This is a genomic window from Prevotella sp. DNF00663 (assembly GCF_001553265.1).
GTDB lineage: Bacteria > Bacteroidota > Bacteroidia > Bacteroidales > Bacteroidaceae > Prevotella.
Genome location: NZ_KQ960625.1, coordinates 1 through 52,955 on the forward strand (window position 1 = coordinate 1; position 52,955 = coordinate 52,955).

The following is a 52,955-nucleotide window of genomic DNA, read 5'->3' on the forward strand; positions in this document are numbered from 1 at the left end:
CTAAAGCTTTTCTTATCCCGAACTCGCGTATTGATTGATATAAATAAGGAATCATCCAACTACATAACATTGAAATTATTAGTAATACAAGAGATTTATATATTTTAGTTTTAGACGTTACATATTTTTTTTAAAGTGACACTGCAATAGACCAATCATTCTTTTGTTTTGGAAAATTTGTTTCATAAAAAATAATTGTTGGTTGAGTAAGTATCACAATCCCATCTTCTTTTTCTTCAAGCCAGTATCTCTTTATTTCTTTTTCTGTAAATTTTATTTTTCCATTAGCAGGATCAGCAATATAATACGAATAGGTATTATCTCGTTCTTTTTTAACTTTATATAAAACAACAAAATGATTGCTATTCCAATGTAGAATAACTGGAGACTGCATCTTAACAATTGTTGCAAAGTTGCTTTTGCAACAATTGTATTAAGACCTAATTCCGTTGCTCTATTCTTAACATCTCTGATTGTTATGCCAATACGAGATATGCTAAGACCCTCTTTTATATTTTGTAGCGAAACAGGCTTTCCATAGAATGCACAGAGCATCTGCAAGCATACGGCTCCACAGTCTGTACTCTCCATTTGCCAAAGTGATTTATTTTTTTAAAAATTTACTTTTAATAATTAATATCAATTCCTCGTTCTATTCCCTCATTGTTCAAGGAGCGTTTGGTATTGTTTCGTTTTTTGCCAAAATCAAGCCTATAACTCACGCCCAACAACAGCATATTAGCATTATCCTTGATACATTGGCTGTATTCTTCGGGGTGGACGTCTGATACGACGATATTCTCATAAACACTGCCTCGCTTTGTGAACATATTCACCCCTGTAAGTGAAAAGTGCCAGTTCTTGTACTTATACTGAATCTTGACAGTGTTCCACCTATCCTTTGTGCTGTATGAGTTTCCTGACAAGATATAGTCGGGCTGTATCTGATACATAGCAGTTATAAGCCAATTACCGAAAGACAACGTCCCATTCAGGGATGCGTATAGTCGGTTCCTGACATAACTCTTATCTGTCATGGTGATATGCAAATTGTTCCAACCTACGTTCCCCCATACTGTTGCAAACCCGAAAAGCTCTTGTGTTGCTAAGTTCAACTCAAGATTGAATTGGTCGTTATGCTGTCCGTTAATGGGGCGACTCATAAACATATCATAATACGGACTTGAAACATCACTGATATAGCTATAAGTATAGTAGATAGGTTTCTCTGTCCTGCTGTAAGAAGCCCACAAAGAGCCCGTAAAACGTTTATCAGCATATCGTACATACACCCTGTTCCTAATGTAGGAAGACGGTTTCAGGTCTGGGTTACCCTGCCGGATGGTAATGTCGTCAACCCTTTGTGTCAGGGCAGACTGCTGCGTAACTGACGGCAGCGACGGTTCGAGCATCAGCAGATAATTCAACGTCAGACGTTGTGATAGCGGATAATTGACAACGATGTTTGATTTCAGCCTTACAGCATCTGTCTTGTACGAGTTGTTGTTGGCATGATTGTAAATGCCGATAGCACTAAGGCCGTAATTCAGACGCTTGATTTTTCCCTGGAGTTGACCGTACACCGACAGCCTGTTCTGAGTGATTTTACCCTTACCTAAAATCCCATTCTCTGTTTGTTCGTTGTCGGTACTGTTATAATACTCCTTGATTCCCAAGGCTGCGACAAGGTTCTTGAGGGTTTTAGAATACATCATATCGGCAGTTAAACGCCACGACTTATCGTTTGTTAGCGACAGTACGGAATCATCGGGCAACGGACTTTGATATAAGTTGATGTATCGACGGTTATAATCCCCCGACCCATATATGCCATACACATTGGCTTCAATGTATTGTGTTTCGTCTATCTGTTTTTTGAAGAACAAATCGATTGTGGGCAGACAGTATTTCAATTTTTTGTGCGTCAGGTTCTGATATTTTGACAGGTTACCCATATATTGCTGCGTGTTCCATGAATCTTCATCCATCTTTTGATTCTCAATTCCAAAACCAGCCTTTGCCGCAAAAACCGTATTAGGATCATGCATATAGGTATAACCCAATGATATCGTATTCCACCAGTAGCGGAAGTCGCCGGGTATTCCGTTTCTTTCTCTCAAGACTGGGGCATTCCGTCCGATAAACTCACTGGAAGAGTTTATTTCCCTCTCATCGTAATCTCTCCAGTTGGTGCTATAATTGAGTTCCCATTCGGATTTCTTGCGATAATACTCCAAACCAATATTGCCATTGAGAAAACCTGCATTAGCCCCTGTCAGCACATTGGCGATGACCGATCCCCCATCACCTCTCGGATTGAGTATCACATTAATCACCCTGCGGTTTTCATATCTTACGTCAGGATTGTCATGGTATTCAATACGTAAGATACGTTGCGGGTTTAACGCCAAGAAATGACTTAGACTACACGGTCTTCCGTTAATCTTAAAAACAGGTGTCGCATTATCCACCTGAACCGTTTGCAAAGACTCGTTCACCGTCAGTCCCGGCATTTTATATTGCATGTCGCTCAACAGTGACAAACCGTTGGCTGCCCGGTCCAACTCCTTTCTTGACGGGATGATGATATATCTGTCTGGCTTTTGAATGACCGTTTGGGCAGTGACAACAACCTCTCCCAAACTCACTTCCATAGGTTTAAGTTCTATTGTACCCAAATCTACAAACTTACCGTCAGTTCCCGATATTCTGATGTAGACCGTGGTATAATCCTCTTTCGATATTTCGATTGTCAATATAGAATCAGTGACGTTTGCCGATGAAAACATCCCCGATGGGTCGGTTTCAACCCCGACAACCACCTTCTTCATACTGTTACGTCCGATAACCAAGGCTTTCCGTATCGGCTTACCCTTTTCGTCAACCACAGATCCCTTTACTACATATGCATGCAAGAATATGGATTGCAATAACATAACCAAAGCAAAAAATATCTTTCGCATAGTCTAATTTTATTGTTAGTACCCGTTGGCAGAATTAAGTATGCACTAAATTAATTCCACCAACGGGTTTTTATGAGGTTTTTTCTTACCTCTTTTCGTTTTCCTCTTCTTGCTCGTTGAGGTCTTCACCCCAATGCACACGAGCCTCACGCTTTTCGCGTTCGCGTACTTCCAATACTTTCTGTGGGTAGAAAATCATGCGGAGCGACTGGTTGTAGTTGAAGTAGTTCCATATCCAGTTGAGCAATACCACCACCTTGTTGCGCACGCCCAAGATGGAGCGTAGGTGCACTAAGAGCCACATGAGCCATGCGATGAAACCGCTCAAACGGATACTTGCGAACTCGGCTACAGCCTTATTGCGTCCTACGGTGGCCATCGAACCGAGGTTCTTATAATGGAATGGTTTCAGTTCTTTGCCTTTTTCGAGTCGGCGAAGGTTTTTACCGAGGTTTACCCCCTGCTGGATAGCTACTTGAGCCAGCTGTGGATGACCGTTGGGATAGGCTTCGTCGCCACTCATAATACACTGGTCGCCGATGCTGAATACATCTTCTAATCCCTCTACTTGGTTGAATTCGTTCACCTTGATACGTCCGCCGCGCCCTAAAAGAGCATTGTCGAGATTGCCGACAGGCTGTCCTTTGACGCCACTCACCCAGATGAAAGTACGTGTAGAAATGCTGCTACCGTCGGCCAACATCACTTTGTGATCTTGGTAATCGGTTACCATCTTATTGAGTAGTACGTTGACACCCATGTTACGCAGGTATTTCTCTACCTCATCAGACGATTCTTTAGAGAAAGCAGGGAGTAATCGGTTGCCCGCCTCGATGAGGTAGATATTCATGAGCGACGCATCCAAGTCGGGATAGTCGTGAGGTAAGATAGTGTTTTTCATCTCTGAGAGCACGCCAGCCACCTCTACGCCCGATGCACCACCACCAACGATGACAACGTTCAAGAGTTCTTGTTGTTCCAATTTTGTAGCACAGGTGATGGAACGCTCTATGTTTGAGAGAATGGCATTCTGCAATCCCATGGCTTCAGATACCGTTTTCATGGGTACGGCATTGTGCTCTACGTTCACGTTTCCGAAGAAATTGGTGGTTGCTCCAGCCGAGAGTACGAGGTAATCGTATTCCACTTTGCCGATGGAAGTTTGTATAATCTTCTTGTCAGGATATATCGCACGCAGCTCGGCCATACGGAAATACAGGTTCTTACGGTTTTGAAAGTTCCGTCTGAAAGGGAAAGAGATAGAGCTGGGTTCCATTCCTGCCGATGCTACTTGGTAAATCAATGGGGGGAATTGATGGTAGTTGTTCTTGTCGATGAGAATCACTTGATAGTCGGTTCCTTTCAACTTGTTAGCCAGTTTCAGTCCTCCGAATCCGCCACCAACGATAACTACTCTCTTTTGATTGCCTTTGCTAATATTTAAACTCATATCCTGTATATTTTAAAACCACTGCAAAATTACTCAATTTTAGATGAATATACTCTACTCACTTATGATTATTTTATCGTTGCAGATACTTTTCAGTATTGCTGCCTCGACTTTTCAGCATTGTTGAATAGGTTTGGCAGCCATTCTGATGAGCCGTAGCAGTAGCCTCACCCCAACCCTCCCCAAAAGGGGAGGGGGCAAAGGTAAGAGTTAAAAGGTAAGAGATGTAGAGCCAGAAAGTTTTCCGTCTTACAAGCAAATAAGCCTCTTAGTATACCAATCTATACTAATATAGGTGTAAAAGGTACAAATACCACTTATTTTTATTACTTTTGCAATCAGAATATAATCAAGGGAATGACGGCTCATGTTAACCCGTTTTTGGCACAGTGAAGAGCGGTCGACCTACAAAACAATACGACAATGGAATACAATTTCAGAGAAATCGAGAAGAAATGGCAAAAGCGTTGGGTGGAGAATGCTACCTATCGTGTGACTGAGGACAAGACACGTAAGAAGTTCTATGTGCTCAATATGTTCCCATACCCATCGGGTGCCGGCTTGCATGTGGGCCATCCACTGGGCTATATAGCCAGCGACATCTATGCTCGCTACATGCGTTTGCAAGGTTATAATGTGCTCAATCCGATGGGATACGACGCTTATGGTTTGCCGGCTGAGCAGTATGCTATTCAAACAGGGCAGCATCCGGCCATCACAACCGAGCAGAATATCAACCATTATCGCGAACAGCTCGACAAGATTGGATTCTGTTTCGACTGGGAACGTGAAGTGCGTACTTGCGAACCGGGGTATTATAAGTGGACACAGTGGGCCTTTGAGAAGATGTTTGAATCGTATTATTGCAACGAAGAACAGAAGGCTCGTCCCATCACGGAGCTTGTGGAATATATCTCAAAGAATGGTACCAAAGGCTTGACAGTGGCTCAAAGCGAGGACTTGGACATCACGGCCGAGCAGTGGAATGGCATGAGCGAGAAGGAACAACAGCAGGTGTTGATGAACTACCGTATTGCTTATCTAGGCGAAACAATGGTTAACTGGTGTGCCGGACTGGGTACGGTGTTGGCCAACGACGAGGTGGTCGATGGCGTAAGTGTACGCGGTGGCTATCCCGTGGTACAAAAGAAGATGCGCCAATGGTGCTTGCGCACATCGGCGTATTCACAGCGTTTGCTCGATGGATTGGACAGTGTAGACTGGACTGACTCGTTGAAAGAGACCCAGCGCAACTGGATTGGTCGTTCGGAGGGTACCGAGGTGAAGTTCAAGTTGGCGAAAGCAGTGTCTGACAAGTCTGTTTTATCCGACCAATCTGACCTTTCAGAGTTCATTATCTTCACCACTCGTGCCGATACGATGTTTGGTGTTACGTTCATGGTATTGGCTCCTGAGAGCGAATATGTGGCTCAGGTAACTACCGATGAGCAGCGTGAAGAGGTGGAGAAGTATCTGGAATACGTGAAGAAGCGTACCGAACTCGACCGTATGAGCGACCGAAAAGTGACGGGTGTGTTCTCTGGTAGCTATGCCATCAACCCATTCACAGGCAAGCAGGTACCTATTTGGATTAGCGAATATGTATTGGCCGGCTATGGAACAGGTGCCATTATGGCCGTTCCGGCACACGATAGTCGCGACTATGCGTTTGCAAAACATTTCAATCTGCCTATTATCCCGCTGATTGGGGGAGCCGATGTGAGTGAGGAAAGTTATGATGCCAAGGAGGGAATTGTATGCAATTCGCCGGCTCAAGGAGAGTCGAGTTGTGGTTTGGTGTTGAATGGTTTAAGTGTCAAAGAAGCCATTGCAGCCACAAAAAAATATGTTGAGAGCAATGGATTGGGCCGTGTGAAGGTGAATTATCGCCTCCGCGATGCCATCTTCTCGCGTCAACGCTACTGGGGAGAGCCGTTCCCCGTGTACTATAAAGATGAGATGCCTTACATGATTCCGGAAGAATGCCTGCCGTTGGAGTTGCCCGAAATCGATAAATACGAACCAACGGAGACGGGCGAACCACCATTGGGACGTGCTAAGATGTGGGCGTGGGACACCGCGAACAAGAAAGTGGTAGACAAGAGTCTTGTAGACAACGTGTCGGTATTCCCCATCGAGCTCTATACCATGCCCGGATTTGCGGGTAGTTCGGCTTATTATCTGCGCTATATGGACAACCGTAACGATGAGGCTTTGGTGTCGAAAGAGGTCGATAACTATTGGCAGAACGTAGATTTGTACGTCGGTGGTACCGAACATGCGACCGGACACCTTATCTATTCGCGCTTCTGGAACAAGTTCTTGTATGATATGGGCGTGAGTTGCAAGGAAGAACCGTTCCAGAAACTCATCAATCAAGGCATGATACAGGGACGCTCCAACTTTGTATATCGGGTGAATAACGCCGACTCGGCCAAGGCTCCTGTCTTCGTATCGTTGGGTTTGAAAGACCAATACGAGACCACTCCGATTCACGTCGACGTGAATATCGTGAATGCAGATGTACTCGATACCGAGGCCTTTAAGGCTTGGCGACCGGAATATAAGAATGCAGAATTCATCCTCGAAGACGGTAAATATATTTGTGGTTGGGCTGTGGAGAAGATGTCGAAGTCTATGTTCAACGTTGTCAACCCAGACATGATTGTCGATAAATATGGTGCCGATACACTGCGATTGTACGAGATGTTCCTCGGCCCGGTGGAGGCTAGCAAGCCTTGGGATACCAATGGTATTGATGGATGTCACCGTTTCTTGAAGAAACTTTGGGCACTCTTCTGGGATGCACGTGGCGAGAATGACACGTTCTTGGTCAATGACGATGCTCCTACCAAGGACTCGTTGAAAAGCCTACACAAGTTGATTAAGAAGGTAACCGATGATATTCAGAAGTTCTCATACAACACTGCTATCAGCGCTTTCATGATAGCTGTGAACGAATTGAGCCAGCAGAAGTGTCATAGTCGCGAGATATTGCGTGCGTTGACCATTATCATCGCACCGTTTGCACCGCATATTGCCGAAGAGTTCTGGGCTTCGTTGGGCGAGCAGGGTAGCGTTTGCGATGCACAATGGCCGGCTTTCGATGAGCAATATCTGGTGGAAAGCGAGATTCAATTGGCTATTTCCTTTAACGGAAAGGCTCGCTATCAAAAGACATTTGCGGCCGATGCAACCAAGGAATTCATGGAGAAAGCCGTGTTGGAAGATGAGCGTAGTCAGAAATATCTAGAGGGAAAGAGCATCGTAAAGGTGATTGTCGTGCCCAAGAAGATAGTTAATATCGTACTTAAATAAATCAGTATATGAATTTACCCTTTAACATTAGCCCCGTCATACGCGACGAAGTCAGGGACTATCTGTACTTGACACTGGGACTACTGCTCTTCTCTTTCGGGTGGGCAGTGTTCCTCTTACCATACGGAATCGTTACCGGTGGTGTGACGGGTATTGCTGCTATCATCTTCTATGCGACGGGAATACCGTTGGCTTACTCCTATTTTGTGCTCAATGCGTTGTTGTTAGGTGTCGCATTGAAGATACTTGGAGTAAAGTTTTTGATGAAGACTATCTATGCAATCTTGGTTCTTTCGCTGCTTCTTGATGTTGCTCAGAAAGCCGTTACACAGCCCGATGGCACGTTGCTTAGAATACTTGGCGATGGTCAAGACTTCATGTCGCTCATCCTTGGTTGCTCGTTTACGGGTGCATCGTTGGCCATTGTGTTCCTACATAACGGTTCAACGGGTGGTACGGACATCATTGCTGCGGTGGTCAACAAGTATCATAACATCTCTCTGGGGCGTGTATTGATCTTCGTAGACCTTTTGATTATTGGTAGTTCTTACCCTGTTTTCGAGGATTGGAGGAAGCTGGTGTTCGGTCTTTGTACGATGGTTATCGAGAATTTCGTACTTGATTATGTGATGAATGCGCGTCGAGAGTCGGTTCAGTTCATGATATTCAGCAAGAAATATCAAGAGATTGCCAATGCCATTGGTACACAGATGGATCACGGTGTGACCATTCTCGATGGGCATGGATGGTATACCGGACAGGAAATGAAGGTGCTTTGTATTCTTGCCAAGAAGCGAGAAAGCCAGTATATCTTCCGTCTTATCAAGATGATTGACCCTAATGCGTTTGTCAGTCAGTCGGCCGTTATCGGAGTATATGGTGAAGGTTTCGACGAGATGAAGGTGAAAGTACCTAAGGGTATAGAAAAGAAATGAAGATAGTTTTTGCTACCAACAATGCTCATAAACTCGATGAGATTCGACGAATATTGGGCAATCGCTTTGAAATAGTGTCGCTTGCCGATATCGGTTGTCATGAAGATATTCCCGAAACAGGCGATACTTTGGAAGCAAACGCGTTGCAAAAAGCGCAGTATGTGTACGAACATTACGGCTTGAGTTGCTTTGCCGACGACACAGGGTTGGAGGTTGAGGCGCTCGATGGAGCCCCCGGTGTGCACAGTGCACGCTATGCTGAGGGTACCGATCACGATTCCGAAGCTAATATGGCGAAGTTGTTGAGAGAGCTAGAGGGTAAGGATAATCGCCGCGCACAGTTCAGAACGGTGATTTGTTTGATTCAGAATGGCCCTCTCCGTCTCCCCAATGAAGGGGGAGTGTCTTCTCCTTTATCGAAGCATTCTCATGCTTATCAAACAGCAAATCGTGCTAACTATGGTATCCTAAAAGCTTTTAGGGAGGAGAACATTGGTCATACGACAGATGCCGAACGTGCATTATGGGATGCTATCAAGTGCGAAAATCTTGGTTTTAAGTTTCGCAGACAACATATAATAGGTGATTATATTGCTGATTTCGTGTGTCTTTCTGTGGGCTTAATAGTAGAAGTTGATGGTGAATATCATCGCTCTTACGACCAGCGAATTACCGATGAGCAACGTACACAAGACTTAAACAAATTGGGATTTGAGGTTGTTAGGTTTGCCAATGAAGAAGTTATTGAGAATATGGATGGCGTAATTCAAACTATTAAAAAACATCTTAGTGAATTACAAACACTAAAATTTGCTTCTCAACAAACTTCCAAAGTCTCCTCCTTAGGGGACGATTCAACAGGGACAATGACAGTATCTTACTCTGATTCTAGTCTTCAAATCTCCTCCTTAGGGGACGATTCAACAGGGACAATGACAGCATCTTATTCTGATTCTAGTCTTCAAGTCTCCCCTTCAAGGGGAGATTTAGAGGGGCCTATCTTCTTCTCTGGTTCTGTTTCCGGCACCATTGCACACTCAAAGAGTGGAAGTGGGGGATTCGGATACGACCCGCTGTTTGTTCCGGAAGGCTATGATAAGAGTTTTGCGGAATTGGGTGCTGAGGTGAAAAACAAGATTTCGCATCGCGCCAGAGCCGTGGAGAAGTTGGCAGAGTATCTCCATTCACTCGAAGAATAGGACGTCTTGATTACGCAGCTGTCGATACTTCTGCCCACCTACAACTGCTATTGTATGCGTTTGGTGGCCGCATTGCATGCTCAATGTGCTGCCATTCGTGCTTTAACATTTGAGATAATCGTAGCCGACGATGCTTCCACGGAGCACCGCTATGTGGAAGCTAATCGCTCTATTTGGCAGTTCGACCACGTGTCTTATATCGAATGCGAAGTCAATCGTGGTCGTTCGGGTATTCGAAACTTCCTTACTGCGCAATCACATTATCCCTTTTTGCTCTTTATTGATGGCGATTTGGCGCTCGATAATCCTCATTTCATCTTGCAATATCTATCCTCACAGGCCGATATCGTGGTAGGTGGAATAACTATTGGAGGCACTGTAGAACTTTGGAAGGACAATCTTCGATGGCTCTATGAGAAACGGTCGGAGTGTAAACATACCGTCGAAAGAAGACAGCAGTACGGTTTTCGGCAGTTTCGTAGTACTAATTTCCTTGTTCGTAGAGTTGTTGCCGAGCGGTGTCCGTTTGATGAAAGTATCCGAATCTACGGTTATGAAGACGTGTTGTTTGGCAAGCTCGTTGAGCAACAGGGCTTTACTATTGCGCATATTGACAATCCCGTGCAGCTCAATGAGTTTGAGTCGAACGCTCTTTTCTTACAAAAAACAGAGCAATCTTTGCGTGTTTTATCCGGTTGTCGCAATCGATTGCAGGGTTATTCGTCCTTACTTCACGTGATCGAAATACTTCATCGGCTTCGATTGCATCCCTTTTTCAAACAGCTATACCATCTCTTTGGTTCCCGTATCAAACATAGGTTGGAAGGCAATAAACCCAATGTTTTTCTGTTAAATATATACAAGCTTCTCTTTTTAGCTAGCCTTATCAATCCTAAAGAAGACGTATGAAACAACGAATATTCAATTTGATAACCTTCCTTTGTGTCGCTTGTACTGCCTTACAAGCCGCGTCTATCGGCACATGGAAGGCTTATCGTGCTTACAGTGATATTACCGATGTGCAGCAAGGTGGCAATATGCTCTATGTGTTGGCATCTAAAAGCCTGTACACTTACAACAAAAATGACCACAGCTTGCAACTTTATGACAAGACCAATGGGTTGAGTGGTACCGATATTTCGTTTATAGCATGGTCGCAAACTGTCCGTAAACTTATCATTGTTTATACCGACGGGAACATCGATTTGCTCTCTGCTGATGGGCGAACTACCAATATTTTAGGCTATTATAATGCCAGTATTGCCGGCGATAAAACGATCTATGGGGTTGATATCAACGGCAAATTTGCCTATCTTTCCACCGGTTTCGGAGTTGTCAAGGTCAATATGGACAATGCCGAAATAGCTGAAACATATCATCTCGGATTCCGTATAGACTATACATATATTGATGGTGCCAAGCTGTATGTGGCTTCCAGTGTGCAAGGACTTTATGCCGCTGCACTCTCAAGTAATTTGCTTGATAAGGCAGTATGGGCTCGTGTGGGCGATTATCAAGCCTGTGTAAAGTCGATAGACGATGCCCTCTTGACGCAAGTAAAGTCGTTGAAGCCCGGTGGTCCCAAGTATAATGATTTTGGTTTCCTACTTTTTAAGCATGGAAAACTCTATTCAGTTCCGGGATATGCAGATAATCTTCCGGCTGTTATCCAGATATTTGATGGGAGCGACTGGGCTGTGACAAATGAAAAACAACCGTCATTGAACCACGTATTTGTGAACTTTGCGGCGTTGAGTGTAGACCCCACCAATGAGAAGCATGTTTTTGCTTGTGGGCAAACGGGGGTATATGAGTATCTCAACAACGAGATGGTGAAGGAGTATTCCAATCATAATAGTCCGCTACAGACGGCTTCCACAGTAGGCAACAATAATCGCAATTATGTTGTGACAACTGGACTTTGCCATGACAATACAGGTAATCTGTGGGTCATGAATAGCATTAGTCCCTCCACGTCTATCCTTGAATTGCAGAATGACAATACGTGGGAAGCTTTTTACCATAAAGAGTTGATGGTCTATAACAATCGTTCTTGGGAGAATATGGCGGATGTTATGTTTGATAGTCGTGGTCTCATGTGGTTTGTCAATAACTTCTATCGTGTACCGGCATTGGCCTGTTATCAGCCGGCTACCGATGTTATTAAGACTTATCCTACTATTACTAACCAAGACGGAACGCCCCTCCAAATAGGTTATGTGCGTTGTGTGGAAGAAGATTTGGATAAGAATATATGGGTGGGAACGAATGTCGGACCTGTCTATCTATCTGCTTCCGAGATAGCAAATAATGGAAATACATTCATACAAGTGAAGGTGGCGCGTAACGATGGTACCAATTTTGCCTCCTACTTATTAAGTGGTGTGGATATTCTCTCAATGGCTATAGATGGTGCCGGGCGCAAATGGTTCGGTACAAATGGCAATGGTGTCTACCTCATCAGTGCTGACAACCAGACTGAGTTGCAACATTTTGTGGCATCAAGTAGCCCACTTCTCTCCGACGAGGTACAGAGTATAGCCATTGACGATGCCTCCGGTGTGGTGTATTTCGGTACATCCAAGGGACTTTGTTCGTATCAAAGCGATGCCACCAAAGCTGCCGATATCATGACCAAAGAGACGGTCTATGCCTATCCGAACCCTGTTCGCCCCGACTATACCGGGCCTATCACGGTAGTGGGATTGACCTATGATGCCGATGTTAAGATAGTTTCGGCAGCCGGATATTTAGTTAAACAAGGGCGCAGCAATGGTGGTACGTTCGTTTGGGACGGCACCGGTACGAATGGAAGGCGTGTCCCTAGTGGAATATATATGGTACAAACGGCTACGCAAGATGGCGATAAAGGAACGGTATGTAAGATTGCCATCATTAATTAACCAGTATTATGCGACAGTATATACATACTCATTGGGCTATTGCCATTATTCTATGCTTCTTCCCTGTTGCCTTATGGGCCCTGCTACAGTTACAACCTACATTTGATGATTGGACTTACTTGACGACTCCCTACACCGGAAAACTATCGGAAGTCATTTTTCCTGCAGGCGTCTATTGGCGTCCGTTCGACGGATTGATAGGCTATGTGCTGGGCTTCAATTACCATCTATTCCCTGCGCTCAACCATCTGATAGTGCTTTTGGGACATACTTTGGCTGCCGTATGTGTATTCCTTTTGTGCCAAAAATTGAAGTTTAAGGCTGCTTCTACAAACATAGCTACCTTGTTTTTCTATCTTGCTCCGGGCATGTTGGGCACGGTGTTGGATATCGATTCCATTAACCAGACTTACTCAGCTTTGTGGGGATTGATAGGACTTCTACTTTTTTTGCGTTATCAAGGTAGCGTTCGTATTGCTTGTTATGTCGTTTGTTGTTATTTTGCAGTGCTTTCCAAGGAGAACGGAATCCTTTGGTTTGCCATTATCCCTCTCTTTGCTTGGGGAATCAATAGGCTTTCCATGCGTTGCTTATGGCAGTTTGCCGGTCTTGCATTTGGCTGCATATTGCTGTATGGTATTGCAAGATTGTCATTGCCCAACAGTGGGATGTATGTCAACAATGAATATTATAGTTTTGCTTTGGCAGTCAAGATCAAGAATATCGCCAAGTTTGTGGCAGTTACATGTGTCCCTACTGATTATGTAGGTCTCATGCATCGAAGCCCTATTGGTATTGCCGGTGCAGTCTTAACCTTCTTTATGGCCATGCCGTTTTACCTGTCATTGTTTGCTTCAAAGGTCCGTTATTGGCGCGAACGGACGTTTTGGATGTTCCTATTCTACATTTTCTTAGGTGCTTCCATTCACTTGGCAACTATCTTTACCGTCATGCATGCCTACGCTTCTTTAGGTTTGGAAGCTCTCTTGGTAGCCTATCTGCTAGATAAGCAAACAGTCTCTAAGCGTATCATAGGTTTCACCTTATTATATATGGTGTCTGCTTTCATGATAGCCACTTCCCATTGGGATGCTGCAAGAGCAGCAGGGCAATTGGCTCAACGTATGGGAGAGAACACGCTGCGAGTGCTCAAAAATCCAGTTGATAGCGTTTATAGCATCATGTTGGAAGACACTGTAATACATTATTCTTCGTTCCTTGTACCTCCTGCCAAGGCTTTTGGTTGGGGTAGAGCTGCCATACATGCAAGCAAATACCGATGGCCGAAAGAATGGAAAGATACATTGATACAGCGTGATAATAAGGCTGCTATCCCACGATTGGTAAAACTTGCACATCAAAAGGGCTATCGCTGCGTGATGGTTTATGATGGGGAGAGAATGAAGGTGGTGTCTCGATAGTTTCGTATTATCACTTGCCTGCATATCTCTTTAGTGTACAAAGATACTCTATTAGATTTAGTCTTTCCAAACAAATAGCATATTATTAGTGCATACATAGCAATGGTTCTTGGAGATGATGTTTCCCGTGCTAACCTATAATATATTGTGTCATTCGATAAGACTTATTAAAAACAAAAGGATTACCATTCATCTCAAATGGTAATCCCTTACTGTTAGCACCACGACTGGTGCCTATTGACTAAATTAGAGAGTTATGCTTACACCGCCATACCATGTTGCACCGTATACTGGAGCATACATGAAGGCTGCATCATCGATATGTTTGCCTGTTACGATGCTTTTCACATCACCAAAAAGCATCGCGTCTGTATCTTGCGCCACGCAGTGTAGCACTGCCATCAAGGCAAAGAGTGCTACGAAATACATTCTTTTCATATTATTGAAGTTACTGTTTTATCCGGTGCAAAATTATACTTTGTTTTATATATCAACAATACTTAAAAGTAGGTAAACATTTCTTGATTTTCTGTGGTATTGAGTTTTTAGGTATTATAAGTAAGTATTGTAAAGTGTAAATATATGCTTTCAGATGGAATTGTTTACCTTTGTGGTATGAAGAAGGTTTGTTTTTCATTTTTATTATGGTTGTTAGCAATGCCATATTGGGCTTTGGCGCAACAGTTAAGTCGCATGGCGCAAAGCTTAGAACTCCGTGGTTATGTGAATGTGAAGCAAGTTGAGCCTACGATTCAAGTGAGTCTGATGTATGGGCGTGCCGATAATTTCACGGGGCGGGTGCTTTACGATGACTTGCGTGAGGCTTACTTACATCCCCAAGCAGCCGCAGCACTGGCACGAGCACAGCGTCGGTTGAAGCAATTACGCCCCGACTTGTCACTCAAGGTGTACGATGCGGCTCGTCCTATGAGTATCCAACAGAAGATGTGGGACTGTGTGAAGAATACGTCGAAAGATATTTATGTGAGCAATCCGGCGCATGGTGGCGGTTTACACAACTATGGGTTGGCGGTTGATATCACTTTGTGTGATGCGCGAGGTGACACGCTTGATATGGGAACGAAGATAGATTATATGGGTGCGGCAGCTCATATAGACCGCGAAGATGCACTGGTGGCCGAGCGCAAAATCAGTCGTCGGGCACGCGATAATCGCCGATTGTTACGTCAAGTGATGCGTTATGCCGGTTTCAGAGGACTGCGCACGGAGTGGTGGCATTTTAATTTTAAGAGTCGGGCAGAGGCGAAACGTGCCTACCAAGTGATTAAATAAGGAGGATAGATTTCTGAATTTTGTCCAAAGGACAATTCTTTTAATTACCGTAAACCTAAAGGCTTACAGTAATTAAGTGGTTGTCTTTTAGACAGTATACTATTACAAATTAATCCTCAACACACTTCATATTTTGAGCCAACTGGGCTACGGAGCTGGCTCCGACGAGCACACTTGTCACGCCTTGTTGTTCTAAAATCCATCGCAAAGCTTTCTCTGCGAGTGTGTGTCCGGCTGCTTCGGCCTCTTGGTTCCATGTTCTGAGTTGCGCAAGAAGTTCGGGTGTGAGTCGCTCTTCGGGCAATGATGTGTGATGAGCCATGCGACTATCAGCCGGGATACCGTCTAGATAACGGTTGGTAAGCAGTCCTTGGGCAAGCGGAGAGAAGCTGATGAAGCCGATACCATGGGTGCGGCAATATTCCAATTGTCCTTCGTCCATAGGCTTACGGTTTATCATATTCAGGCAATCTTGGTAGATAAGCAACGGCACATCGCGCTTGCGTAGATACTTGTCGGCTTTCTTCAAGGCTTCCAACGGCCAACGGCTGATGCCCACATAGAGTGCTTTTCCCGCGCGTACAATATCTACTAAGGCTTGCAAAGTTTCTTCGATAGGGGTCTCTGGGTCGAATCTATGGCTGTAGAAGAGGTCTACATAGTCCAAATGCATGCGTCTAAGACTTTGGTCAATGCTTGCCATGAGATACTTACGAGAGCCCCATTCACCGTAAGGACCGGGCCACATGTCGTATCCGGCCTTTGAAGATATGAAGAGTTCGTCGCGATATGGGCGGAAATCATCGTCCATCAAGCGCCCCATTGTTTCTTCTGCCGTGCCGTAAGGAGGACCGTAGTTGTTGGCCAAATCGAAGTGGGTGATACCATGGTCGAATGCGTAGTGGGTGATAGCGCGGCTTCGTTCGTAAGGGTCTACGCCTCCGAAATTGTGCCAAAAGCCCAGTGAGATACGTGGAAGTTTCACTCCTGTGTTGCCACAACGGGCATAGAGTGTGCCGGAATGGTCGTAACGCTCTTCCGCTGCTGTGTACCGTAGTTTGAGATTCATGCTCTTTGTAGAATTAGTAGTTAGTAGTGAAGAGTTAGAAGTTTTTAGAATGAGGAATTAGGAATGAAAAGCTGTATCTTATTTTAATCAACTTCTCACTCCTAAATCCTCACTTCTCACTCTTAACTCAAAACTTTGTCGCTTTCAATCAGATTGAGTAGATGTTCCACGGCCACCTCTTGAGGGATGTTTCTCTCTACACATTCCTGTCGGCGATAGAGCGAAACCTTGCCCGGACCGGCTCCTACGTAACCGTAATCGGCATCGGCCATCTCGCCCGGACCGTTCACAATACAGCCCATGATACCAATCTTGAGACCCTTCATATCCTTGGTTGCCTCACGAATTTGGGCGATGGTCTGTTGCAAATTATATAAGGTGCGACCGCAACCGGGGCAGCTGATGTATTCTGTTCGGGTGGTACGAAGGCGCGAAGCCTGCAATATTCCATAGGCGGTTTGGTCGATGAAGCTTTGTGGAATGGTACCATCGTTCATCAGCCAGATACCGTCGGTGAGTCCGTCTATCATCAATGCGCCCATGTCGGCTGCTGCTTCGAGCTGCAAATCGCTCTTTTCAAGCTGTGAATGGCGATACATCTGTGCGAAGATAACAGGGTTTTCAACTCCCGCATTCATCATCTCGTGAACCAAAGCACGCTGCTCTCCTAATCTGTTTTGGTGATTTGAAGCACATACGACCACCACTTCTGGGTGACTCTTGAGGCATGCCAAATACTCTTCTGTGGGACAGCCATATTGCAGAACGAGGAATTTGAGCGGAGCAGAAACCTGTCCTATAAATGGCATAGCGCTTACCGGGAAGATGGGGAAGATGTGAGAAACGTCTCCACCTTGGCTTGCTAATTCGGCGTATGTGTTGAAATCGAGGATGTAGTTCTGTCCGGGGAACAACTTGTCGGGCATTGCCGAGCCGGCATAAATATAGTCCGGACGTTGCGAGGGAGTCTGCTTGTCGCGGCTATCGTCGTTTCCCAGATTACCGATAACCACAGGAACCTGTGTTCCACCCACGTGGTGTACGGGTTTGGTGTGGCGTCGTTCAGGGCGCAACCAGTCGAAACCGGTATATGGCTCGGCCGGAATGAGCATGTGACCGCTATGCTTTCCGAGGTAATCTACCAAGTGACGAGCCACAGGAATCTCGCATTCCGGCTCCTCGCTGAGCGATACACGAATGGTATTACCGATGCCATCGGCCAATAAAGCACCAATTCCTACAGCGCTTTTGATACGTCCATCTTCGCCTTCTCCGGCTTCCGTGACGCCCAAATGCAGCGGATAGTGCATGTCTTCGCGCTCCATCGTGTCGACCAAGAGGCGCATGCTGCGTACCATGACCACCGTATTTGATGACTTGATGGAGATGACTACGTCGTTGAAATTTTCTTTTTTGCAGATACGGAGAAACTCCATACAACTCTCAACGATACCTTCCGGTGTGTCACCATATCGGTTGCGAATGCGATCAGAGAGCGATCCATGGTTCACACCGATACGAATTGCCGTGTGATTCTCCTTACAAATGTTGAGAAACGGTACGAATCTATCCTCTATCTTCTTTAACTCTTGCGCATATTCCTCGTCGGTATATTCCAACTTAATGAACTTGCGAGCAGGGTCAACATAGTTTCCCGGATTCACTCTTACTTTTTCTGCGTAGTGAGCAGCCACGTCGGCTACGTTGGGATTGAAGTGTACATCGGCCACAAGTGGGGTGTTGTAGCCACGCGATCGAATGCCCGCGTTGATGTTTTTGAGGTTTTCTGCCTCCTTTGAACCTTGTGTTGTGAGTCGCACGAGTTCTCCTCCTGCGCGGATGATACGCTCTGCTTGTTCCACACAAGCATCGGTATCGTTGGTGTTGGTGGTCGTCATCGACTGTACACGGACAGGATTTTCGCCGCCCATGTCGATGGCTCCGATATGTACAACGGATGATTTGCGCCGTTGATAATTGAATAAATCTATCATTAGTTGGTCTTGAACTTATAGTCCTTTATATCTGCTAGCTCTGCATTTGCTTTCTCTATCTTTTGTCCCAAAGACGCTTTCCAAGCGTCAACTTTGGCTGCCATGTCGGCATCGGAGACCGCAATAATCTGCGCCGCGAGGATAGCTGCGTTCTGAGCTGCATTTATTCCCACCGTAGCTACGGGTATTCCGGGTGGCATTTGGATTATGGAAAGCATGGCGTCAAGCCCATCCAGCATGCCCTTGATAGGCACTCCAATGACGGGAAGTGGGGTAGATGCGGCGATAACACCGGGCAAAGCGGCCGACATTCCAGCTGCTGCTATGATGACTTTGATACCGCGTTCGCGAGCACCTTTGGCAAAAGCTTCGACCGCAGCGGGCGTTCTATGAGCCGAAAGAGCATTCACTTCGAAAGGTATCTCTTGACTTTCGAGCCATTTACAAGCTTTTTCCATGACGGGCAGATCGCTTGTGCTGCCCATGATAATACTCACAATAGGTTTCATATAAATGGATGTTTAATTATATAATTGCTATGGCGACAAACGCCAATAATAGTCCTAAGAAGAAGCCCGCAATGATTTGAGCCAATGAATGTTGCCGCAGAATCATGCGACTGGTACCTACCAAGCCGGCCAATATCATGACCAAGCAAAGCCACCATACCGGGTTGAACTCGAAGATGAGGGCAAATGCCATCAGCGCACCGGCTACTCCGCCACTCGCAACAGCATGGGTAGAAATCTTCCACCATACGTTTATCAGTGCACAGATAATCTGAATGACGAGCGCTGCCACCAAGATACCACCCATAAAGTGGGGCACATGGAGCAGATTCATCAGATAATAGCAGGCAAAGTAACACAATATGGAGATGACGTATGGCACCATTCGGCGCTCGCGAGCACCCAATTCGATGAGTGTCCACCCATGATAACGACGATACATGTGTATGAGTAGGGTAGGCGTAAGGATGGTAAAAAGATAGACCATAGTCAAAACGGAGAGCTTATAAGATAGCGGAAGCATGCTCAGATAGCTGAGTACGAAGAGTGCTACCAGTCCCAATAGTGGCAGATAGAAGGGCGAGAAGATGATACTTATAATTCTCGCAGCCGTTATAAGGTCCTTTTCTTTCATTACCTATGGTTAATCTAAAATCTTCAATTCAATTATTAATCTTTTATTCTTATTCTCTTTTTTGTCTCCCAAAAGCTACGTTTTGCGCAGTCGGGCAACCGGTAAGCCGAGTTGTTCGCGGTATTTGCCCACCGTACGTCGGGCTATCGGATAGCCTATCTTTTTCATTTCGGCCGTCAATAGGTCGTCGCTCATAGGCTTACGTTTATCTTCTTTGTCGATAATCTCTTTGAGTGCCAACTTGATTTTGCGTGTAGACATCTCCTCACCTTCCTCTGTCGTGTAGCTATCGGTGAAGAAATAGCGCAGTGGAAATGTTCCCCATCGTGTTTGGGCATACTTTACATTGCTTACACGGCTGATAGTTGAGATGTCCAATCCCGTCTTGTCGGCAATGTCTTTCAGTATCATCGGGCGCAAATCGGCTTCGTCTCCGTCTTCGAAATACTTGTGTTGCCAGTCTATGATAGCTTTCATGGTGACTGTAAGCGTGTGTTGTCGCTGCTTCACTGCCTCGATAAAGCCTTGTGCTTTGTCTACTTTACCCTTGGCATAGAGCAATGCCTCTTTCATCTGGCGGCTCATTCCGGCTTTGTTGTTCTTGTAGGTTGCCATCATATTGGCAAATGATTCCGAGACATGCAGCTCCGGAATATTCCCTCTATTCAGCGAGAAACTCACGCTACCATCATCGGCTGTGTCGATGATAAAGTCGGGTGTAATTTGGTGGACGTTCCGTCCTTCGGTCTCACCAAGTGATGCTCCGGGTTTCGGATTGAGTCTTACGAGCTCTCGATGCAACGTTTCGGTCTGTATATCGCTCAGTCCTAGTTGGCTTTGAATCTTATCCCAATGCTTGCGGGTGAATTCTTCAAAATAGTCGTTGACTACACGTTGCATGTATTCTTTGAGCTTATTATCGGGTCGACGGTCTATTTGTAGTAATAGACATTCTTGTAGTGAGCGTGCTCCGATACCTGCCGGGTCCATCGTTTGCAGCAATCCGAGCAAGCGTTCTATTTCCTCTTCGGGCACATCTATATTATGGTATATGGCCAATTCGTCGCAAATGCTGTCCAAATCTTTGCGCAACAAGCCGTCGTCATCAAGACTTCCGATGAGATATTCCATCACTTGGGCATCTTGTTCTGATAGCTCCATCATGCCCATTTGCTCTTTTAGCTTGTCGTAAAACGACGTGGTGTCGCCATAAACCATCTCTTCGTAGTCGGCATTTTGGTTATTGCTGCCGCTGTAGGTCTGTGGCATTTCGTCGTCGCGCCCTATGTTTTCGAGGGCGGCATCGAGTGCATCCTGCCGCTCTTCACGCTCGTTCTCTGTGTCGAAATCATCATCTTGGCTGTCTAGACGGTCGTCTACAGTCGACTCCGGCATCTCTTCGTCGCCTTTTTCCAGTGCCGGATTGTCATCTAGTTCGGCATTGATACTTTCCTCAAGCTCCGTCAATGGCATTTCCAACAGGTGCACATTGAGCATCTGCTGTTGTGACAAGCGTTGTACTTGCGCCAGTTTCTGTTCTTGAGTTTGTACGAGTTTCTGTGCCATAGCCTATTCTTTGAAGTATGCCGAGAGTTGCGCTGCCATCGAGGAGAGTTCCTCCGGATTGCCATTGCCGTATCTGTTCCATACGCGTCGGCATGGTTCGAGTAGTTCATGTGGTTGTTGAGGCCGAGCGAGATAGGGATCGCAAAGTTGGAAAGCCTCCATCGCTGCCACCACATGTTGCACGTCTATGCCCATGAGCCGGCTTAGTTCCACCACTTCGGGTGTCTCGTCCACCATCGTAATGGGCGTGAGTCGGAAGTATAAGTCGAGTATCATGATGAGCATGGTAGGTGTCAACGGACAGCTAACAGATACCGGCCGGAAGTCGCTCTCGAATGTTTCGTGGATGTCCACACCCTCGTAGAAAGCGTCTGGTTGGCCGAATCCGCACATGGTTCGTAATTTTCCTACCTCTTTAGCCAACCGTTTCGGGTGCGTAGCGTATGTCTCCCACAACATTTTCATGCTAGGTGTGTCGAGCCTTCTGATGTGAAACATCTGTTGATAAAGAAATGTTGGTGGTATATGCAATTCCATTCCCACGTCGACCAAGGCTCTCGAATAAAGTGCCTTTACGCCAACGGGCTTCTTTAGGTATAGCTGTAAGAGAATCAGCCAGTATGTATCTTCCCACAAAGGATGCATGACCATCGCTCTTTCTTTTTATCGCAAAGATAGTGTAATTTGCAGACAAAAGCAAAGTTTTACTTTGATTTTGTTGAGATACCAGCCTATGTTGGGGGAGGAATGTGGGATGCCACGTCTCTACAGAAGCCTCTCCCCATCCATTATCTCCCTCATTTACTGTCGCACCGGCTGAGCCGACTGCAACTACTCGGTCGATGACCGTTGGTTCTCCAAAAGGAGAGGGAGTAAGAAATAGACCTTTTCTGTCCCACAACTAAAGAACTTATCAACTCGAAGCCATCTCCCTTCCCTTTTGGGGAGGGGCGGGGTGGGGCTGTAAAGGACTGAGGTTGGGCTGTTGCACCGCCTCTTCAGCATCGCTGCCTCGGCTCTTCAGCACTGCTGTTCGGACTTTGCAGCACTGCTGCCCTGCCTCTGCAGCGTATAGAGAGTAAAGAGCTAGCAGTGAGAAATACTTGATATGCGTGATTTTTTGTACCTTTGTATTGAATTAGTATTGGATCAATATGCATGTCATTTCTTTATTCAAGCATTTGAATTGTAACTGTGTGAGGATAATCATACTATCTTTATTCCTGTGTGTTGCAACACTGTCGCCAGCACAGAAGCATTTTCCGAATATCGGTTTCGGTATTAACCGTCATGCCACTGACGGTCGCTTGGTGGGGCATCTTAATTTGGGACTACTCAGCAAAGTAGATACTTTGCATGGTGTTCAAGTGGGGGTATTCTCCTCTGTTGTGTCCGGTGAGATGCGAGGGCTGTCGGTGGGTGGTCTAATGACGGTGTCTCATCGCATGAAAGGCTTTCAGATAGCCGGACTTACCAATGTGAGTACCACTCCGATGCAGGGTACACAGATAGCCGGAGTTACCAATATATCCATGGGAATCAAGGAGGGTATGCAGATAGCCGGAGCCGTCAATGTGTGTTCGGGTTATATGCGTGGTTTACAGGTTGCGCCCTATAACTATGCCGACAGCCTGAATGGATCGCAGATAGGAATGCTCAATGTGGCGGTAAGTCATCCTCGTGGCTGGCAAGTGGGTATCATCAACTACACTCGCGACACCATTGCCCACAAGATAGGACTTGTTAATGTGAATCCGAAGACATGCATCGACTTCCTCGTTTTTGCTGGTACTATCTCCAAGTTCAATGGTGCAATGCGCTTCCGCAACCATAGTACCTATAATATGATTGGTGTCGGAACCCACTATTTGGGGCTTGATAAGGAGTTTTCTGGAGCTATCTACTATCGCCTCGGACAGTATTTCAGATTGTGGCCACGCTGGACGGTGAGTGGTGATGTGGGCTTTTTCCATGTGGAAACCTTCAAACCTCATAGTCAGGAGACGCCTAAACGACTCTATTCTCTGCAAGTGCACGTGAACATGGACTACCAAGTGAACGAAATATTGGGTGCTTTCGTCAGCACGGGATATGGAGATACCCGCTATTATAGTGGCGGCGACTATCGGCATCGCTTCTTGTTTCAAGGTGGTATCTCCATTCGTTACAATCGTAAATAAGCAAGTATGAAGAAGTTTTTCCTTATCCTTTTCGTATGGATGGCAGTGTTGTCAGGACAGGCGCAACATCTCTCGGATACCGTCGTGATACAACATGAGCGCGATATAGCGCCCTATGGGCAAATTATTCCGACCGACTCGTTGGTATGGCATAACCGGTTTCGTACCGATGATCCCGACTATTTGCATCCACATCCGTGGAAGGCGGCCGTCCAGGCAGCTGGTATCAACGTGTTCGTACATTGTTTCGACCGCTTTGTGATGGGCGAAGACTTTGCCAAAGTGACGTTTAAGACCATCGGCAACAATTTCCGTCATGCCTTCGTGTGGGATAACGATCAGTTCTCTACCAATCTTTTTGCCCATCCGTATCATGGTAACCTCTACTTCAATAGTGCCCGTAGTCGTGGCCTTTCGTTTTGGCAGAGTGCCCCTTATGCGCTGGGTGGCAGCCTGATGTGGGAGTTTTGTGGCGAGAAAGAGCCTCCGGCCATTAACGATTTGATGGCTACTACGTTCGGCGGAATAGCCATTGGCGAGATTACGCATCGTATTTCATCCCTCATTCTCAATGATCGTGCACACGGCTTCCGTCGCTTCTTACGCGAATTTGGAGCCACGGTGGTCAATCCGATGCAAGGTTTGGTGAGGTTGATGAATGGTGATGCGTGGCGCATTCGCCAAGAAAACTATCTCTATCATGATTATGAACAGTTCCCAGTAGACTTCAAAGCAACTGTCGGATTGCGCTATTTGGCCGATGATGGTGGACTGTTTCGAGGTGAGAGTAATCCTTATGTGAACTTCTACTTGGAGTATGGCGACCCTTTTAAGGAAGAGACAATGAAGCCATACGACTATTTCATGGCCAATGTTACGTTTGGTTTGTCGCGTAATCAACCATTGGTCAATGGTGTTCATCTGCTCGGACGCATTTGGGGAGTGCAGAACCAGAATTTCGATGGTATCCAAAGTCAGTTCGGAATCTTTCAGCATTTCAATTATTATGATTCGAGTCCGGTGAAGAATGGTACCTCGTTGACTCCCTATCGCATTAGCGAAGCTGCTGCATTTGGCCCCGGTGTCATCTATCGTTTTCCCCATGTGGGCAACCTACAACGTCTCGAACAGCGTATATTCCTCGACGCTATACTGCTCGGTGGAACAAAAAGCGACTACTATAATATGATAGATCGCGACTATAATATGGGTAGTGGATATAGTCTAAAACTCAATACACAGATGGATTTCCCACGTATGGGACGCTTTGCTTTCAATGTAGATTACTACCATATATATACTTGGAAAGGATATGAGGGTAAAGACTTAGCCAGTATAGATCCACTCTATCTGAACGCACAAGGCGATCGGGGCAATGCGGAACTGCTTGTGCTGAATCCGCTTTTCGTGTTTAAGTTGCGCAATGGTATGGGAGTGGAATTGAGTGGAAGCTACTTTTTGCGTACTACGCGGTATAAATATTATACCAATGTGCATGCCCAGACTTTTGAATTGCGCATGGGGCTAGTGCTGTAAGTGACAAAATGTTAAACTAGGTCAATCTGTTTGACTTACTGGAATTATTTGTAATTTTACCAACTATTATTAATTTTAAAAGACTCAAGTAATGAAAATGAAACATCTCGGTGTCGTTGCCGGCTTCATGGCAGCCACCCTTTTAAGTACATCGTGTGTGGGCTCGTTCAGCCTCTTCAATAAGTTGGCTCATTGGAACAAAGGTGCAACGAACAGTAAGTTCCTCAACGAACTTATCTTCTTGATTATCTCTCCGGCTTATGGAGTTTGTACGCTCGTTGATGCGTTGGTTCTCAACACCATGGAATTTTGGACCGGAAGTAACCCGATAGCCCAAAATGTAGGTAAGACACAAGAAGTGATGGGGCAGGATGGTCGTTACTATGCTGTGAAGACGTTGAAAGATGGTTATGAGATTACCAAACCTACCGGTGAGAAACTCTATTTTGTGTACAATCAAGAGACCAAGACATGGTCGCAAAAGCAGGATGGCAAGACCACAGATATTTTCACTTTCAACGACGATGGTACTATCCAAGCTCATTTGGGTAACGGTAAAGATGTGACCGTGACGCAAGATGAGGCTGGTGTTTATAAGTTGAAGATGGCTACAGGCATGGGCACTTACTGGGCTATGAGATAAAAAACACCCTGTAATTCCTCTTTTCGGAGAGTTGATAGTAACAAGAGGTGCTGAGTAAGAGGTAAGAGACTGACTTGATAGTCAACTCTCTTACCTCTTATCTTTTTCTTTTTATCTAAATATATGTGGCGTGTTTGGATTCGTGGATAAATTGAATTAACTTTGCAGAAAACATTGATGAATGAATACAGACAACGCAGCGACCGAGAAATATAAACATGGTCTCAGTGCTTCTGAGGTGAGTGAAAGCCGTAAGATGCATGGCGAGAACGTGTTGACACCGCCTGCCCGCACTTCGCTTTGGAAACTTTATGCCGAGAAGTATCGCGACCCGATTATTCAAATTTTGCTGGTAGCCGCTACCATTTCGCTGATATTGGCATTTGTAGAGCACGATTTTGTGGAGACCATCGGTATCTTTATGGCTATATTCTTGGCTACGACGGTGGGTTTCTATTTCGAGCGCGATGCCGCACGGAAGTTTAATGTACTCACAGCATTGACAGATGAGCAGTCTGTGAAGGTGCGTCGAGACGGTCGGGTGATGGAGATTCCGCGTCGAGAGGTTGTTGTGGGCGATGTCATCTTGATAGAAGTGGGCGACGAAGTGCCTGCCGATGCGCAGTTGATGGAGTCGGTAGATTTGCAAATAGACGAGTCGTCGTTGACCGGTGAACCTATCACGACGAAGCATGCCGACCCCAGTAAGGAGCAGAATAAGTCTACCTATCCGGTCAATATCATCCTGCGTTCGACGATGGTGATGAGTGGTCAGGGCTTAGCTGTGGTACGTGCGGTGGGTGATGAGACCGAGATAGGCAAGGTAGCACGCAAATCCAGTGAGGCCACAGATATTAAAACCCCTCTGAATATACAGTTGGGTAAGTTGGCGAGGCTTGTCTCCAAGGTGGGAACCGGAGTGTCTATACTGGCATTTGTGGCTTTTTTGCTACACGATATACTCACCAATCCGGCCGTATGGCATAGTACCAACTATATCCTTATGGCCGAAACGGTGTTGAAATACTTCATGATGGCTGTTACACTCATTGTGATGGCTGTGCCCGAAGGGTTACCGATGGCCGTCACTTTGTCGTTGGCCTTGAACATGAGACGTATGCTGAAGAGCAACAACTTGGTGCGTAAGCTGCATGCCTGTGAGACAATGGGGGCTGTAACCGTCATTTGTACCGACAAGACGGGAACCCTTACGCAGAACCGAATGACCGTAGGAGATATGGTCATCGTGGATGGTGACAAGCGGGAAATGGCCGAAGCGATAGCCGCTAACACCACAGCCGAGTTGAATGGAGACGAAGGTGTTGGCAATCCTACAGAAGTTGCGTTGCTCAATTGGGCACGAAAAGAAGGCTTTGATTACGCAAAATTGCGTAGCGAACGGCCGCTCGTGGAGCGTCAACCGTTCTCTACGGAGCGGAAGTACATGTCGACTACGGTGGCCGATGGTACTAGATATATCAAGGGAGCACCTGAGATAGTCATGAAATATTGTGATATGACCGATGCACAGCGTGCTGAAATATCGCAAAAGTTAGCCGAATATCAGCACAAAGCCATGCGTACTTTGGCCTTTGCCAGAGGTTGTAGACTGCAGGGAATCACTGCTATCTCCGACCCGATACGCGAGGATGTGCCCGCAGCAGTGTCCACTTGTGGCAACGCCGGTATCGAAGTGAAAATCGTAACAGGCGACACTGCGGCTACAGCAGCGGAGATAGGGCGACAGATAGGAGTCTGCGATGAGCTCACACCTCAAGTAGCTTTCATCACCGGAACGGAGTGGGCGGCTCTCTCAGACGATGAGGCTTACGATCGAGCAAAGCAGATACGCGTGATGTCGAGAGCCAAACCGACCGATAAGCAGCGACTCGTGGAGCTGTTACAACGCCGCGGTCATGTGGTAGCAGTGACGGGTGACGGTACCAACGATGCCCCCGCGCTGAACTATGCACACGTAGGCTTATCGCTAGGAAGCGGTACCAGTGTGGCCAAAGAGGCTTCCGATATGACTCTTCTAGACGATTCGTTCGGCTCGATAGCCAATGCCGTGATGTGGGGACGGTCGCTTTATCGCAATATTCAGCGCTTCCTTTTCTTCCAGTTGGTGGTGAATCTGGCGGCTTTGTTGCTCGTGTTGGGTGGTTCGGTGGTTGGTACCGAGATGCCATTGACCGTTACTCAGATACTCTGGGTGAACCTGATTATGGATACATTTGCCGCTATGGCGCTGTCGTCGTTACCTCCTTCGCGTGAGGTTATGACTGAAAGTCCTCGCAAGCAGAGCGATTTCATCATCTCAAAGGGCATGGCTCGCGGTATCATCTTCTGTGGTGTGGCGTTCTTTATCGTGATGTTGATATACCTTATCATTGTTGGGGGACATGGAATCGGTGGTGTTGACATCCACGAACTGACTATCTTCTTCACCACTTTTGTGATGTTGCAGTTCTGGAACCTATTTAATGCCAAGTGTCTAAGGTCGCATCATTCGGCTTTCAGACGCCTGTGGGCCGACAAAGGATTAGGTCTTGTGCTGCTTATCATACTCGTCGGACAGTGGGGAATCGTCACTTTCGGTGGTAAGATGTTCCGCACCGTGCCTCTCTCAACTACTGAATGGCTGACGATTATAGGTGCTACTTCGATGGTGCTGTGGTTTGGTGAGCTGTGGAGATGGGGCTTGAGACTAAGAGAAAAATAGGAAATGAGCAAAATAGAAGTCATAGGTCATACGGAGAAACCATCGCTGCCGAGTGTGGCTACCGTTGGTTTTTTCGATGGCGTACACCTTGGACACCGGTTTCTGATAGACCAATTGAAGGCTGAGGCTGCCCGTCGTGGGATGCTTTCAATGGTCATTACGTTTGCAAGACACCCTAGAGCTGTGTTGCAAGACGACTATGTGCCCCAGTTGCTGACGCAGCATAAGCGTAAATTAGAACTCTTGGAGCAGACCGGTGTGGACTGTGTGGTGGTGCTGGATTTTGATCGTGAAATGGCCGGACTTACTGCACGGGAATTCATGGAACAGTTGTTGCGCAACCAATTGGATGTGCATTGCTTGTTGACAGGGTATGATAATCGCTTCGGACACAACCGTGCTGAGGGCTTCGACGACTATGTAGGCTATGGTCGGGAGTTGGGAATGGATGTTGTTAGAAGCAAGGCTTTCGTGCTAGAGGGTGTCAATGTGAGTTCGTCGGTCATTCGTTCGTTGTTGCAAGAAGGCGAGATAGAGTTGGCCAATCGCTGCTTGGGCTATCATTACAATATCTGTGGACGAGTGGTTCACGGCTTTCAAGAGGGACGGAAGTTGGGCTATCCTACGGCCAACATAGATGTACAAGACACCAATCAACTTGTTCCAGCCATGGGGGTATATGCTGTTCGGGTGCGTGTAGAAGGCGATTCGCTGACGTATGGTGGCATGATGAGCATTGGAACACGCCCCACTTATAATGGAACGGAGTGTACACAAGAAGTGAACATCTTTCACTTTGAAGGCGATATTTATGGCCGTGAGGTGGAAGTGGAGTTCGTCAAACGCACACGTAGCGAAGAAAGATACGATAATATACGCCAGTTGGTAGATCGACTACGCCAAGACGAGATAGAAATAAGAGAAATATTAAGAATGTGAATATGAATAAGACAATCAAGATCATATGGGATGTGGCATGGTATCTCATCGTGTTCATCTTGCTACAAATACTGGTACAGTTTGCTACGGAGGCGATAGACCTGAGCGCTTCGGGCAAGAATGCTTCTGAGGTAATAGCGACCTTGAGGAACGGTTGGCTGCCTAGTCCGATGAATGTCATCGTGTCAACGGTGATAAGCAGCCTGTTGACCATTGCCATCTTCTTTTGGCGGAAGTGGACTCCTTACTCTCGTAGCTACATAGCGATGCGCCCTTGGCTCACGTTGGTGTGGATTGCGGTGGCAACGGTGGGCACTTTGATACCCTCTATATGGATGCAAGAGATGCTTGAGATGGACATGCCCGACTATTTAGAGAAGATGTTTATAGGCATCATGAGCGAGCCACTAGGCTATGTAGTTATCGGAATCTTGGCTCCGTTTGTGGAAGAAGTGGTGTTCCGTGGAGCCATCTTGCGTCGTTTGCTCGAAGTGATGGGGGAAAAATGGCATTGGGTTGCCATCCTTATCTCAGCGATACTCTTTGGTTGTGTACATGGTAATCTACCACAATTCGTGCATGCCGTGCTACTCGGATTGTTGTTGGGATGGATGTACTACCGTACCGATAGCATCGTTCCCGGTGTCGTTTTGCATTGGGTGAACAATACAATTGCTTATGTAGTGACCAATCTGATGCCCGGAATGGAGGATGCCAAGCTCATCGATTTGGCCGGTGGCAGTCAAATGCGCGTGTATCTGTGGGTGGCATTCTCGCTCTGTATCCTGCTTCCGGCACTGTTCCAACTGAACATGCGATTGCCTTTGAAAAGTCAGAAGAAGGGATAAGGAACTTCGGATAAACATATTTTGAAGGCAATAAAGCCTGCTTTTACATTTTCAAGAAATAGATTTTGATTTGCTGCCAAGCCTTGACAATCTTGTTGTCAAGGCTTGGCAGCATTGCTGTTTGGGCTAGACAGTATCGTTGTTGAGCCGTAGCAGTAAAGAGAGTTGATGAGTCTTGAAAGGTATTCATTTTTTAATTGGAATGTGAGATGGAGATTGTCGTAAAATGATGATGGCAGACTATGGGGATAATTAGAGTGATATGCCGTTATGATTTTTGTATTAGTGATAAGCTGAATAGCATTGAATAACAGAGAATTCCTACAGACTTGATAGTTAAGAAAATAAAAAAACACTATATATATAAGGTGTAAGCAAAAAGTTTATTTACTTTTGCGCCTTAATAACGTACATTCGTAACTATGCAAGATAATCTAGTTATCGTTGAGAGTCCGGCTAAGGCAAAGACGATAGAGAAGTTTTTAGGTAAGGATTTTAAGGTAATGTCTTCTTACGGACACATCCGTGATTTGAAGAAGAAAGAGCTTAGTATTGATACAAAGACGCTAGAACCCGACTACGAAATTCCCGAAGAGAAGAAGAAACTGGTTGCCGAACTGAAGGCGTCGGCAAAGAAAGCAAGTAAGATATGGCTTGCTTCCGATGAGGATCGTGAGGGAGAAGCCATCTCATGGCACCTGTGCGAGGTGTTGGGATTGGACGAAGAGAAAACCAGTCGTATTGTTTTCCACGAGATAACGAAACCTGCTATCTTGGCAGCTATTGAGCATCCGCGTCGTCTGAATATGTCTTTGGTGAACGCACAGCAGGCTCGTCGAGTACTTGACAGATTGGTAGGATTCAGACTTTCGCCCGTGTTGTGGCGCAAGGTGAAGCCGGCTTTGAGTGCCGGTCGTGTACAAAGTGTTGCCGTGAGACTCATTGTTGAGCGCGAACGCGAGATACAAGCTTTCCAATCAGAGCCTTACTACCGTGTGAATGCCATCTTTGGTATCGTGCATAGTGATGGTTCGGCCTCGGAAGTGAAGACCGAACTCGATACTCGTTTCAAAACTCACGAGGAAGCATTGGCTTTCTTGGATAAGTGTAAGGATGCTGAATTTACGGTTTCCAGCATTGCCAAAAAACCGTTGAAGCGCACTCCTGCTCCCCCATTCACAACCTCTACATTGCAACAGGAGGCTGCCCGTAAACTCGGTTTCACGGTGAGCCAGACCATGATGGTGGCTCAACGACTATACGAGGGTGGACGTATCACTTATATGCGTACCGACTCTGTGAACCTGTCGTCGCTGGCTATCAATACCAGTAAGGATGAAATCATCGGCCGTTACGGCAAAGAATACAGCAAATCACGTAACTATCATACGCACGCCAAAGGTGCGCAAGAGGCTCACGAAGCCATTCGTCCGACTTTTATGGCAACAACCGAGATTGACGGAACGTTGCAGGAGAAGCGTCTCTACGACCTGATTTGGAAGCGTACGGCAGCTAGTCAGATGGCTGATGCGCAGATAGAGAAGACCACAGTAACCGTTAATATATCGGGAGCTAGCGAGAAATTTGTGGCTACCGGAGAGGTTATAGCTTTCGACGGATTCTTGAAAGTGTACCGCGAGTCGGTAGACGACGAAGATAACGCATCGGAAGAGTCGACCAATATGTTGCCTGCCATGAAGGAAGGTGACGTGTTGCAGCGTCGTGAAATCAGCTCTACCGAACGTTTCAGTCAAGGACCTATTCGCTATACGGAGGCTAGCTTGGTGCATAAACTCGAAGAGTTGGGCATTGGGCGCCCGTCTACTTACGCTCCCACCATCAGTACTATTCAGCAACGTGAATATGTACAGAAGGGCGATAGAAAGGGGGAAGAGCGCTCTTATACCATTGATGTGTTGAAGGGAATCAAGGTTGCCAGTCGCGTCAAGAAAGAAATGGTGGGTAGCGAGAAAGGTAAGTTGCTGCCTACAGATACCGGCATTGTGGTGAATGACTTCTTGATGCAGAGTTTCCCCGACATCATGGATTACAACTTCACAGCACGTGTGGAGCAGCAGTTCGACCAAATAGCCGATGGCAAGGAAGGTTGGCACGACATGATGAGAGATTTCGATAAGAAGTTTGAACCGACAGTAGAGAAAGTGATGAATGCACGTTCGGAGCATAAAGCGGGCGAGCGTGAGCTGGGAACCGACCCGAAATCGGGTAAGCCGGTGTTTGTGAAAATCGGTCGATTTGGTCCGATGGTACAGATAGGTACGGCCGATGATGCAGAGAAACCACGTTTCTCGCAGTTGCCGGCTGATAAGAGTATGGAAACGATAACGCTTGAAGAGGCATTGGAACTGTTCAAATTACCCCGCACGGTGGGGCTATATGAGGGTACCGATGTAGTCATAGGTTCGGGACGTTTTGGTCCTTACATCATGCATAACAAGAAGTATGTGTCGCTGCCCAAGGGTGAAGACCCCATGACAGTGACGCTTGATACGGCGGTGAAACTAATTCAAGCGAAGGTGGAACAAGAAGAGAAACGCCACTTGAAGCAGTTTGATGAGGATGCTAAATTGGAGGTGCTTAATGGTCGTTACGGCCCTTATATAGCATACGATGGCAACAACTATCGCATGCCTAAAGCACTCCATGAGAAGGCTACCGATCTTACTTATGAGCAATGTATGGAGATTGTGAATACAGCTCCGGCTCCGAAAGCTAAAACACGTCGCAAGAAGTGAAGCGAATCATTATCATAGGATACATGGGTGCCGGCAAAACGACGGTGGGAAAGGCACTGGCTCAAGAGTTGGGATTACCTTTCTATGACCTCGATTGGTATATAGAGAGCCGGATGCACAAGACGGTGAAGCAGATATTCGACGAACAAGGAGAAGACGGATTTCGCCGAATTGAGCGCAACATGTTGCATGAGATAGCCGAGTTTGAGGATGTTGTCATCAGTTGTGGTGGCGGTACGCCCTGCTTCTATGATAATATCGACTACATGAATCGACAGGGAGAGACGGTCTATCTCAAGGCCACGCCTGAGGTATTGTATGGACATTTGAAGATGGGACGGTCGGTTCGCCCCCTTCTACTCAACAAGACTCCCGAAGAAGTGGAGGCTTTCATTCATGAACAATTGGCCTATCGGGAACCTTTCTACGCCCAAGCCAAGCATACACTAGACGTGAATTTGCTCGATAACTTCGAGAAAATCAAGATTTCAGTGAAGAGAGTGAGGGAACTCGTACAGGTATAAGCTGCCTCGATTCACATATTATTATTTATTCAGCTAACTTCCAAAACAAGATACTTCAATGAAAAAATGGACTGTTGAAGACTCCAAGGAACTCTACAACATCAATGGATGGGGAACCTCTTATTTCGGCATTAATCCTAAAGGTGACGTCTATGTCACCCCGTGCAAAGACAATACGCAGATAGACTTGCGCGATGTGATGGACGAATTGTCCCTGCGCGACGTGACGCCACCGGTGTTGTTACGCTTCCCCGACATCCTTGATAGTCGTATTGAGAAGACAGCTTCGTGCTTCAGTAAGGCGAAAAAGGAATACGACTACAAGGCCGAGAACTTCATTATTTATCCCATCAAGGTGAATCAAATGCAGCCGGTGGTAGAGGAAATCATCTCACACGGCCGTAAATTCAATCTAGGTTTGGAGGCCGGCTCAAAGCCTGAGCTTCATGCTGTGATTGCCGTGCAATGCCAAAGCGACTCGTTGATTATCTGCAATGGTTATAAAGACCAGAGCTATATAGAGTTGGCGCTGCTCGCACAAAAGATGGGAAAGCGTATTTTCATCGTTGTAGAGAAGTTGAACGAGCTTGAAATCATTGCTCAAGCAGCCAAGAAACTGAAAGTAAGACCTAATTTGGGTATCAGAATCAAGCTCGCTTCGAGTGGCAGTGGTAAATGGGAAGAAAGTGGTGGAGACGCTTCCAAGTTCGGATTGAATTCGTCTGAGTTGTTGAAAGCATTGGAAATGCTCGAAGAGAAGGGACTCAAGGACTGCTTGCACCTTATCCATTTCCACATAGGAAGCCAAATAACAAAGATTCGTCGTATCCAAACAGCCCTGCGAGAGGCAGCACAATTCTATATCAACCTGCACAAGATGGGGTATGAAGTAGACTTCGTGGATTGCGGTGGTGGTCTGGGTGTCGACTATGATGGTACGCGTTCGTCGAGCAGTGAGAGCTCTGTGAACTACTCGATACAGGAATATGTGAACGACTGTGTGTATACTTTCGTGGATGCGGCCGATAAAAATGCTATTCCACATCCCAATATTATCACTGAAAGTGGACGTTCGCTCACAGCTCATCACTCCGTATTGGTAATCGATGTGCTTGAGACTGCAAGCCTACCGGAGATGCCTGAAGAGTTTGAACCGAAAGAAACGGAACATCAACTGGTGAAAGACCTCTACGAAATATGGGATAACCTGAATCCACGCTCAATGTTGGAAGACTGGCACGATGCCGAACAGATACGCGATGAGTCGTTAGAACTCTTCTCTCATGGTATTGTTGATTTGAAGACACGTGCCGAGATTGAGAGCATGTATTGGAGTGTTTGCCACGAAATCAACTCGCTTTGTAGGACAATGAAACATGTGCCGGAGGAATTGAAAGGACTTGATAAACTCTTGGCTGATAAATATTTTTGTAACTTCTCGTTGTTCCAAAGCTTGCCGGATAGCTGGGCTATTGACCAATTGTTCCCCATTATGCCTATCCAAAGACTTGATGAGCGACCCGCACGCAACGCTACTTTGCAGGATATTACGTGTGATAGCGATGGCAAGATAGCTAATTTCGTGAACGACGGACGTGTCAGTCACGTGTTGCCTGTTCATCCTTTGAAGTGTAACGAACCTTACTACCTAGGTGTTTTCCTCGTTGGAGCTTATCAAGAGATACTCGGCGATATGCACAACCTGTTTGGTGATACCAACGCTGTGCACATTTCGGTGAAGGATGGAGGTTATCATATCGACCAAATCATCGATGGTGAGACGGTGGAAGAAGTGCTCGACTACGTTCAATACAACCCTAAGAAACTCGTCAGACAACTCGAAATTTGGGTGACGAAGAGCGTTAAGCAGGGTAAAATCTCTTTGGAAGAGGGCAAAGAGTTCCTGAGTAATTACCGTTCGGGCCTATACGGATACACTTATTTGGAGTAAATCGCAATGAAGGAAAAGCTTACTATCGTTAAAGTTGGGGGTGCTGTGGTAGAAGATGAGGCGCAGTTGGCTCGTCTTCTACAAGATTTCTCGGCCATAAAAGGACGTAAAGTGTTGGTTCATGGCGGTGGTCGTAGGGCTACGAAGGTGGCTGCTGCCCTCGGTATCGAGAGTAAGATGGTGAATGGTAGACGCATTACCGACCGCGAGATGCTGGAAGTGGTGACGATGGTCTACGGTGGATTGGTGAATAAGACTATCGTAGCTCGCTTACAAGCTATAGGTGTCAATGCCCTCGGACTAACGGGTGCTGATTTCAATGCCATTCGTTCGCACCGTCGACCGATACAGAATGGCGTGGATTATGGGTTTGTAGGAGATGTAGACCAAGTGAATGCCAATGGACTATCTACACTCATTGAGGCCGGTCTGACGCCTGTTATGGCTCCTTTGACACACGATGGTGAGGGCAATATCCTCAACACCAACGCCGATACTATAGCCGGTGAGACGGCTAAAGCATTGGCTGTAAAATACGATGTGACGCTCATGTACTGCTTTGAAAAGAAAGGAGTGTTGAGCAATCCCGACGATGACGACAGTGTAATCCCCGTGATTACACGTCAAGACTTTATACGTTATGTGGCCGATGGCATTGTTGCCGGGGGTATGATTCCTAAGTTGGAGAATGCTTTGGTAGCTATAGAAGCCGGTGTTTCGAGTGTTATCATCACACAAGCCACGGCTATTGACGGTCTGCAAGGTACCGTTATTCGATGAAAGTTAATTTTTGTTTATACTGTAACTTTACTTTATTCCATTCGTCATTCAATTAGAGAGATGAAAATTATCAGCTTCCGAAACGATGTACTGCCGCTGAAGAATCAGCTCTATCGGCTCGCTCTCCGCATTACGCTAGACAGCGCCGAGTCCGAAGACATTGTACAGGAGACGATGATTAAGGTGTGGGATAGGCGCGAAACATGGCAGGAAATAGACTCCATTGAGGCTTTCTGCTTTACAATATGTCGAAATTTAGCACTCGACAGCATCAAACGCCACGGTAATCAGAATGATTCGCTTGACGAACATGATACCGATAGCCCCGATCAATCTCTTGATCCGTACGAGCAAATGCTACGAAACGATAGGTTGGATGTAGTCAAGAAGCTCGTGGATGAGTTGCCCGAAAAGCAGCGAAGTTGTATGCAACTGCGCGATTTTGAGGGAAAGCCCTACAAGGACATAGCCTCCGTGCTTGGTATAACCGAAGAACAAGTGAAGGTAAATATTTACCGAGCACGTCAGGCTATCAAAGTTAAATTTCAAGAAATCGACAATTATGGATTATAAATACATCGATCAGCTGTTGGCACGCTATTGGGATGCGCAGACAACTCTCGAAGAAGAGGAGATTCTGAAGGCATTCTTTAGTCAGGAAGATATTCCTGCCAGCCTGCTCAAGTACAAGTCGTTGTTCGCTTATGAGCAACAGGAGGTACGTGAGGATGTGTTGGGTAGCGACTTTGATGCTAAGATATTGTCTATGATAGAAGAGGTTGCGCCTGTGAAGGCACGCACCGTCTCTATGGCTTATCGCTTGCGTCCGCTGTTTAAGGCAGCTGCTGTGGTGGCCATTATCTTGACACTTGGCAATGCCGCTCAAGCCACTTTTGATGATAAAAATGATGGTTATGCGGGTACAATGATGGAGAAGACCCACGAAGGGGCTTCTGTAGCGCTGACCGATTCAGCCGTTATCGACTCTGTTCAGCATTCTAGTATAGATGCAGTTCAGGTTCCCGGTACGGTTATACTCAAATAGATTATTTCTATGCTTTCTCTATAAATCATGTTTAGTAAAACAACAATGAAGCTGTGAAGCTTCTATTCTCTCAAATTTTTCATAACATACTAACGTAGTAAAGGGCTGTACCAAGAGATGCAGCCCTTTTATTTTGTGTACAATGATAACCTTTTTATAAAGAGATATAGAGTATTTGGTATAACTTCGATTAACTCTATAACTTCCTTCATTACACTTGTCTATCCTTGCCTTTCAGCCCAATCTCCACGGTCAAGATTGCGATAACTCACAGCTTCGGCAATATGTTGGGCGGTTACTTGGTTGCTTCCAGCCAAGTCGGCAATGGTTCTAGCCACTTTCAAGATGCGACTATAGGCGCGAGCACTCAAACTTAATCGCTCCATAGCGGTGCGAAGCATGTCTAAGCCGGCACTGTCCGGCTCGGCAAATTGATGTATCATGCGTTCGGTCATCTGTGCGTTACAATGCACGTGAGCCTGTCCGCGGAAGCGAGCCGTCTGTGTTTCGCGTGCTTTGATGACTCTCTCGCGGATGGCACTGCTTGGTTCGCCGGGCTGAACCTTACTTAAATCCTTGAATGGAACGGGTGTTATTTCTACCTGAATGTCTATGCGGTCGAGTAAAGGACCACTGATTTTGTTCATATAACGCACTATCTGACCGGGCAGGCATACGCAGTTGTGTGTGGGATCGCCGTAATATCCGCACGGACAAGGGTTCATACTGGCCACGAACATAAATGAACATGGATATTCAACATTATATTTGGCACGGCTAATGGTTATCTTTCTGTCTTCTAATGGTTGCCGCAATACCTCCAAAGTATGCTTGTTGAATTCCGGTAATTCGTCGCAAAAGAGCACGCCATTGTGAGCCAAACTAATCTCGCCGGGCATGGGATTGGCTCCTCCACCAACGAGGGCAACCTCCGAAATGGTGTGGTGAGGGGCGCGGAAAGGGCGTTGTGAGATGAGCGAATCATTCTTTCCCAGTCGCCCAGCCACACTGTGTATCTGCGTAGTTTCAAGACTTTCGGCCAACGAAAGGGGCGGAAGAATAGACGGTAACCGCTTGGCCATCATCGATTTGCCACTTCCCGGTGGTCCAATCATAATGAGATTGTGTCCACCTGCGGCCGCAACTTCGAGCGCACGTTTCACGTTTTCCTGTCCCCGAACATCGGCAAAGTCGAGGTCAAACTTATATTGCTGTTCGTAAAACTCACGTCGTGTATCAATGACGGTGGGTGAATAGCTATCTGTTCCGGCTATGAATTTCACCACATCGAGCAGAGATTCCATGCCATAGACATTAAGGTTGTTCACCACGGCGGCCTCCCTCACGTTCTGTTGGGGCACGATGAGACCGTCAAAGTGCTCGTTGCGTGCTTTGATGGCAATGGGTAAGGCACCTTTGATGGGCTGTAGATGCCCGTCGAGACTCAATTCGCCCACCATCATATAGCGTCCTAAACGTTCGTCGGGAATGTTTCCATTGGCAGCCAAAAGGGCAATTGCCAATGGTAAATCGAAGCTGCTACCCTCTTTACGAAGGTCGGCCGGTGCCATATTCACCGTGATGTCGGCTTTCGGGAACTGATAACCATTGTATTGCAGGGCTGCAGCTATGCGGTCGCGTCCCTCTCTTACGGCCTCGTCTCCAAGTCCGGTAAGATGGTAGAGTATTCCCGGTGTCAAGCTAACCTCGATGGTAACGGTCGTCACGTCGAGACCATTGACGGCCGCACAATAAGTCTTTACTAGCATGTCTTCTTGGTATTAAGGTACGACGATGTCGTTATTTCATCTTCTCCAGTTCACTACGAAGTTGTTCGGGATTCATTCCGCGCCCAACGATGCGCCCACGTTTCATGACGATATTGTCGGGAACATTGAACAGGCCTAGTTGTTTGATGAGGTTACTATCGAACATCTTGCCGTCGCAAACTACACTCCATCCCCATTCTTCGCGCTCCACATTGTCCTTACAGAGTTTGGAATCGGCATCCAAGCATATGCTGATGATGGCCAGTTTGTTGCCCAAATCCTCATGATATTGCTTGAGTCGGCGTACGGCATCCATCGATTCGTAACTCCATGTAGCCCATGTGTTGATGATGGCGATAGGTGCTTTGGCTAGTGTAGGGCTAGTGATACGTTTGCCTTTAAGGTCTACGGCCGTAAATTTAGGTAGTTTCGTGGGCATGCTACGTGCTTTCTGGAGCAGTCGAGCCACGTATCCATTGTTGGGTTGCGCCTGTCTCAATGTCGTCAACAAACGTATAGCTGTGGCATGATCGGGCTGTGGTGTCAGCAGAAAGTATTTGCTTACTAAGTAAGCTCCGACTGGTGAATCGGTATGGTCGGCTACAAACAGTTCGGCATGTTTCTTGATTTCGGGTGGCGAGTTGTTCACTATCTGCCTGCGGAACTTCGTCATAAGTTCGTTATCCTTGGTTCCCGTTATCTCCATCTCTTTCAGGTGAGACGCATCTCCACTGATGTCGACAGTCTTACCCGGTACAGCGAACACCGGTTGTTCTGAGAAATTGGGGAATACTATCATCAGTGTGGCTTCGCGTTCGAGCGGAGTCTCGTACGAGAAACGGCCACCTACCACTTTGATAGTGTCCATACCATTGAGGCCACCATCGGGACTATAAACGTAAAACTCACCCTGATTCAGGTTGATGAGACGCCCGTCAATCTTAAAATGTCGGCCGTTCGTCCCACACGAAACCAAAATAAGGGTGAGCAGTATAAACTGTATGAGTCTTCTCATTTATCTGACCTTGGCAAATTCAAGATCCTTCTCAGCATATTTAGACAACGAAGAATCCTTTTGCAATGCCTCTTTTAGATATGAGTTAGAAGCATATTTATTCTTCATGCGTGCGCTGATGATGGCATGTAAATAACTTGTCATGGCATCAGGATGCTTGATATTCTTCAGTGTAAGGATTGCAGCTGCATAGTCCTTGTTTAAGATTTGAGCCAGTGCAGCGCTGTTACTATCGGAGTTCTTCAAGTTTTCTGCAGCCTGTGCAAAGTTTCCTTTGGCAATATTCAGATTACCCATCACCTCGTTGAAGCCGTTGGCATTTACTGCATCCGCTAGTTTAGCTTCGGCCTCTTTCACATTTCCTTGTTGTAAAGCTAATAGTGCTTGGTTGGCGAAAGCCTCCGGAGCTTTACTATCCACGTGCTGTGCCTGCTTGAAGTAATCGGCAGCGGCTGCATTGTTGCCTTCGTTGAAAGCCAAGACACCTAGGTTGTTGTAAGCACGATAGTCTTTATCGTAAAGTTCTGTGGTCTTCTTGTAGATGGCAGCTTGCTTGGCTGGGTTCTCCTCCAAGGTAGCAGCGTAGAGCAATTCTTCCAAACTCAATTTGACAGGGTCGGCAGCATATTGTGCTTTAATCTGTTCGTCGTCGCGTCCGATGGTCTCGTAGTTGATGATTAGGCGGCTTCTACGCAATTCGGGCAATACTTCATTGGCCAGTTCACGGAATCCCTCGCTCATGTTACGAATCTGCTGTTCGCGCTCCTGTGGGTCTTTATACATGGAGAGTACGCGCAAGATGACATCCTTATCTTGTATATTGGAAGCCTGAACCAATTGCTGGAAACCTTCCCAGTCTTGTGCTGTATAGTGAGCATCGATGGGTGCATCCACCTTTGTATTCTTGAGTTGCTGTTTGACATAACCCTCACTTACGGTCTGACGCTTGTTGGCCAACTTATCATTGAAGTCGAATCCACCTTCAGGTGAAGCGTATGCCGAAACCTCTACGTTCTGAATATTGAGTTGTTCGCGGTCGGCATTAATCTTCTTGAGCAGTTTCACAAACTCCTGAACGCTGTTGTTTTTCAGTTCGCTTTGGCGCAGATTAGCTTGGTTTACAAGGAATCTTACGTTGGCTTCCTGCTTCATAACGTTCACACGCTGGAAAGAATCGGGAGCTATACAAGCCCCTCCGTTCAGCAAAGTTTGGCGATAAAGTTCGCTTGTAGCGATGACACCGTTAGCAATTTTCACAGCCGGAACTTTCACCGTCTTATTACCTATGCGTGCATTGAATGTGAGATACAACTCGCTTTGTTGCATGGCAGGCGTATAATCGAAGTTGGTCTTCATGGTGTAACGGCCGCCCAAGCGATACGAAATGCTTTGGTTGTTACCCATCACACCTTCGCCTTGGAAAGTAGCACCTTGTCCTTTGACCACCTGTCCACCGCCATAACGCAGTTCAGGAACAACGGTTACGGTAGCCTTTTTCTTCATATATTTCTCAGGAAACACACCGTTGATGGTGGCAGGAACTTCGCCGCCTACTGTCTCTAATGGGTTAGGATCTACTGTGAAATGGTCTGCTGAAAGCGCTCCCATCTTCCCCGAGCAAGAGGAAAGGGCAACTAATACGCCGGCAGATAAAGAAAGAATAAGACTTTTATTCATACTACGATTAAAGTTTAGGAGGTAAAAAGTGCCGCGAGCGGGACTCGAACCCGCACAGCCATTACTGGCCAAGGGATTTTAAGTCCCTCGTGTCTACCAATTCCACCATTGCGGCTACTGGAATCTTTGTTGTCTTTCAGAATGTAAAGAGAGCGGAAAACGGGACTCGAACCCGCGACCCCGACCTTGGCAAGGTCGTGCTCTACCAACTGAGCTATTTCCGCGTAGCATGCTAAACGAGCTACCTCGTTCTGCAACGTGGATGCAAAGATAGTTGATAATCTCGGAATAGCCAAACGAATTACATTTTTTTTGTAAAAGCAAGGAATTGAGAGTGTTGGAGCAGTGTCTGCTATTTGGGTTCTGTTCTATGTTTTGTCCTTAGATATAATAGTCGGTATAAGCCGACAATATGTTGTAGTTCGCTTGTAAGGCAGCGGACTTTTCGTCTCTACTGTTGTTGGTTTTAAATCCTCAAAACTCTCATTTCTCACTGCTTACTCTTCACTCTCTATACGCTGCAGGGCTGGGGCAGCGTTGCTGCAAAGACCGGGCAGCATTGTTGAAGAGCCGAGGCAGCGATGCTGAGGGGGCGGTGCAAAGGCCCCACCCCAACGCTCCCCGAAAGGGGAGGGGATAGAGTTTGGAGGTAAAAGATAGGAGGTGAGAGTTAAAAAGTAAGAGGTAAAAGCTGCCGATAAACTTTATTCTCTATTCCATCAACCCTAACCCACCACTCCCTCCCCCTTTGGGGCGGGGCGGGGTGGGGCTTTTGTAGGGATGTGGCATGCCGCATTCGAGAGGGAATACACAACCTTCTTTATTCCAGCATTGTAGCATATACATATCTGCGGACGCGACATGTCGCGTCCCTACGAATTCAATTATATCATCAAACAGTTGCTATTGGGCTGCGAGGGCTGCTAATATATGAGATAGCCACGCTGTGGCTTATTGTCATGACAAAGAGAAGTAGAGACGAAAAATCTTCTATCTCACACCATTATATAAAGACTTTTGCCGACCTTCTATGTTGATGTAGGTCAAAAAATGAAGGTGTTTGCGTAAACAGGTGGGTAAAAGTGTTGTGGGATGGGAGGAATGTTGCTATCTTTACACCGTATTTATAATAGGATAACAGCGAAAAGTAAGGCTCCAAACAGGATAGGGGAGTCTCTGAATATAGAAAGGTAGAAAGATGATGAAAAGGATAATGATAGCTCTTGTGGCACTTTTAGGTATGACGACAGCATTTGCAGGCGAGGAAAAATCGAATGCTGTAGAAGTATCAAGTGTATATAATACTAACTTTAATTTCCGCAAATTGGCCGAGACTTTACGTCTCTCGTCTGACCAACGTTCGATAGCTGAGGATGTACACAACACCTTTACCATTGAGATGAACAATGCCGCTGTGGCAGCAAAGGATGATAAACGTGAGATGGTAGAGCGTGCCGTGGCCAACGATATACGCAATATGCGCTATGTGTTGAACAAGGAACAACTCGCTAAATACGTGTTATTGCTCAATACGACGCTTGAAAACAGGGGGTTGAAGTAGGGACTTATTTAGGAGTTGTTGGGAGTTAAAGCCTTCGGCTAGGGAGTTATCGGAAGTTAACTGACCTATGTTGATAGGCTTCATGCATACGCAGAGGTTTTGATTCAAGGAGTTATTGGGAGTAAATCGACATTTGCCGATAAGTTAAAGAACAAATAAAGATGAAGTAATTTCACTTTCGCAATAGCGGAAGTCTTATATACTGTTTAGATCAAATCTGTGATGGGTATCCAAGAAATTGGGTACCCATTTTTATTATAGGGATGGTTTGAAATACGGTTTATCTTACTGACAGTACGCCGAGAGCTCCTGTTGAGGATGCAGGATAACGTATGAGCTTGTCGCCGGAGTCACCACTGACAATAAAACCGCCATTGTTTAAATCGTAAGAGCGATGGCATACAGGGCAGGTGGCAATGCCATTGGAGGCAACTGCGAGCGGTTTGCTACGCACGGGAATGGCATCCGGGTTGAAACAATTGGGACATTCGCGGTCGTAGGCATAAAAGGTAGCGTCGGTAGAGTTGCCGAATCCTACTATCAAAGCTCCATTCATGCCCAATTGGAACGAGCGGCGTGAGTCGATAGCGTTGAAGATTGATTCGTGGAAAGTGTTTTGATTGCTGACAAAACGGAAATATTGTGCGCCACCATGAGAGGTGACGGTGAGGGTTACGAAGACTCCGGCGTAGGGTGTCATGGCCTGTGCGAGCACGGGATCTTGGTGCACGCTGTTGTCAATGACAACATAACAAGGGTATCTACTGTACTCGTGGTTGGTGTTACAAGCCGTCGTAAACAATAGCATTATAGCTAGCAGACTGGTTAAGCGGAATTTTTTCATAGGCCTTTAAGAGTTATTGGAAGTTGCCGGAAGATAGCTGTCAAAAGTTTATTTACTGACGGATTACTGCTTATCGTTGCTTTGGCCCGTTGCGAGCAAGGCTTTCTCGGCTTGTTCCATTTGTTCAAAATGGAACTCACTGATGGTCTGTTCCATCAGCGACCGGATATTGTCATTGCACAAATTGCCGATACTGCCCTCGTGAGTATGGTGTATATCCTTGTCGGCCTTGAATGTTCCGGCTTCGATTTCCAGTCCCACTTTCTTGTAAGCATCGCGGAATGGCAAGCCCTCGGCGGCCAATCGGTTCACTTCTTCGACCGAGAACATGGGGTCGTACATGGAATTGTCGAGGATATGCTCGTTCACTTCCATCTTGTTGATGATGTAAGCTGTCATCCGGAGGCAGTCTTTGAGTTCGTCGAAAGCGGGCAGAAAGACTTCTTTGATGATTTGTAAATCGCGGAAATAACCTACGGGTAGGTTGTTCATGATGAGCATAACCTGCTGCGGAAGACTCTGTAGCTTATTGCTTTTGGCACGTATCAGCTCGAAGACATCGGGGTTTTTCTTATGCGGCATGATGCTTGAACCGGTGGTACATTCTTTGGGTAACTTCACAAACGAGAAGTTTTGGCTGTTGAACAAGCAAGCGTCGAAAGCCATTTTGGCTAATGTGCCGGCCACGGAAGCCATGGCGAAAGCCACATTTCGCTCTGTCTTGCCACGCCCCATCTGCGCATATACCACGTTGTAGTCCATAGAGTCGAAGCCCAACAGGCGGGTTGTCATCGTGCGATTCAATGGGAATGAAGAACCATAGCCTGCTGCCGAGCCCAGCGGATTGCGATTGGTCATGCGCCAAGCGGCCTGAAGGAAGAGCATGTCGTCGGCTAAACTCTCGGCATAAGCGCCAAACCAAAGTCCGAAACTGCTCGGCATGGCTATCTGCAAATGCGTATAACCCGGCATCAAAACGTCGCGGTAACGGTTGCTTTTTTCGATAAGTTCGTCGAAAAGCACTTTGACGTCTTCGACAATATCTTTGAGTTGTTGACGTGTGAATAGTTTCAGGTCGACCAAAACTTGGTCGTTTCGGCTGCGACCGCTGTGTATCTTCTTGCCCATATCGCCGAGCTTGCGCGTCAAAAGTAGCTCTACTTGGGAGTGAACATCCTCTACACCGTCTTCAATACAGAACTCTCCACACTCGCAAGTGTCGTAGATGTTTCGCAATTCGGCCAGTAGTAGGGGGAGTTCGTCGCTACCTAGCAGTCCGATAGATTCCAACATGGTGATGTGAGCCATCGAACCGAGTACGTCGTATTTGGCTAAATAGAGATCCATCTCGCGGTCGCGACCGACAGTGAAACGCTCTATCTCCTTGTTTACTTCAAAGTCTTTCTCCCAAAGTTTGTTCGCCATAAGTCATCGCTCCATCAAAAGTGTGGGACAAAATATGTTTCCCTTTTGTTCCACCCTCGTTGTTTTCTTATTGTTATAAAAGTCTCTTGTCGTCTCTCTGCGCCTATCTTTCATTGCTTGATAGGCAAAACAGTCACTAAAGAAGTGCCAAAATTCTTTGTTGTGCATGTAGAGACGGAGCGTACTCCGCCTCATTTGAATGCGTTGGATAGTAATAAATGCTCTCTTCTTATGAGACGGAAAACTTTCCGTCTCTACAAGAGGATGAGCATTTTCTTGATATATTCCTCCGCAAAGAGATTAATATTGTATCATCTGTAGGGCGTCGGCTATCTTCTCAATACCCTCTTGGAGGGGCTTCTGAACCATTCCTTTGATGAAAGGATTGAGCTCTGCCTTGATGGTAAGCTTCATTTTGCACGACGTATCTGTCACCGGTAAGAGTTGTATCCAGAAGTTGAAAGGGAGCGGACTCTGCTCTGTTTCAAACTTGATGGTCTTAGGTGGCTCGCGATCAATGATGTGTAACTTCACCGCACCCATCGGACTGCTGATGGCAATAGAGTCTTGATCGAACGAAAGATCGTTGAGTTTATCCTCTGGGATGCGCCCTTTGACCTTTTCGATATTGCTCAAGTCGCTCAGCATATCGTAGACAGCTTGCTGCGAGTAAGCTATCTCGCGGATGCTACTTTCAAATGTACTCATGTTATATGGGGTGTTATTTTACTTGTGCCAATGCGCCGGATCCTTGCGCCATTCATGTAATAACTCTACATCGCTTTCTACTATGTACTCCGTATCGAGCGCTTCGGCCACCACATGTTCGTAATCCGTGAGGGTGACAAGCTGCACGTTGGCCTTGTTGAAAGCCTCTTCGGCTTCGGGGAATCCGTAGGTGTAAGCTGCTACCATGCCGATAACGTTGCATCCATCGCGACGTATTGCCTCGACAGCTTTAAGACTACTGCTGCCTGTAGAGACGAGATCCTCTACTACTACAACTTTTGAACCGGGTCTTAATTCGCCCTCTATCAAGTTCTCCAAGCCATGATCCTTTGGTTTAGAACGTACATATACGAACGGAAGATGTAGTTCGTCGGCCACCAATGCGCCTTGAGCAATTGCTCCGGTAGCCACTCCTGCGATGGCTTCGACCTCAGGAAAGGCTTCGAGTATGGCGTGTACTAATTCCAGTTTGATGTAGTTGCGCAACTCTGGATATGATAGTGTCTTGCGGTTATCACAATAAAAGGGAGAGCTCCAGCCTGATGCCCAAGTGAAAGGATTGTTAGGTTGAAGTTTGATAGCTTTAACTTTGAGTAATTTTGATGCGAATTCTTTCTTTAAAGAGTCCATAGTGTATTAGTTTAAATCATTATATTGCTGATATGTAGCCTATCTTATGCAAAGGTAAATTAAATATTGCATACTTCAAAATAAATCTTTACGTGTTAGGATTCTTTGTGTTTTTGATGGTTGGATGGGGATAGTGGCAGCTTATTTTGTATTTAAGAGACTTCTCATATTCTCATCGGTAAAAGCTTATATAGTTCGGTAAAAAGTGATACTTTTGCATGGAAAAGATTGAAGAAGATGAGTAATGTGACTGATATGACGGTAGGATCGCCTGCAAGAGGTATCCTCAAGTTTTCTATTCCACTGATTTTAGGCTACATATTGCAGCAGTTATACCTCGTTATCGACGCTGCGATAGTGGGTCGTTGGGTTGGAGTTGGGGCTTTGGCAGCTATCGGCGCGTCTACATCTATCATGTTTTTGATTATGGGTTTTTGCAATGGAACGTGTGCAGGTTTTGCAATTCCTGTGGCCCAAACGTTTGGTGCAAAGGATTATAGTAAGATGCGAGCGTATGTAGCCAATTCTATTCGTATCGCCATTGTGCTCTCTGTAGTGATCACCGGAACCTCTTGCATCTTGTGTCATCGTATCCTTGGGCTCGTCAATACGCCTTCCGACATCTTCCATGAAGCCTATGTATTCTTGATGTTACAGTTTCTTGCCATCCCTTTTACAATGGCTTACAACCTACTTTCTGGTTTCATTCGGGCGCTGGGGAATTCTCGTCAACCTTTTTATTTCCTTATTGTTTCATCGGTATTGAACGTAGTTCTCGACGTGATATTGATACTTATATTGGGTATGGGAGTAGAAGGTGCAGGTATCGCAACCCTCCTTTCACAAGGATTTTCAGCGCTATTGTGTGCTTGGTACATTCGTCGAAGCATGCGAATATTGATACCTCAGGGGGCAGAAAGAGCTTATCATGATTCTATGGTAGGTCATTTGCTGAACAGCGGTGTCCCTATGGGCTTGCAGTTCTCCATCACCGGCATCGGTATCATCATGCTTCAGAGTGCCAACAATGCCCTTGGAACCGCCTATGTGGCTGCCTTCACAGCGTCAATGCGTATCAAATACCTGTTCACTTGTGTGTTTGACAACATCGGAGTAGCTATGGCTACCTATTGCGGACAGAACATTGGGGCACGCCAACTGGTGCGTGTGCGACGCGGTATAGTTGCGGTTACAAAGATAATGTTGGTCTATTGTCTGTTCACCTTTATTATAATATATCCCTTTGCCGATTATATGATGCTGCTGTTTGTCGATGGTAATCAGCGGGCGGTGATTGAAAATGCGGCGCTCTTCATGCGTATTGCCAATTATTTTTATCCGGCTTTGGGGTTATTGTGTGTGCTTCGTTATTCCATCCAAGGCTTGGGATACTCCAATTTGTCAATGTTGAGTGGTGTGATGGAGATGATAGCGCGTTGTGGAGTGAGCCTTTGGATAGTGCCGGCATACCATTTTGTGGGTGTATGTTTTGGTGATCCGGTGGCTTGGATAGCTGCAAATGTTTTCCTTATACCGGCCATGTTATGGCTGTATAGACACTTAAAAGTGAAGTTGGTGAATGGTAGTTAGGGAGTAATTATTAAAAGGTAAGAGATTATTTCCTACCAAAATCGGCAGGTATCTCGCCCCATTGCTTCGTTTCCCACTTCACTACGGGGGTGGTTACGCGATGAGTACGTAACCATAGTTCGGCACGCGCAATGATTTGAAACAACGGTTCGGTCTGTGCATTGCGCTCCAGTTTGGTTTTACATTGTTTCTTTTTCACCCATAATATAGCGTTGTAACTGTCGCTATAGATGGTATATCCTGTGATTCCTTTTTTGTCTAGCAAGGCCAGCGCATGCACGATGGCGAGGAATTCCCCGATGTTATTCGTGCCATGAACGGGCCCGAAGTGGAATATCTGTGTCCCTGTCTGTAGGTCAATCCCTTGATACTCCATCGGTCCGGGGTTGCCTGAGCAAGCTGCGTCTACGGCAATGGCAGCCCCACCCCGGCCCTCCCCAAAGGGGGAGGGAGTATTATTCTGCAGCGGGTTTGCTATTTTTGCCTCTTTGGAAAGAACCGGAGCGGAGATGGATGTTTGCATTTTGTTGTTCTTTAATAGCGTTAGTTCAGTTCTTATTGAATTAATGACACCATTTATATTAGCAATAATATCTTCGTTTTTGAATCGAATAACTTTGAATCCTTTGCTGTTTAAGAACTCGGTACGTTCTCGGTCGTGCATCGGTTGAAGCCCTCTTTCATGATAAACACCATCAACTTCTATCACAAGCTTATCGTGTAAACATACGAAGTCTGCAATGTATTCACCAATGATATGCTGTCTACGAAACTTATATGTATCCAGTTGTTTCCCTCTTAATGCAGTCCACAGGATACGCTCAGCCTCCGTTGCGCAGAGTCTGTTCTCTTCTGCAAACTTTTTCAGAAGCTCGTATTCGCTACTTTCAGCTGTTTCGTAGATATACATGATGTATTAGAGATTTTCCCTCCCCTTTTGGGGAGGGTTGGAGTGGGGCTATTGGTGAGGTGTTTTGACTGAGAAGAGGTCTTTACATCCTCTCCGGAACCTCGATACCTAGCAATGCCATGCCGTTCTTAATGACTTTGGCAACGTTTGCAGCCAATATCAAACGAGTGATTTTCTCGTCCTCGCGCTCTGCATTCAAGATGCTGTAGTCGTGGTAGAATTGATTGAACAGCTTGGTCAACTCGTAACAATAGTTGGCAATACCGCTCGGACTGTAATCCATTCCAGCTTGTGCCACGGCTACAGAGAAATCGCTCAGCTTCTGAATGAGTTCTGTCTCCTTTTCGTTGAGGGGTGCATTGTCGGTCAATGCGGTTGGCAATGCGATGCCTTCAGCTGCTGCTTTGCGCAGGATACTGCGGATACGAGCGTATGTATATTGGATAAACGGACCGGTATTTCCGTTGAAATCGATACTCTCTGCTGGGTTGAAGAGCATGTTTTTGCGTGCATCTACCTTCAAGATGAAATATTTCAACGCACCCAAGCCCACCACGCGAGCAATCTCGTTACGCTCTTCCTCGCTCATGTCTTTAAACTTACCCAGTTCGTCACTGGTCTTTCTGGCGTCGTCTACCATTGCTGCTATCAGTTCATCGGCATCAACTACCGTTCCTTCGCGGCTCTTCATCTTACCGTTAGGCAGCTCTACCATGCCGTAAGAGAAGTGTACTAACTCCTTTCCCCATTTGAATCCGAGGCGGTCGAGCAGCAATGAGAGCACCTGGAAGTGATAGTTTTGCTCATTTCCTACTACGTAAATCATCTTGTCGATAGGGAAATCGCTGAAGCGCATCTGAGCTGTTCCGATATCCTGTGTCATGTAGACCGATGTGCCATCCGAACGTAGTAGGAGCTTTTGATCGAGTCCGTCACCGGTAAGATCGGCCCATACGCTATTGTCATCTTTGCGGAAGAAGAGTCCTTTCTCCAATCCTTCTTCTACCTTTTTCTTTCCTACGAGGTAGGTATCCGATTCATAATAGATTTTATCGAAGCCTACACCCATAGCCTTATAAGTCTCGTCGAAGCCGGCGTATACCCAGTTGTTCATCTTTTGCCATAGCGCACGTACCTCCGTATCACCTTGTTCCCACTTCACAAGCATCTCATGAGCCTCCTTAATGAGCGGAGCTTCGGCCGCCGCTTTGTCTTCCGCGTCTTTATCGGTCATGCCTTGAGCTTTGAATTGAGCCTCTAATTCCTTGCATTCTGCCTTGTAATGCTTATCGAACAGCACGTAGAAGTCGCCTATCAAGTGGTCGCCCTTCTTTCCGCTCGTCTCCGGTGTCACGCCTTCGCCCCACTTCTGCCAAGCCAGCATGCTCTTACAGATGTGGATACCACGGTCGTTGACGATGTTGGTCTTGACAACTCGATTGCCATTAGCTTCCATAATTTGAGCCAATGACCATCCCAAGAGGTTGTTACGCACGTGTCCCAAATGCAGCGGTTTATTGGTGTTGGGCGATGAATATTCTATCATTACTAGCGGCGAAGACTCTGTGACGGGCTTCTCGCCGTATTTCTCGTTGGCATGAATGTCGTTGAGCAGATCTACCCAAGCTGCCGATGCGATGCTGAGGTTCAGGAATCCCTTTACTACATTGTACTTAGCCACTGCTTTGCAATGCTCCTGTAGATAGGCACCTATTTCCTCTGCCGTGGCTTCGGGACTCTTGCGAGAAGTCTTCAAGAATGGGAATACCACGAGTGTGAGACTACCCTCAAAGTCGCTTCTGGTCTTTTGGAGTTGTACCATCTTTTCCGGAACATCTTGTCCGTACAGTTCTTTCACTGCCGCGAGCACCGAACTGCTTATTTCGTTTTCGATCATCATACCGATATAATCACTTAATTTATTTATCTTATAAGAACACTGCAAAGATAAAGAAAATATTGTAAACCACCATCATTCAGCGTTTTTAAACAGAAGAAGACGTTGGTTGCATCGCAATCTATCGTGGTCACACAACCTTGTGTCACACAACTTTGTGTTACTTTGTTTTGTTTGATACCTTTTTTTTACTATCTTTGGCGTACTGTAACCAATATATACATGATTGTATGAGGAGAAATTTTGTTTTTGGAACGGCTGTGAGTGACTATAATTTTACAGGTCGTGAGCGCGAAATAAAGAGATTATTAACTGCGTTTCAAACAGGTATTAATGTTATTTTGATGTCTGCTCGGCGTTTAGGTAAAACCTCTTTGGTGAAGCATGTCAGTAGATTGCTAGACTCCAATGAGGTTATCATGGTGTTTCTTGATATATTCAGTTGCAAGACAGAATATGAATTCTACAACAAACTAGCGACGGAGGTGCTGAAGCAGACGGCCTCCCGTCAAGAACTTTGGCTTGATGAGGCTAGAGAGTTTATCTTCCGATTGGCTCCAAAAATCTCTATTTCTCCTGATCCCAATTCAGAATTCAGTGTTTCTTTGGGTATATCTCCTAAGACGCACACCCCCGAAGAAGTCTTATCTTTGGCAGAAAAGATTGCTATCAAAAAAGGAAAACGAATAGTTGTATGTATAGATGAGTTCCAGCAAATAGGCGAGATGGAAGGTAGTAAGCAGATTCAAGCTCGTTTACGTGCCGTGTGGCAACATCAAGAGCATGTCTCATACTGTCTTTTTGGAAGCAAACAACATTTGATGAGCAATATTTTCCTCAATCGTAGTATGCCTTTCTATCAATTCGGTGACCTTATTGCGCTGGAAAAAATACCTACGGAAGAGTGGGTAGAATATATCGTTAGTCATTTTGCTGATGGTAATCGGACGATTCTTCGTGAACAAGCTGAAGAGATTTGTCGTTTTGTTGATAACTATTCTTCTTATGTCCAGCAACTCTCATGGATACTCTATACACAAACGAATGAAGGCGAATGTGTGACAGATGAGAAAGTCCGACAAGCCGAAACCGACTTGCTGAATGTTAATGAGATTCTGTTTATGCAGATGGTAGAACCATTGACGGAATATCAAACCAACTTTATTCGAGCCATTGTAAGTGGTGAACATTCCGATTTTGGATTGGCAGAGACACGCGAAACTTATAGGCTAGGCAGTTATTCAAACATAGGAAGGCTGAAAAAAGCTCTCTTAGAACGTGATATTATTACGTCTGAGAATCACATTATAACCCTTACCGACCCTGTATTTGCACAGTGGTTCAATCGTAATATGATGATATGAGAAAGCAAGACATCTTTTTTCATTCTCAATACATCAACCAATAGACTCGTAAATTAGCAACCTCAGTTCACTGCAGGGGCTAGGCAATATCGCTGTTTCGGCTTTGCAGCAATGCTGAATGGGCTTGGCAGAAGTGCTGAGAAGCCGCTGCAGCAACCTCTCTCCGCTCCTCTACAGCCCCACCCACGCCATTACCTCCCTCGTTTACCGTCGCACCGGCTGAGCCGACAGCGACTATTCGGTCGATGACCGATGGTTCCCCAAAAGGGGAGGGAGACGGTTTTGAGTTGACAAGTAGACGAGTTTAGGTTTTAGTTGGTGAGTTCTTGAGTTTATAAGTTATTGGTTGAGTTTGTTAGTTCATGA

Annotated in this window: 40 protein-coding genes, 2 tRNA genes and 3 pseudogenes; 23 read left to right on the plus strand and 22 right to left on the minus strand. The window is 46.1% G+C overall.

The genetic code is table 11. The features are described from left to right. Positions 1-130 precede the first annotated feature (130 nt). From HMPREF3034_RS13145 to HMPREF3034_RS06755, 3 genes and pseudogenes are all read right to left on the minus strand, one after another. Positions 131-591 (minus strand): annotated as a pseudogene (locus HMPREF3034_RS13145) (cysteine peptidase family C39 domain-containing protein). 35 nt (positions 592-626) lie between these two features. After that, positions 627-2,888: a peptidase associated domain and porin domain-containing protein gene (locus HMPREF3034_RS06750; protein WP_231725626.1), complete on the minus strand. Its 2,262-nt coding sequence runs from the start codon at positions 2,886-2,888 to the stop codon at positions 627-629. Between the two features lie 160 nt (positions 2,889-3,048). Further along, positions 3,049-4,413 (minus strand): NAD(P)/FAD-dependent oxidoreductase, encoded by a 1,365-nt coding sequence (locus HMPREF3034_RS06755; RefSeq protein WP_062434257.1) that lies wholly within the window; start codon positions 4,411-4,413, stop codon positions 3,049-3,051. 423 nt (positions 4,414-4,836) lie between these two features. Between HMPREF3034_RS06755 and leuS the strand changes: the two genes are divergently transcribed. From leuS to HMPREF3034_RS06785, 7 genes and pseudogenes are all read left to right on the plus strand, one after another. Next, positions 4,837-7,731, plus strand: coding sequence for a leucine--tRNA ligase (gene leuS / locus HMPREF3034_RS06760; RefSeq protein WP_062434268.1), 2,895 nt, complete (start codon positions 4,837-4,839; stop codon positions 7,729-7,731). Between the two features lie 8 nt (positions 7,732-7,739). Beyond that, a complete protein-coding gene (locus HMPREF3034_RS06765) occupies positions 7,740-8,666 on the plus strand; it encodes a YitT family protein (protein ID WP_036898225.1) in 927 nt (308 codons plus the stop codon). Then, positions 8,663-9,442: pseudogene (locus HMPREF3034_RS13150) on the plus strand (non-canonical purine NTP pyrophosphatase); the annotation flags it as partial. The gene HMPREF3034_RS06765 and the pseudogene HMPREF3034_RS13150, both read left to right, overlap by 4 nt. A gap of 156 nt (positions 9,443-9,598) precedes the next feature. Continuing rightward, the gene (locus HMPREF3034_RS12985) at positions 9,599-9,865 is read left to right on the plus strand and encodes a non-canonical purine NTP pyrophosphatase (protein WP_369796368.1); all 267 of its coding nucleotides are present in this window, start codon (positions 9,599-9,601) and stop codon (positions 9,863-9,865) included. Between the two features lie 6 nt (positions 9,866-9,871). Next, on the plus strand, positions 9,872-10,774 hold the full coding sequence (locus tag HMPREF3034_RS06775) for a glycosyltransferase family 2 protein (protein WP_156431067.1): 903 nt from the start codon (positions 9,872-9,874) through the stop codon (positions 10,772-10,774). Further along, positions 10,771-12,768 carry a type IX secretion system anionic LPS delivery protein PorZ gene (locus HMPREF3034_RS06780; RefSeq protein ID WP_062434272.1) on the plus strand — a complete coding sequence of 666 codons (1,998 nt, stop codon included), beginning with the start codon at positions 10,771-10,773 and terminating at the stop codon, positions 12,766-12,768. Before HMPREF3034_RS06775 ends, HMPREF3034_RS06780 begins: the two co-directional genes overlap by 4 nt. An 8-nt stretch (positions 12,769-12,776) precedes the next feature. Next, positions 12,777-14,189, plus strand: coding sequence for a hypothetical protein (locus tag HMPREF3034_RS06785; RefSeq protein ID WP_062434274.1), 1,413 nt, complete (start codon positions 12,777-12,779; stop codon positions 14,187-14,189). Positions 14,190-14,435: 246 nt separating this feature from the next. On the opposite strand, the pseudogene HMPREF3034_RS13155 reads toward HMPREF3034_RS06785, so the two are convergent. Then, positions 14,436-14,516 (minus strand): annotated as a pseudogene (locus HMPREF3034_RS13155) (TonB-dependent receptor); the annotation flags it as partial. A 288-nt stretch (positions 14,517-14,804) separates the two neighbouring features. Between HMPREF3034_RS13155 and HMPREF3034_RS06795 the strand changes: the two are divergent. Further along, the gene (locus HMPREF3034_RS06795; protein WP_082721728.1) at positions 14,805-15,482 is read left to right on the plus strand and encodes a M15 family metallopeptidase; all 678 of its coding nucleotides are present in this window, start codon (positions 14,805-14,807) and stop codon (positions 15,480-15,482) included. 109 nt (positions 15,483-15,591) lie between these two features. On the opposite strand, the gene HMPREF3034_RS06800 is transcribed toward HMPREF3034_RS06795, so the two are convergent. The 6 genes from HMPREF3034_RS06800 to HMPREF3034_RS06825 form a co-directional block, all read right to left on the minus strand. Further along, complete coding sequence (locus tag HMPREF3034_RS06800; protein ID WP_036898239.1) at positions 15,592-16,551, minus strand: aldo/keto reductase; 960 nt, start codon at positions 16,549-16,551, stop codon at positions 15,592-15,594. 122 nt (positions 16,552-16,673) lie between these two features. Further along, positions 16,674-18,545: a 4-hydroxy-3-methylbut-2-en-1-yl diphosphate synthase gene (locus tag HMPREF3034_RS06805; protein ID WP_062434282.1), complete on the minus strand. Its 1,872-nt coding sequence runs from the start codon at positions 18,543-18,545 to the stop codon at positions 16,674-16,676. Then, a complete protein-coding gene (purE, locus tag HMPREF3034_RS06810) occupies positions 18,545-19,054 on the minus strand; it encodes a 5-(carboxyamino)imidazole ribonucleotide mutase (RefSeq protein WP_036898243.1) in 510 nt (169 codons plus the stop codon). Before purE ends, HMPREF3034_RS06805 begins: the two co-directional genes overlap by 1 nt. A gap of 16 nt (positions 19,055-19,070) precedes the next feature. Continuing rightward, a complete protein-coding gene (locus HMPREF3034_RS06815) occupies positions 19,071-19,688 on the minus strand; it encodes a phosphatase PAP2 family protein (RefSeq protein ID WP_062434285.1) in 618 nt (205 codons plus the stop codon). A 75-nt stretch (positions 19,689-19,763) separates the two neighbouring features. Then, complete coding sequence (gene rpoN / locus HMPREF3034_RS06820; protein ID WP_062434288.1) at positions 19,764-21,254, minus strand: RNA polymerase factor sigma-54; 1,491 nt, start codon at positions 21,252-21,254, stop codon at positions 19,764-19,766. A 3-nt stretch (positions 21,255-21,257) separates the two neighbouring features. Then, entirely contained in the window at positions 21,258-21,905 is a 648-nt protein-coding gene (locus HMPREF3034_RS06825) for a hypothetical protein (RefSeq protein ID WP_036898250.1), read from the minus strand. Positions 21,906-22,450: 545 nt separating this feature from the next. Between HMPREF3034_RS06825 and HMPREF3034_RS12995 the strand changes: the two genes are divergently transcribed. From HMPREF3034_RS12995 to HMPREF3034_RS06850, 6 genes are all read left to right on the plus strand, one after another. After that, a complete protein-coding gene (locus HMPREF3034_RS12995; RefSeq protein WP_156431068.1) occupies positions 22,451-23,434 on the plus strand; it encodes a hypothetical protein in 984 nt (327 codons plus the stop codon). A gap of 6 nt (positions 23,435-23,440) precedes the next feature. Beyond that, positions 23,441-24,970 (plus strand): DUF3943 domain-containing protein, encoded by a 1,530-nt coding sequence (locus HMPREF3034_RS13000; protein ID WP_082721722.1) that lies wholly within the window; start codon positions 23,441-23,443, stop codon positions 24,968-24,970. A gap of 91 nt (positions 24,971-25,061) precedes the next feature. After that, complete coding sequence (locus tag HMPREF3034_RS06835; RefSeq protein WP_036898264.1) at positions 25,062-25,613, plus strand: DUF3332 domain-containing protein; 552 nt, start codon at positions 25,062-25,064, stop codon at positions 25,611-25,613. Between the two features lie 181 nt (positions 25,614-25,794). Next, positions 25,795-28,335 (plus strand): calcium-translocating P-type ATPase, PMCA-type, encoded by a 2,541-nt coding sequence (locus tag HMPREF3034_RS06840; protein ID WP_062434291.1) that lies wholly within the window; start codon positions 25,795-25,797, stop codon positions 28,333-28,335. Between the two features lie 3 nt (positions 28,336-28,338). Then, positions 28,339-29,274, plus strand: coding sequence for a bifunctional riboflavin kinase/FAD synthetase (locus HMPREF3034_RS06845; RefSeq protein WP_062434294.1), 936 nt, complete (start codon positions 28,339-28,341; stop codon positions 29,272-29,274). Between the two features lie 2 nt (positions 29,275-29,276). Then, on the plus strand, positions 29,277-30,122 hold the full coding sequence (locus HMPREF3034_RS06850; protein ID WP_036898273.1) for a CPBP family intramembrane glutamic endopeptidase: 846 nt from the start codon (positions 29,277-29,279) through the stop codon (positions 30,120-30,122). 43 nt (positions 30,123-30,165) lie between these two features. On the opposite strand, the gene HMPREF3034_RS12625 is transcribed toward HMPREF3034_RS06850, so the two are convergent. Beyond that, positions 30,166-30,312: a hypothetical protein gene (locus tag HMPREF3034_RS12625; RefSeq protein WP_156431069.1), complete on the minus strand. Its 147-nt coding sequence runs from the start codon at positions 30,310-30,312 to the stop codon at positions 30,166-30,168. Positions 30,313-30,544: 232 nt separating this feature from the next. Between HMPREF3034_RS12625 and topA the strand changes: the two genes are divergently transcribed. Genes topA through HMPREF3034_RS06880 form a run of 6 tightly spaced genes read left to right on the plus strand, consistent with a single transcriptional unit; the run spans position 30,545 to position 37,178 of the window. Further along, on the plus strand, positions 30,545-32,878 hold the full coding sequence (gene topA, locus HMPREF3034_RS06855) for a type I DNA topoisomerase (RefSeq protein WP_062434297.1): 2,334 nt from the start codon (positions 30,545-30,547) through the stop codon (positions 32,876-32,878). Continuing rightward, positions 32,875-33,402 carry a shikimate kinase gene (locus tag HMPREF3034_RS06860; RefSeq protein WP_036898279.1) on the plus strand — a complete coding sequence of 176 codons (528 nt, stop codon included), beginning with the start codon at positions 32,875-32,877 and terminating at the stop codon, positions 33,400-33,402. Before topA ends, HMPREF3034_RS06860 begins: the two co-directional genes overlap by 4 nt. Positions 33,403-33,460: 58 nt before the next feature. Beyond that, complete coding sequence (gene speA / locus HMPREF3034_RS06865) at positions 33,461-35,353, plus strand: biosynthetic arginine decarboxylase (protein WP_036898282.1); 1,893 nt, start codon at positions 33,461-33,463, stop codon at positions 35,351-35,353. A 6-nt stretch (positions 35,354-35,359) separates the two neighbouring features. Next, positions 35,360-36,133 (plus strand): acetylglutamate kinase, encoded by a 774-nt coding sequence (gene argB / locus HMPREF3034_RS06870; protein ID WP_062434298.1) that lies wholly within the window; start codon positions 35,360-35,362, stop codon positions 36,131-36,133. Positions 36,134-36,193: 60 nt separating this feature from the next. Further along, entirely contained in the window at positions 36,194-36,706 is a 513-nt protein-coding gene (locus HMPREF3034_RS06875; RefSeq protein WP_062434299.1) for an RNA polymerase sigma factor, read from the plus strand. After that, positions 36,696-37,178, plus strand: coding sequence for a hypothetical protein (locus tag HMPREF3034_RS06880; protein WP_036898292.1), 483 nt, complete (start codon positions 36,696-36,698; stop codon positions 37,176-37,178). The genes HMPREF3034_RS06875 and HMPREF3034_RS06880 overlap by 11 nt, the downstream gene beginning before the upstream one ends. A 221-nt stretch (positions 37,179-37,399) precedes the next feature. Here HMPREF3034_RS06880 and HMPREF3034_RS06885 read toward each other — a convergent pair whose 3' ends face one another. From HMPREF3034_RS06885 to HMPREF3034_RS06905, 5 genes are all read right to left on the minus strand, one after another. Continuing rightward, a complete protein-coding gene (locus tag HMPREF3034_RS06885; RefSeq protein ID WP_062434300.1) occupies positions 37,400-38,947 on the minus strand; it encodes a YifB family Mg chelatase-like AAA ATPase in 1,548 nt (515 codons plus the stop codon). Positions 38,948-38,978: 31 nt separating this feature from the next. Continuing rightward, positions 38,979-39,962, minus strand: a complete 984-nt coding sequence (locus HMPREF3034_RS06890; protein ID WP_036900496.1) for a DUF4369 domain-containing protein — start codon at positions 39,960-39,962, stop codon at positions 38,979-38,981. Next, the gene (locus HMPREF3034_RS06895; protein WP_062434301.1) at positions 39,963-41,639 is read right to left on the minus strand and encodes a tetratricopeptide repeat protein; all 1,677 of its coding nucleotides are present in this window, start codon (positions 41,637-41,639) and stop codon (positions 39,963-39,965) included. It abuts the gene before it with no gap. A gap of 29 nt (positions 41,640-41,668) precedes the next feature. Further along, positions 41,669-41,754, minus strand: a tRNA-Leu gene (locus tag HMPREF3034_RS06900). A 36-nt stretch (positions 41,755-41,790) separates the two neighbouring features. Beyond that, positions 41,791-41,863: transfer RNA gene (locus HMPREF3034_RS06905), tRNA-Gly, on the minus strand. A gap of 974 nt (positions 41,864-42,837) precedes the next feature. On the opposite strand from HMPREF3034_RS06905, the gene HMPREF3034_RS06910 reads away from it, so the two are divergent. After that, entirely contained in the window at positions 42,838-43,200 is a 363-nt protein-coding gene (locus HMPREF3034_RS06910; protein WP_231725627.1) for a hypothetical protein, read from the plus strand. 280 nt (positions 43,201-43,480) lie between these two features. Here the strand turns inward: HMPREF3034_RS06910 and HMPREF3034_RS06915 are convergent, their stop codons facing one another. From HMPREF3034_RS06915 to pyrE, 4 genes are all read right to left on the minus strand, one after another. Beyond that, the gene (locus tag HMPREF3034_RS06915; protein WP_062434302.1) at positions 43,481-44,044 is read right to left on the minus strand and encodes a hypothetical protein; all 564 of its coding nucleotides are present in this window, start codon (positions 44,042-44,044) and stop codon (positions 43,481-43,483) included. 63 nt (positions 44,045-44,107) lie between these two features. Beyond that, the gene (argH, locus tag HMPREF3034_RS06920; protein ID WP_062434305.1) at positions 44,108-45,469 is read right to left on the minus strand and encodes an argininosuccinate lyase; all 1,362 of its coding nucleotides are present in this window, start codon (positions 45,467-45,469) and stop codon (positions 44,108-44,110) included. Positions 45,470-45,769: 300 nt separating this feature from the next. Beyond that, positions 45,770-46,177 (minus strand): SRPBCC family protein, encoded by a 408-nt coding sequence (locus HMPREF3034_RS06925; RefSeq protein WP_062434308.1) that lies wholly within the window; start codon positions 46,175-46,177, stop codon positions 45,770-45,772. An 18-nt stretch (positions 46,178-46,195) separates the two neighbouring features. Further along, the gene (gene pyrE, locus HMPREF3034_RS06930; RefSeq protein ID WP_036900473.1) at positions 46,196-46,828 is read right to left on the minus strand and encodes an orotate phosphoribosyltransferase; all 633 of its coding nucleotides are present in this window, start codon (positions 46,826-46,828) and stop codon (positions 46,196-46,198) included. Between the two features lie 237 nt (positions 46,829-47,065). On the opposite strand from pyrE, the gene HMPREF3034_RS06935 reads away from it, so the two are divergent. Then, a complete protein-coding gene (locus HMPREF3034_RS06935; protein WP_036900471.1) occupies positions 47,066-48,418 on the plus strand; it encodes an MATE family efflux transporter in 1,353 nt (450 codons plus the stop codon). A gap of 25 nt (positions 48,419-48,443) precedes the next feature. Here the strand turns inward: HMPREF3034_RS06935 and HMPREF3034_RS12315 are convergent, their stop codons facing one another. Next, the gene (locus HMPREF3034_RS12315) at positions 48,444-49,328 is read right to left on the minus strand and encodes a DUF559 domain-containing protein (protein WP_082721723.1); all 885 of its coding nucleotides are present in this window, start codon (positions 49,326-49,328) and stop codon (positions 48,444-48,446) included. A gap of 82 nt (positions 49,329-49,410) precedes the next feature. Further along, positions 49,411-51,228 carry an arginine--tRNA ligase gene (argS, locus tag HMPREF3034_RS06945; protein ID WP_036900483.1) on the minus strand — a complete coding sequence of 606 codons (1,818 nt, stop codon included), beginning with the start codon at positions 51,226-51,228 and terminating at the stop codon, positions 49,411-49,413. A 227-nt stretch (positions 51,229-51,455) separates the two neighbouring features. On the opposite strand from argS, the gene HMPREF3034_RS06950 reads away from it, so the two are divergent. Further along, a complete protein-coding gene (locus HMPREF3034_RS06950) occupies positions 51,456-52,589 on the plus strand; it encodes an AAA family ATPase (protein ID WP_036900468.1) in 1,134 nt (377 codons plus the stop codon). Positions 52,590-52,955: the final 366 nt, after the last annotated feature.

Excerpts from the sequence above, each read along its gene's own strand:
- HMPREF3034_RS06910 (WP_231725627.1), top strand. The coding sequence starts at position 42,838 with ATGATGAAAAGGATAATGATAGCTCTTGTGGCACTTTTAGGTATGACG.
- speA (WP_036898282.1), top strand. The coding sequence starts at position 33,461 with ATGAAAAAATGGACTGTTGAAGACTCCAAGGAACTCTACAACATCAAT.
- HMPREF3034_RS06825 (WP_036898250.1), bottom strand. The coding sequence starts at position 21,905 with ATGGTCATGCATCCTTTGTGGGAAGATACATACTGGCTGATTCTCTTA.
- HMPREF3034_RS06935 (WP_036900471.1), top strand. The coding sequence starts at position 47,066 with ATGAGTAATGTGACTGATATGACGGTAGGATCGCCTGCAAGAGGTATC.
- HMPREF3034_RS06815 (WP_062434285.1), bottom strand. The coding sequence starts at position 19,688 with ATGAAAGAAAAGGACCTTATAACGGCTGCGAGAATTATAAGTATCATC.
- HMPREF3034_RS06785 (WP_062434274.1), top strand. The coding sequence starts at position 12,777 with ATGCGACAGTATATACATACTCATTGGGCTATTGCCATTATTCTATGC.
- HMPREF3034_RS06890 (WP_036900496.1), bottom strand. The coding sequence starts at position 39,962 with ATGAGAAGACTCATACAGTTTATACTGCTCACCCTTATTTTGGTTTCG.
- HMPREF3034_RS06795 (WP_082721728.1), top strand. The coding sequence starts at position 14,805 with ATGAAGAAGGTTTGTTTTTCATTTTTATTATGGTTGTTAGCAATGCCA.
- HMPREF3034_RS06835 (WP_036898264.1), top strand. The coding sequence starts at position 25,062 with ATGAAAATGAAACATCTCGGTGTCGTTGCCGGCTTCATGGCAGCCACC.
- argS (WP_036900483.1), bottom strand. The coding sequence starts at position 51,228 with ATGATGATCGAAAACGAAATAAGCAGTTCGGTGCTCGCGGCAGTGAAA.
- HMPREF3034_RS06780 (WP_062434272.1), top strand. The coding sequence starts at position 10,771 with ATGAAACAACGAATATTCAATTTGATAACCTTCCTTTGTGTCGCTTGT.
- HMPREF3034_RS06895 (WP_062434301.1), bottom strand. The coding sequence starts at position 41,639 with ATGAATAAAAGTCTTATTCTTTCTTTATCTGCCGGCGTATTAGTTGCC.
- HMPREF3034_RS06950 (WP_036900468.1), top strand. The coding sequence starts at position 51,456 with ATGAGGAGAAATTTTGTTTTTGGAACGGCTGTGAGTGACTATAATTTT.
- HMPREF3034_RS06885 (WP_062434300.1), bottom strand. The coding sequence starts at position 38,947 with ATGCTAGTAAAGACTTATTGTGCGGCCGTCAATGGTCTCGACGTGACG.
- HMPREF3034_RS06845 (WP_062434294.1), top strand. The coding sequence starts at position 28,339 with ATGAGCAAAATAGAAGTCATAGGTCATACGGAGAAACCATCGCTGCCG.
- HMPREF3034_RS06880 (WP_036898292.1), top strand. The coding sequence starts at position 36,696 with ATGGATTATAAATACATCGATCAGCTGTTGGCACGCTATTGGGATGCG.
- HMPREF3034_RS06800 (WP_036898239.1), bottom strand. The coding sequence starts at position 16,551 with ATGAATCTCAAACTACGGTACACAGCAGCGGAAGAGCGTTACGACCAT.
- argH (WP_062434305.1), bottom strand. The coding sequence starts at position 45,469 with ATGGCGAACAAACTTTGGGAGAAAGACTTTGAAGTAAACAAGGAGATA.
- HMPREF3034_RS06805 (WP_062434282.1), bottom strand. The coding sequence starts at position 18,545 with ATGATAGATTTATTCAATTATCAACGGCGCAAATCATCCGTTGTACAT.
- pyrE (WP_036900473.1), bottom strand. The coding sequence starts at position 46,828 with ATGGACTCTTTAAAGAAAGAATTCGCATCAAAATTACTCAAAGTTAAA.
- HMPREF3034_RS12985 (WP_369796368.1), top strand. The coding sequence starts at position 9,599 with ATGACAGCATCTTATTCTGATTCTAGTCTTCAAGTCTCCCCTTCAAGG.
- HMPREF3034_RS06915 (WP_062434302.1), bottom strand. The coding sequence starts at position 44,044 with ATGAAAAAATTCCGCTTAACCAGTCTGCTAGCTATAATGCTATTGTTT.
- HMPREF3034_RS12315 (WP_082721723.1), bottom strand. The coding sequence starts at position 49,328 with ATGTATATCTACGAAACAGCTGAAAGTAGCGAATACGAGCTTCTGAAA.
- HMPREF3034_RS06755 (WP_062434257.1), bottom strand. The coding sequence starts at position 4,413 with ATGAGTTTAAATATTAGCAAAGGCAATCAAAAGAGAGTAGTTATCGTT.
- HMPREF3034_RS13000 (WP_082721722.1), top strand. The coding sequence starts at position 23,441 with ATGAAGAAGTTTTTCCTTATCCTTTTCGTATGGATGGCAGTGTTGTCA.
- HMPREF3034_RS06765 (WP_036898225.1), top strand. The coding sequence starts at position 7,740 with ATGAATTTACCCTTTAACATTAGCCCCGTCATACGCGACGAAGTCAGG.
- HMPREF3034_RS12625 (WP_156431069.1), bottom strand. The coding sequence starts at position 30,312 with ATGAATACCTTTCAAGACTCATCAACTCTCTTTACTGCTACGGCTCAA.
- HMPREF3034_RS06925 (WP_062434308.1), bottom strand. The coding sequence starts at position 46,177 with ATGAGTACATTTGAAAGTAGCATCCGCGAGATAGCTTACTCGCAGCAA.
- leuS (WP_062434268.1), top strand. The coding sequence starts at position 4,837 with ATGGAATACAATTTCAGAGAAATCGAGAAGAAATGGCAAAAGCGTTGG.
- argB (WP_062434298.1), top strand. The coding sequence starts at position 35,360 with ATGAAGGAAAAGCTTACTATCGTTAAAGTTGGGGGTGCTGTGGTAGAA.
- topA (WP_062434297.1), top strand. The coding sequence starts at position 30,545 with ATGCAAGATAATCTAGTTATCGTTGAGAGTCCGGCTAAGGCAAAGACG.
- HMPREF3034_RS06850 (WP_036898273.1), top strand. The coding sequence starts at position 29,277 with ATGAATAAGACAATCAAGATCATATGGGATGTGGCATGGTATCTCATC.
- HMPREF3034_RS06875 (WP_062434299.1), top strand. The coding sequence starts at position 36,194 with ATGAAAATTATCAGCTTCCGAAACGATGTACTGCCGCTGAAGAATCAG.
- HMPREF3034_RS06840 (WP_062434291.1), top strand. The coding sequence starts at position 25,795 with ATGAATACAGACAACGCAGCGACCGAGAAATATAAACATGGTCTCAGT.
- rpoN (WP_062434288.1), bottom strand. The coding sequence starts at position 21,254 with ATGGCACAGAAACTCGTACAAACTCAAGAACAGAAACTGGCGCAAGTA.
- purE (WP_036898243.1), bottom strand. The coding sequence starts at position 19,054 with ATGAAACCTATTGTGAGTATTATCATGGGCAGCACAAGCGATCTGCCC.